This window comes from Curvibacter cyanobacteriorum (assembly GCF_028649475.1).
Taxonomy (GTDB): domain Bacteria; phylum Pseudomonadota; class Gammaproteobacteria; order Burkholderiales; family Burkholderiaceae_C; genus Curvibacter; species Curvibacter cyanobacteriorum.
The window spans coordinates 1-55,418 of record NZ_JAQSIP010000007.1 but is presented as its reverse complement, the minus strand read 5'-3'; the positions used below and the strand labels follow the sequence as shown (position 1 = coordinate 55,418).

Annotated in this window: 53 protein-coding genes and 1 pseudogene; 28 read left to right on the top strand and 26 right to left on the bottom strand. The window is 66.4% G+C overall.

Annotated elements, in window-relative coordinates; genetic code table 11:
- Positions 1–32 precede the first annotated feature (32 nt).
- The 4 genes from PSQ40_RS14985 to PSQ40_RS14970 all read right to left on the bottom strand — a co-directional run bounded on the left by PSQ40_RS14985 (position 33) and on the right by PSQ40_RS14970 (position 4,149).
- Positions 33–833, bottom strand: coding sequence for a hypothetical protein (locus tag PSQ40_RS14985; protein ID WP_273952491.1), 801 nt, complete (start codon positions 831–833; stop codon positions 33–35).
- Positions 834–947: 114 nt separating this feature from the next.
- Positions 948–1,958 (bottom strand): tripartite tricarboxylate transporter substrate binding protein, encoded by a 1,011-nt coding sequence (locus PSQ40_RS14980; protein WP_273952488.1) that lies wholly within the window; start codon positions 1,956–1,958, stop codon positions 948–950.
- Between the two features lie 68 nt (positions 1,959–2,026).
- On the bottom strand, positions 2,027–3,169 hold the full coding sequence (locus PSQ40_RS14975) for a CaiB/BaiF CoA transferase family protein (RefSeq protein ID WP_273952486.1): 1,143 nt from the start codon (positions 3,167–3,169) through the stop codon (positions 2,027–2,029).
- A gap of 29 nt (positions 3,170–3,198) precedes the next feature.
- The gene (locus PSQ40_RS14970) at positions 3,199–4,149 is read right to left on the bottom strand and encodes a hydroxymethylglutaryl-CoA lyase (RefSeq protein WP_273952483.1); all 951 of its coding nucleotides are present in this window, start codon (positions 4,147–4,149) and stop codon (positions 3,199–3,201) included.
- Positions 4,150–4,261: 112 nt separating this feature from the next.
- On the opposite strand from PSQ40_RS14970, the gene PSQ40_RS14965 reads away from it, so the two are divergent.
- Complete coding sequence (locus tag PSQ40_RS14965; protein WP_273952480.1) at positions 4,262–5,191, top strand: LysR family transcriptional regulator; 930 nt, start codon at positions 4,262–4,264, stop codon at positions 5,189–5,191.
- Between the two features lie 115 nt (positions 5,192–5,306).
- On the opposite strand, the gene PSQ40_RS14960 is transcribed toward PSQ40_RS14965, so the two are convergent.
- Together PSQ40_RS14960 and PSQ40_RS14955 are read right to left on the bottom strand one after the other, a co-directional pair.
- Positions 5,307–6,305, bottom strand: coding sequence for a Bug family tripartite tricarboxylate transporter substrate binding protein (locus PSQ40_RS14960; protein WP_273952478.1), 999 nt, complete (start codon positions 6,303–6,305; stop codon positions 5,307–5,309).
- 409 nt (positions 6,306–6,714) lie between these two features.
- A complete protein-coding gene (locus PSQ40_RS14955; RefSeq protein WP_273952475.1) occupies positions 6,715–7,788 on the bottom strand; it encodes a tartrate dehydrogenase in 1,074 nt (357 codons plus the stop codon).
- A gap of 108 nt (positions 7,789–7,896) precedes the next feature.
- On the opposite strand from PSQ40_RS14955, the gene PSQ40_RS14950 reads away from it, so the two are divergent.
- From PSQ40_RS14950 to PSQ40_RS14910, 9 genes are all read left to right on the top strand, one after another.
- Positions 7,897–8,814 (top strand): LysR substrate-binding domain-containing protein, encoded by a 918-nt coding sequence (locus PSQ40_RS14950; RefSeq protein WP_273952473.1) that lies wholly within the window; start codon positions 7,897–7,899, stop codon positions 8,812–8,814.
- A gap of 267 nt (positions 8,815–9,081) precedes the next feature.
- Positions 9,082–9,585 (top strand): MaoC family dehydratase, encoded by a 504-nt coding sequence (locus PSQ40_RS14945; protein ID WP_273952471.1) that lies wholly within the window; start codon positions 9,082–9,084, stop codon positions 9,583–9,585.
- Positions 9,586–9,617: 32 nt separating this feature from the next.
- On the top strand, positions 9,618–10,583 hold the full coding sequence (locus PSQ40_RS14940; protein ID WP_273952470.1) for a Bug family tripartite tricarboxylate transporter substrate binding protein: 966 nt from the start codon (positions 9,618–9,620) through the stop codon (positions 10,581–10,583).
- Positions 10,584–10,594: 11 nt separating this feature from the next.
- Entirely contained in the window at positions 10,595–12,010 is a 1,416-nt protein-coding gene (locus PSQ40_RS14935; protein WP_273952469.1) for an MmgE/PrpD family protein, read from the top strand.
- Positions 12,011–12,034: 24 nt separating this feature from the next.
- Positions 12,035–13,210, top strand: a complete 1,176-nt coding sequence (locus tag PSQ40_RS14930) for an acyl-CoA dehydrogenase family protein (protein ID WP_273952468.1) — start codon at positions 12,035–12,037, stop codon at positions 13,208–13,210.
- Positions 13,207–14,409, top strand: a complete 1,203-nt coding sequence (locus PSQ40_RS14925) for a CaiB/BaiF CoA transferase family protein (RefSeq protein ID WP_273952466.1) — start codon at positions 13,207–13,209, stop codon at positions 14,407–14,409. The genes PSQ40_RS14930 and PSQ40_RS14925 overlap by 4 nt, the downstream gene beginning before the upstream one ends.
- Positions 14,406–15,254, top strand: a complete 849-nt coding sequence (locus PSQ40_RS14920) for a GntR family transcriptional regulator (protein WP_273952464.1) — start codon at positions 14,406–14,408, stop codon at positions 15,252–15,254. Before PSQ40_RS14925 ends, PSQ40_RS14920 begins: the two co-directional genes overlap by 4 nt.
- Positions 15,251–16,447, top strand: a complete 1,197-nt coding sequence (locus tag PSQ40_RS14915; protein WP_273952463.1) for an MFS transporter — start codon at positions 15,251–15,253, stop codon at positions 16,445–16,447. The genes PSQ40_RS14920 and PSQ40_RS14915 overlap by 4 nt, the downstream gene beginning before the upstream one ends.
- 21 nt (positions 16,448–16,468) lie before the next feature.
- On the top strand, positions 16,469–17,290 hold the full coding sequence (locus tag PSQ40_RS14910) for an HpcH/HpaI aldolase/citrate lyase family protein (RefSeq protein WP_273952461.1): 822 nt from the start codon (positions 16,469–16,471) through the stop codon (positions 17,288–17,290).
- An 18-nt stretch (positions 17,291–17,308) separates the two neighbouring features.
- Here PSQ40_RS14910 and PSQ40_RS14905 read toward each other — a convergent pair whose 3' ends face one another.
- Entirely contained in the window at positions 17,309–18,526 is a 1,218-nt protein-coding gene (locus PSQ40_RS14905; protein ID WP_273952459.1) for an MFS transporter, read from the bottom strand.
- A gap of 106 nt (positions 18,527–18,632) precedes the next feature.
- On the opposite strand from PSQ40_RS14905, the gene PSQ40_RS14900 reads away from it, so the two are divergent.
- On the top strand, positions 18,633–19,610 hold the full coding sequence (locus PSQ40_RS14900) for a LysR family transcriptional regulator (RefSeq protein ID WP_273952457.1): 978 nt from the start codon (positions 18,633–18,635) through the stop codon (positions 19,608–19,610).
- Between the two features lie 67 nt (positions 19,611–19,677).
- Here the strand turns inward: PSQ40_RS14900 and acuI are convergent, their stop codons facing one another.
- On the bottom strand, positions 19,678–20,661 hold the full coding sequence (gene acuI, locus PSQ40_RS14895) for an acrylyl-CoA reductase (NADPH) (protein WP_273952456.1): 984 nt from the start codon (positions 20,659–20,661) through the stop codon (positions 19,678–19,680).
- A gap of 86 nt (positions 20,662–20,747) precedes the next feature.
- Positions 20,748–21,407, bottom strand: a complete 660-nt coding sequence (gene acuR, locus PSQ40_RS14890; protein ID WP_273952455.1) for an acrylate utilization transcriptional regulator AcuR — start codon at positions 21,405–21,407, stop codon at positions 20,748–20,750.
- Between the two features lie 203 nt (positions 21,408–21,610).
- Between acuR and PSQ40_RS14885 the strand changes: the two genes are divergently transcribed.
- Positions 21,611–22,648, top strand: a complete 1,038-nt coding sequence (locus PSQ40_RS14885; protein WP_273952454.1) for a zinc-dependent alcohol dehydrogenase family protein — start codon at positions 21,611–21,613, stop codon at positions 22,646–22,648.
- A 36-nt stretch (positions 22,649–22,684) separates the two neighbouring features.
- Here the strand turns inward: PSQ40_RS14885 and PSQ40_RS14880 are convergent, their stop codons facing one another.
- Complete coding sequence (locus PSQ40_RS14880) at positions 22,685–23,599, bottom strand: LysR family transcriptional regulator (protein ID WP_273952452.1); 915 nt, start codon at positions 23,597–23,599, stop codon at positions 22,685–22,687.
- A 172-nt stretch (positions 23,600–23,771) separates the two neighbouring features.
- Here PSQ40_RS14880 and PSQ40_RS14875 point away from each other — a divergent pair, with 172 nt between their 5' ends.
- On the top strand, positions 23,772–24,785 hold the full coding sequence (locus PSQ40_RS14875; protein WP_273952449.1) for an MBL fold metallo-hydrolase: 1,014 nt from the start codon (positions 23,772–23,774) through the stop codon (positions 24,783–24,785).
- A gap of 70 nt (positions 24,786–24,855) precedes the next feature.
- Here the strand turns inward: PSQ40_RS14875 and PSQ40_RS14870 are convergent, their stop codons facing one another.
- Entirely contained in the window at positions 24,856–25,809 is a 954-nt protein-coding gene (locus PSQ40_RS14870) for a LysR family transcriptional regulator (RefSeq protein WP_273952447.1), read from the bottom strand.
- Positions 25,810–26,100: 291 nt separating this feature from the next.
- Between PSQ40_RS14870 and PSQ40_RS14865 the strand changes: the two genes are divergently transcribed.
- The 3 genes from PSQ40_RS14865 to PSQ40_RS14855 all read left to right on the top strand — a co-directional run bounded on the left by PSQ40_RS14865 (position 26,101) and on the right by PSQ40_RS14855 (position 28,113).
- Entirely contained in the window at positions 26,101–26,649 is a 549-nt protein-coding gene (locus PSQ40_RS14865; RefSeq protein WP_273952444.1) for an NAD(P)H-dependent oxidoreductase, read from the top strand.
- Positions 26,650–26,677: 28 nt separating this feature from the next.
- Positions 26,678–26,971, top strand: coding sequence for a superoxide dismutase (locus PSQ40_RS14860; RefSeq protein WP_273952442.1), 294 nt, complete (start codon positions 26,678–26,680; stop codon positions 26,969–26,971).
- A gap of 125 nt (positions 26,972–27,096) precedes the next feature.
- Entirely contained in the window at positions 27,097–28,113 is a 1,017-nt protein-coding gene (locus tag PSQ40_RS14855) for an alpha/beta hydrolase (RefSeq protein ID WP_273952441.1), read from the top strand.
- Between the two features lie 21 nt (positions 28,114–28,134).
- Here PSQ40_RS14855 and PSQ40_RS14850 read toward each other — a convergent pair whose 3' ends face one another.
- Complete coding sequence (locus tag PSQ40_RS14850) at positions 28,135–28,272, bottom strand: hypothetical protein (RefSeq protein ID WP_273952439.1); 138 nt, start codon at positions 28,270–28,272, stop codon at positions 28,135–28,137.
- Positions 28,273–28,377: 105 nt separating this feature from the next.
- On the opposite strand from PSQ40_RS14850, the gene PSQ40_RS14845 reads away from it, so the two are divergent.
- The 6 genes from PSQ40_RS14845 to PSQ40_RS14820 all read left to right on the top strand — a co-directional run bounded on the left by PSQ40_RS14845 (position 28,378) and on the right by PSQ40_RS14820 (position 35,001).
- Entirely contained in the window at positions 28,378–28,899 is a 522-nt protein-coding gene (locus PSQ40_RS14845) for a cyclophilin-like fold protein (RefSeq protein ID WP_273952436.1), read from the top strand.
- 206 nt (positions 28,900–29,105) lie between these two features.
- The gene (locus PSQ40_RS14840) at positions 29,106–29,711 is read left to right on the top strand and encodes a TetR/AcrR family transcriptional regulator (RefSeq protein WP_273952435.1); all 606 of its coding nucleotides are present in this window, start codon (positions 29,106–29,108) and stop codon (positions 29,709–29,711) included.
- Between the two features lie 95 nt (positions 29,712–29,806).
- Complete coding sequence (locus PSQ40_RS14835) at positions 29,807–30,943, top strand: thiolase family protein (protein ID WP_273952433.1); 1,137 nt, start codon at positions 29,807–29,809, stop codon at positions 30,941–30,943.
- Positions 30,944–30,973: 30 nt separating this feature from the next.
- On the top strand, positions 30,974–32,413 hold the full coding sequence (locus PSQ40_RS14830; RefSeq protein WP_273952432.1) for an MFS transporter: 1,440 nt from the start codon (positions 30,974–30,976) through the stop codon (positions 32,411–32,413).
- Positions 32,414–32,510: 97 nt separating this feature from the next.
- Positions 32,511–33,323, top strand: a complete 813-nt coding sequence (locus PSQ40_RS14825) for an alpha/beta fold hydrolase (RefSeq protein ID WP_273952430.1) — start codon at positions 32,511–32,513, stop codon at positions 33,321–33,323.
- A gap of 559 nt (positions 33,324–33,882) precedes the next feature.
- Entirely contained in the window at positions 33,883–35,001 is a 1,119-nt protein-coding gene (locus PSQ40_RS14820) for an SDR family oxidoreductase (protein ID WP_273952428.1), read from the top strand.
- A 273-nt stretch (positions 35,002–35,274) separates the two neighbouring features.
- Here the strand turns inward: PSQ40_RS14820 and ttdB are convergent, their stop codons facing one another.
- Genes ttdB through PSQ40_RS14805 form a run of 3 tightly spaced genes read right to left on the bottom strand, consistent with a single transcriptional unit; the run spans position 35,275 to position 38,147 of the window.
- On the bottom strand, positions 35,275–35,883 hold the full coding sequence (ttdB, locus tag PSQ40_RS14815; protein WP_273952427.1) for a L(+)-tartrate dehydratase subunit beta: 609 nt from the start codon (positions 35,881–35,883) through the stop codon (positions 35,275–35,277).
- Positions 35,880–36,779 (bottom strand): L(+)-tartrate dehydratase subunit alpha, encoded by a 900-nt coding sequence (gene ttdA, locus PSQ40_RS14810; protein ID WP_273952425.1) that lies wholly within the window; start codon positions 36,777–36,779, stop codon positions 35,880–35,882. The genes ttdB and ttdA overlap by 4 nt, the downstream gene beginning before the upstream one ends.
- 54 nt (positions 36,780–36,833) lie before the next feature.
- On the bottom strand, positions 36,834–38,147 hold the full coding sequence (locus PSQ40_RS14805) for an MFS transporter (RefSeq protein ID WP_273952423.1): 1,314 nt from the start codon (positions 38,145–38,147) through the stop codon (positions 36,834–36,836).
- Between the two features lie 131 nt (positions 38,148–38,278).
- On the opposite strand from PSQ40_RS14805, the gene PSQ40_RS14800 reads away from it, so the two are divergent.
- Positions 38,279–39,202, top strand: a complete 924-nt coding sequence (locus PSQ40_RS14800; RefSeq protein WP_273952420.1) for a LysR family transcriptional regulator — start codon at positions 38,279–38,281, stop codon at positions 39,200–39,202.
- Between the two features lie 317 nt (positions 39,203–39,519).
- Here the strand turns inward: PSQ40_RS14800 and PSQ40_RS14795 are convergent, their stop codons facing one another.
- Positions 39,520–40,422 carry a LysR family transcriptional regulator gene (locus PSQ40_RS14795; RefSeq protein WP_273952419.1) on the bottom strand — a complete coding sequence of 301 codons (903 nt, stop codon included), beginning with the start codon at positions 40,420–40,422 and terminating at the stop codon, positions 39,520–39,522.
- 71 nt (positions 40,423–40,493) lie between these two features.
- Here PSQ40_RS14795 and PSQ40_RS14790 point away from each other — a divergent pair, with 71 nt between their 5' ends.
- On the top strand, positions 40,494–41,450 hold the full coding sequence (locus PSQ40_RS14790) for an alpha/beta hydrolase family protein (protein WP_273952417.1): 957 nt from the start codon (positions 40,494–40,496) through the stop codon (positions 41,448–41,450).
- Positions 41,451–41,473: 23 nt separating this feature from the next.
- Complete coding sequence (locus PSQ40_RS14785; protein WP_273952416.1) at positions 41,474–42,466, top strand: Bug family tripartite tricarboxylate transporter substrate binding protein; 993 nt, start codon at positions 41,474–41,476, stop codon at positions 42,464–42,466.
- A 230-nt stretch (positions 42,467–42,696) separates the two neighbouring features.
- Here the strand turns inward: PSQ40_RS14785 and pcaCD are convergent, their stop codons facing one another.
- From pcaCD to PSQ40_RS14740, 9 genes are all read right to left on the bottom strand, one after another.
- A complete protein-coding gene (pcaCD, locus tag PSQ40_RS14780) occupies positions 42,697–43,911 on the bottom strand; it encodes a bifunctional 4-carboxymuconolactone decarboxylase/3-oxoadipate enol-lactonase PcaCD (RefSeq protein ID WP_273952414.1) in 1,215 nt (404 codons plus the stop codon).
- Positions 43,908–45,227, bottom strand: a complete 1,320-nt coding sequence (locus PSQ40_RS14775; RefSeq protein WP_273952412.1) for a lyase family protein — start codon at positions 45,225–45,227, stop codon at positions 43,908–43,910. The genes pcaCD and PSQ40_RS14775 overlap by 4 nt, the downstream gene beginning before the upstream one ends.
- A gap of 68 nt (positions 45,228–45,295) precedes the next feature.
- Entirely contained in the window at positions 45,296–46,189 is an 894-nt protein-coding gene (locus PSQ40_RS14770) for an MBL fold metallo-hydrolase (protein WP_273952411.1), read from the bottom strand.
- Positions 46,186–47,262, bottom strand: a complete 1,077-nt coding sequence (locus PSQ40_RS14765; RefSeq protein ID WP_273952410.1) for an amidohydrolase family protein — start codon at positions 47,260–47,262, stop codon at positions 46,186–46,188. Before PSQ40_RS14765 ends, PSQ40_RS14770 begins: the two co-directional genes overlap by 4 nt.
- Positions 47,255–48,562, bottom strand: a complete 1,308-nt coding sequence (fahA, locus tag PSQ40_RS14760; RefSeq protein ID WP_273952408.1) for a fumarylacetoacetase — start codon at positions 48,560–48,562, stop codon at positions 47,255–47,257. The genes PSQ40_RS14765 and fahA overlap by 8 nt, the downstream gene beginning before the upstream one ends.
- A complete protein-coding gene (locus tag PSQ40_RS14755; RefSeq protein WP_273952407.1) occupies positions 48,559–49,692 on the bottom strand; it encodes an FAD-dependent monooxygenase in 1,134 nt (377 codons plus the stop codon). Before PSQ40_RS14755 ends, fahA begins: the two co-directional genes overlap by 4 nt.
- A complete protein-coding gene (locus PSQ40_RS14750) occupies positions 49,689–50,714 on the bottom strand; it encodes a fumarylacetoacetate hydrolase family protein (RefSeq protein ID WP_273952405.1) in 1,026 nt (341 codons plus the stop codon). The genes PSQ40_RS14755 and PSQ40_RS14750 overlap by 4 nt, the downstream gene beginning before the upstream one ends.
- Positions 50,715–50,731: 17 nt before the next feature.
- On the bottom strand, positions 50,732–51,814 hold the full coding sequence (locus PSQ40_RS14745; protein ID WP_273952404.1) for a porin: 1,083 nt from the start codon (positions 51,812–51,814) through the stop codon (positions 50,732–50,734).
- A 59-nt stretch (positions 51,815–51,873) separates the two neighbouring features.
- Positions 51,874–52,818: a VOC family protein gene (locus PSQ40_RS14740; RefSeq protein WP_273952403.1), complete on the bottom strand. Its 945-nt coding sequence runs from the start codon at positions 52,816–52,818 to the stop codon at positions 51,874–51,876.
- Positions 52,819–52,967: 149 nt separating this feature from the next.
- Between PSQ40_RS14740 and PSQ40_RS14735 the strand changes: the two genes are divergently transcribed.
- The 3 genes and pseudogenes from PSQ40_RS14735 to PSQ40_RS14725 all read left to right on the top strand — a co-directional run.
- Positions 52,968–53,879, top strand: coding sequence for a LysR family transcriptional regulator (locus PSQ40_RS14735; RefSeq protein ID WP_273952402.1), 912 nt, complete (start codon positions 52,968–52,970; stop codon positions 53,877–53,879).
- Between the two features lie 135 nt (positions 53,880–54,014).
- Positions 54,015–54,977 carry a Bug family tripartite tricarboxylate transporter substrate binding protein gene (locus PSQ40_RS14730; protein ID WP_273952400.1) on the top strand — a complete coding sequence of 321 codons (963 nt, stop codon included), beginning with the start codon at positions 54,015–54,017 and terminating at the stop codon, positions 54,975–54,977.
- A gap of 117 nt (positions 54,978–55,094) precedes the next feature.
- Positions 55,095–55,283 (top strand): annotated as a pseudogene (locus tag PSQ40_RS14725) (integrase core domain-containing protein); the annotation flags it as partial.
- A gap of 26 nt (positions 55,284–55,309) precedes the next feature.
- Here PSQ40_RS14725 and PSQ40_RS14720 read toward each other — a convergent pair.
- Positions 55,310–55,405 carry an integrase core domain-containing protein gene (locus PSQ40_RS14720; RefSeq protein WP_273949939.1) on the bottom strand — a complete coding sequence of 32 codons (96 nt, stop codon included), beginning with the start codon at positions 55,403–55,405 and terminating at the stop codon, positions 55,310–55,312.
- Between the last annotated feature and the right edge of the window lie 13 nt (positions 55,406–55,418).

Genomic DNA, 55,418 nt, shown 5'->3' with positions numbered 1-55,418 from the left:
GCCGCGGCCCGGCCCGGCGCTGGGCCTGACCTTCAGGCCAAGGCGGGCCCTTGCCAGTCCCCGGTGTCCGGGCACACCCCACCGGGCACACCGGCCCAGCGCAGGGCGGTGCCCGGCCCGAGAGCGGGCCCGGTCGAGGCTGTGCACAAGGGGCCGGGCGGGTCGTCGGGCGGGTCGGCAGGCAGACCATCGGGCGGGTCGTCGCGCGCGATCGCGGTGCCCATGAAGTCGCGCAGCGCCGCGTGGTCCAGGCTCAACTCCCAGCTCAGAAACACCTGCCCGGCGAGCGCCGCGGGCGACAGCGCGGGGGCCTCGAAGCCCAAGGAATGCCGGGCCACCACCCCGTGGGGTTGCGAAGGGTCGAACAAGACCAAGGTGCCGCGCTGCAAGGGCAGGCGCTGGCCGGACAGCGGGAAATGCAGGTCCAGTCCCGCCTCGTCACAGAGGAACAGGTTGCAGAACACCGCCTCGCCGTACTGCTCGGCGTCGTGGTGGTAGCGCGCGCCCAGGCAGACCATCAGGGTCGGCGGGCTGTCGGCCAGCAGGCCGTCCAGCCCCTGCCCGGCGAGGGCCTGTGCCGCCGCGTCAGCGCACCCGCGGTAAGCCGGCCACCGGCGCCGTGTCTGGCCCCAGGGCAGCACCTCGACATCGCCTGGCGCCAGCGCCAGCTCGTGCTGCACGCAGCGTGTCCATTCGGCCAGCACCGCCACCGGGCAGGGCGGCAAGGTCAGCGTGGCCGACCAGGTGCGGGCACTGACGGGACGGCGCCAGCGCTGCCCGTCCAGCGCATAGTGGGCGGTCAGGGGTGGGTGGGACGCGGGCGGCTGGGGCATGGACGCCAGTGTAGTGAGCCCCGAACGAGGCCCCAGCGCGGGCCCAGGCACGGGGGCCGGACACGGCCCCCCCGCCCATTCAGGGGCCGCTGCAAAGCCCCGCGGCGGTGGGCCTCAATCCAGCTTCACATTCGCTTTGGCGACGATCTTGGCAAAGCGCTCCTGCTCGGTCTTGAGGAACTGACGCGCCGCCTCGGGGCTGCTGGGGTTGATCTGGTTGTCCTGCTTGGCCATGGCGGCCTTGACCTCCGGGTCGTTGAAGGCCGCGACCACGGCTTCATGCAGGCGCTTGACCTGGGCCGGCGGCAGCTTGGCCGGGCCCACCATGGCGAACCAGCCCATCACGTCGACGTCGGGAAAGCCCTGTTCAGCGAAGGTGGGCAGGTCAGGCAAGGAGGCCACGCGGCCCCGGCCCAACACCCCGATGGCCCGCAGCGTGCCGCTGCGCAACTGGCCCTGCACCGACGGCACCGAGGCCACCCCCATCGCGAGTTGACCCGCCATGATGTCGGTGATCATCGGCCCCATGCCTTTGTAGGGCACGTGGCGCACCTCCACCTCGAGCGCGTCCATGACCATTTCACCGGCCAGGTGGATGATGGTGCCGTTCCCCGAGGAGGCGTAGTTGTGGTCCTCGGGCTTGACCTTCAAAAAGGCCTGCAGCTCCTTGGCGTTCTTGGCGGTGACCAGCTTGGGGTTGACCACCAGCAGGAACGGCGAGCCGCCCACCACGCTGATCGGGGTGATGTCGTTGAGGCTGTCATAGGGCATCTTCTTGAACACACTGGGGTTGACCGCGTGGTTGTTCGAGATGAACGCGATGGTGTTGCCATCGGGGGCCGCCTTGACCAGGGCCGAGGTCCCCGTGATGCCGCCGGCACCGGGCAGGTTCTCGATCACCACGGGCTGGTTCAAAGCCTTGCTCAGCGCCACCTGGGCCGAGCGCACGATGGTGTCCACGCCCGAGCCCGGCCCCACCGGCAGGATCACGCGCAAGGGGGGGCCCGCGGGCGGCGCAAGCGCCGCACCCGCGCCTTGGGCCCACGCCACCGGGGCCGACAAAAGCCCCACCAGGAGCCCCGTGCCCAGCACCCGAGCGGTGCGTCGTTTCAAGAAGAGGTTCATGTTTGTCTCGCTGTCGTTATGGAAAGAATACGGTGGCCGAGGCCAGGCGCCCATCCTGCCTCAGGCCCTCAAACGCGCAGCCGTGCGAGCACCTCTTCGGTGTGCTCGCCGACCCGCGGCAAGGGGTGGCGCACCCCGGGGCGGCGCCCGCCCATCAACAAGGGCAGCAACACCACCTCGGTGCGCTCCCCCGATTCGGTTTGCATGGGCACCAGCCCGCCGCTGGCGAGCAGGTGCTCGTCGTGCAGCAGCTGGTCGGGCCGCACCACCTTGGCGTAAGGCAGGCCGGCGGTTTTGAGGCGGTCGCACAGGGCATCGAGGTCCCACTGGCGCGTGCTCTCGGCCAGGCGGCGCAGCAAGTCGGGGCGCAGCGCCACGCGCTGCGCGTTGCTGGCCAGGGCCGGGTCGGTGGCCAAATCGGGGCGGTTCAGCACCTCGCACAGGGTCAGGAACTGCTTGTCGCTGACCGCGCCGATGAACAACTGCGCCCCGTGCGCGACCTCAAACGTGTCGTACACGCTCCAGGCCGAGACCCGGGACGGAAACGGTGGCGGCACCTCGCCCGTCATCTGGAACTGCTGCATGTGTTGTGAGGCCAGCAGGCAGCAGTTCTCGAACAGGGCGCTCTGGATCTCCTGTCCCTGGCCGGTGCGCTCGCGCTCGCGCAGCGCCGCCAGCACCCCGATGGCCCCGAACATGCCGCCCATGATGTCGTTGACCGAGGTGCCCGCGCGCAGCGGTCGCCCCGCGGGGCCGGTCATGTAGGTCAGGCCGGCCATGTTCTGCACCACCTCGTCCAAGGCCAGGCGGTCTTCATACGGGCCGGGCAGAAAGCCTTTGTGCGACACGTAGATGAGCCGCGGGAACTCGGCCCGCAGGGCCTCGGAGCCCAGGCCCAGCTTGTCCATCAGACCGGGGCGGAAGTTCTCCAGCAGCACGTCGCTCTGCGCGATCAGGGCCTTGGCGGTGGCCAGGCCTTCGGGGGTCTGGATGTCCAGCTCGACGCTCAGCTTGTTGCGGTTGAAGCTGCGGAAGAAGCCAATGCCCAGGCCCGGCAACTGACGCGTCTTGTCGCCCCCGGGGGGCTCGATCTTGATGACTTCGGCGCCCAGGTCGGCGAGGATCATGCCGCAGGTGGGGCCCATGACCATGTGGGTGAATTCGATGACGCGCACGCCTTGCAGCGGCAGTCCAGTGGCTTCGGTGTTCATGCTGGTTCTCGAAATCAAAAGGGGCGCGCTCAGGCGGTGGCCCGGGTCGCGGGGCGAAAGTGCTTGGGCAGGCCGGCTCGGTGCAGGGCGCCATGGGTGGCCTCGCCCACCAGCCAGCCAGCGACCTGGTCGCGCAGGGCCAGCAGGCGGGGCAGGTCCAGCCCGGTGGACACGCCAGCGGCTTCCAGCATGAAGGCCAGGTCCTCGCTGGCCGTGTTGCCACTGGCGCCCGGTGCGTGCGGACAGCCGCCAATGCCCGCGAGTGACGCATCGAAGCGCGTCACCCCCCCTTGCAGCGCCGCGTGCGCATTGGCCAAGGCCAGGCCGCGCGTGTCGTGAAAATGCCCGCACCAGAGGCGGTCGCCCGCCACCTTCAGCGCCTGCTCGAACAGGCGGCTGACCGACCCCGGGTCGGCGTAGCCCACGGTGTCGGCCAGGCTGACGCGGTCGGCCCCGGCGTCCAGCAGCGCCTGCATCAGGCGCAGCACCTCGGCGGGCCGGACCTCGCCCTGCAGGGTGCAGCCAAACGCCGTGCCCACGCCGCCCTCGATCAAGGTCTTGCGGCCCGAGGCATCGCGCGCGGCGCGGATGCGGCCCAGTTCGGCCACCACCTCGTCGGGGGTTTTGCGCAGGTTGGCCAGGCTGTGGTCATGGCTGGCGGAGAGGGGCAACAGCATCAGGTCGGCGTCGCCCGCCAGCGCGGCTTCGGCACCGCGCAGGTTGGGCACCAGCACCGAGGCGAACAAGCCCGGCAGCGTCTTGGCATGGGCCAGCAAGTCGGCCGTGTCGGCCAGTTGGGGCAGCAGGCGGGCCGGCACAAAGGAGCCGACCTCGATCTCGCGCTGGCCGGCCGCATGGGCCGCGTTGATCCACTCGATCTTGCGCGCCGTGGGCAGCACGGTCTGGATGCTTTGCAAGCCATCACGCAGACCGACCTCGCGGATCACCGCGCTGGGGGGAAGGGGATTTTTCAAACTCATGTCTCCATGGCGGGGCGGGGTGGGCCCCGTTTGGCTATAGTTTCCTGAGTTCCCATTCAAACTTCAAATGCAATATCGGAAGCCTGAAAGTTCCGATTCGGAAGTTAAATCCATGCGAGACCTGGACCTCAAATCCCTCAAGTTGCTGGTCAGCGTGTGCGACCACGGCAACATCAAAGCCGCGGCGGCGCAGGCGCTGATCGAGCCCTCGGCCGTCAGCAAACGGCTGTCGCAACTGGAGGACGCACTGGGCCTGCCCCTGCTGGTGCGGGGCCGCAAGGGCAGCGAGGCCACACCGGCCGGCCAGGTGCTGCTGGAGCACGCGCGCTCCCTGCTGTTCACGCTGGACAAGATCGAGGCCGACATGGCGCGCTTCAAAAGCGGCATCCAGGGCCATGTGCGGGTGGTGGCCAGCGCCTCGGCGGTGGCCGAGTCACTGCTGGACGACCTGGCGGGCTTCATGCGCGAGCCCCAGCACCAGAACATCCAGGTCGACATCGAGGAACGCGTGTCCCGGGACATCGTCAGCCTGGTGCGCGAGGGGGTGGCGTCGCTCGGGGTGTGCTGGAGTCAGGTGGACCTGGCCGGACTGGAAAGCCGCCCCTACCGGCGCGACGAACTGGCCCTGGCCGTGCCGGTGGGCCACCCGCTGGCCCGGCACGAGGCGCTGTACTTTGAGGACTCGCTGGACCAGGAACACGTGGGCCTGCCCTCTTCCACCGCCGTCTACACCCTGCTGCACCGCGCGGCCGCCCAGGTGGGCCGCACGCTGAGCTACCGTGCCGTGGTGTCGAACTTCGATGCGGCCTTCCGCGTGGTCAGCGCCGGCCTGGGGGTGAGCGTGGTGCCCCGCGAGGTCAGCTGCCAACACAGCGCGGCGGGCCGCATCCAGACCGTGCGCCTGCTCAACGACTGGGCACAGCACGAGTTCTCGATTTGCTTTCGCCGCCAGCAGGACCTGAGCCCGGCGGCCCAGCGGCTGCTGGGCTACCTGGAACAGCAGGCCCGGCAGGCAGCTCAGGCGCAGCGGGCCCCACGCTGACTCGCTGACAAACGGAGAGAGGGGACAACGCCACAGCGCAGCCGCCCGCTGCGCGCCCCCACCAGACCTGCGCCAAGGCGACGGGCCCGAAAGCAAGCCCGCTGGGCAGAGGCCCTCAGTCGACGGTGACCTTGCCGACCTTCACCAGCTCGGCAAATTTGTCGGTTTCGGACTTGATCTGGCGCGCCATGTCCTCGGCCTTGTTGCCCACGGGCTGGGCACCGATCTCTTCCATGCGCTTGACGAATTCGGGCGATTGGATGACTTTCACCATCTCGGTGTTGAGCCGCGCCACGATGTCCTTGGGGGTGGCCACCGGCGCCAGCACGCCGAACCAGGTGCCGATGTTGAAACCCTTCAAACCCGCCTCATCCAGGGTCGGCACGTCCGGCAGGGCCGGCGAACGGGTGCTGGTGGTGACGGCCAGCGCGCGCAGCTTCTGACCACGGATGTGCTGCAGCACCGGGGTGATGGTGTCGAACGACATCGTGATCTGGCCGCCCAACAAGTCGGTGGCCAGCGGGCCACTGCCCTTGTACGGGATGTGGGTCAGCGCCACCCCGGTCTGGTTCTGGAACTGGGTGCCGATCAGGTGCTGCGCCGTGCCATTGCCGTTGGACCCGTAGGTGGCCTTGTCGGGCTGCGCCTTGAGCAGCGTGACCAGCTCCGCCACGCTCTTGGCCGGGGTGCTGGCGTTCACCACCAGCACATTGGGCACCACGGCGACGGTGGTGATGGGGGCAAAGTCCTTCTGAAAATCGTAGGGCAGCTTCTTGTAGACGCTGGTGGCGATGGTGTGGTGCACCGCGCCCACCAACAGGGTGTAGCCGTCGGCCTTGGACTTGGCCACCGCTTCGGCCCCGATGGTGGCGCCCGCGCCAGGGCGGTTCTCGACAATCACCGGCTGGCCCAGATTCTTGGCCAGCGAAGTGCCCAGCGCGCGGGCCAGCACATCGGTGGTCCCGCCCGGTGGGAACGGCACCACCAGGGTGACCGGTTTGGTGGGCCAGGATTGCGCCCCGGCGGCGGCGGCCGAGGCGGCCAGGACCAGGGCCGCGCCTTGCAGCCAGCGGCGGCGCGACGGGGTCGGGGAGGTGGAAAGTGCTTGCGTCATCGTTGTCTCCGGAAGCTGTTTTTGATCTCGGGGTGGCTGAACTTTAGGGCGATCAAAAGATTTCAATCACCCAAAAAGTAAAACATTTGTTTACTCACATTCAACATTCAAAGCGCACGGTGGGCGATCTGCGACCCGCCCTGGCGGGGCCCGGTCTGGGCCGGCACGCTGGGTGCGGAGGAGGCTGGGGGCCGTGGCCTCGGCGCGGCCCCGGGCGGCCACGGTTCGCGGTGGCCGCGGGCCCTACCCGGGACCAAGGGGGCCGCACGGCCGACCCCGGGGCGCTTGGGGCGCCCGGCCCGGTGCCCGGCCCGACGCTGGCCCTCACCCGCCTTCACCCGCCTTCACGCGCCCTCACACACGCTGAAGCGCGGGAGCGGGGGCCGGGTCGGGCCGCCACGCCGCGGGTTCAGCGGCGCGGGGCCAGCTGGGCGCAAACCGCCTGGGTCACGGCCTCGGTCTTGGCCTGACCGCCAAGGTCGCGGGTGTGCAGGGCCGGGTTGGCGGTGACGTGCTCGATGGCCGCCATCAGGCGCTGGGCCGCGTCGAATTCGCCCAGGTGCTCCAGCAGCATGACCACCGACCAGAAGGTGCCGACCGGGTTGGCCAGGCCCTGGCCCATGATGTCAAAAGCCGAGCCGTGGATGGGCTCGAACATGCTGGGGTAGCGGCGTTCGGGGTCGATGTTGCCCGTGGGCGCAATGCCCAGGCTGCCGGCCAGCGCGGCGGCCAGGTCGCTCAGGATGTCGGCGTGCAGGTTGGTGGCGACCAGGGTGTCGAGGCTGGCCGGGCGGTTGACCATGCGCGCGGTGCAGGCATCGACGATCTCCTTGTCCCAGCGCACGTCCGGGAACTCGGTGGCGACTTGGGCCGCGATCTCGTCCCACATCACCATGGCGTGGCGCTGCGCGTTGCTCTTGGTCACCACGGTCAGCAATTTGCGCGGGCGCGACTGGGCCAGCCTGAAGGCGAAGCGCATGATGCGTTCGACCCCCACGCGGGTCATCATGGTGACGTCGGTGGCGGCTTCGATCGGGTGGCCCTGGTGCACGCGGCCGCCCACGCCCGAGTACTCACCCTCGGAGTTCTCCCGCACGATGACCCAGTTCAGGTCCTCGGCGCGGCAGCGCTTCAGGGGCGCGTCGATGCCGGGCAGGATGCGGGTCGGTCGCACATTGGCGTACTGGTCAAAGCCCTGGCAAATCTTCAGGCGCAGACCCCACAGCGTGATGTGGTCCGGGATCTGCGGGTCACCGGCCGAGCCGAACAGGATGGCGTCCTTGTGGCGCAGCGCGTCCAGCCCGTTGGCCGGCATCATCACGCCGTGCTGGCGGTAGTAGTCGCCCCCCCAGTCGAAGTTCTCGAACTCGAAGCGGTAACGGTCGCTGGTGGCCGCCAGGGCCTGCAGCACGGCCTGACCGGCAGGGATCACTTCTTTGCCAATGCCGTCCCCGGGGATGGTGGCGATCGAATAGGTTTTCATGGGGGAGTCTCCGTCGGGTTCAGAAAAAGTCCGACTTTAGGAAGCAAACCCCGCCCTGGCGCGCCGCTATAGTCAAAGCGCTGTTCACTTGAATTCAACAATTGCGCCATGACCGATGCCATTCAACCCGCCGACCTGGGCTTCTTCTCGGCCTTGGCCAGTGCCGGCAGCCTGAGCGCGGCGGCGCGCGAACTGGGCATCACCACCCCCGCGGTGAGCAAGCACCTGGCGCAGATGGAGGCCCGCGTGGGCGTGTTGCTGGTCAACCGCACCACCCGCCGAATGAGCCTGACGCCCGAGGGCGAGCTGTACCTGGCGCACGCCCGGCGCATCCTCAGCGAGATCCAGGACATGGAGGACCTGTTGGGGGTGTCCAGGTCAACGCCGCACGGCCTGCTGCGCGTCAACGCCACGCTGGGCTTCGGGCGCAGCCACATCGCGCCGCTGATCTCGCGCTTTGCGCGCCAGTACCCGCAGGTCGAGGTGCAGTTGCAACTGTCGGTCAACCCGCCCGCCCTGACCGAGGACACTTTTGACGTCTGCATCCGTTTCGGGGCGCCGCCCGATGCGCGCGTGATCGCGCGCCGCATCGCGCCCAACCGGCGCTTGCTGTGCGCCTCGCCGGCCTACCTGCAGCAGCACGGCACGCCCAAGGTGCCCAACGACCTGACCCAGCACCAGTGCATCGGCATCCGCCAGGGCGACGAGGCGTACGGCCTGTGGCGGCTGAGCACGGGCCGCGGCCCCAAGCTGCACACCGAGGCCATCAAGACCCGCGGCAACCTCAGCACCAACGACGGTGAGATCGCGGTCAACTGGGCGCTCGACGGGCACGGCATCCTGCTGCGCGCCGAGTGGGACATCCAGCGTTACCTGGACAGCGGCCGCCTGGTCGAAGTGCTGCCGGGTTACAGCACCCCGGACGCCGACATCCACGCCGTCTACCCGCAGCGCCACCAATCGGCCGCCCGGGTGCGCGCCTTTGTGGACTTTGTGGCCCAGGCCTTTGAAGCCCAACGGGGCTGAGCCCCGCCGCGGCTTGGCGGCCCCCCGGCGGGGCCCCTGACGGCCGGCGCTGAGCGGGCCCGCGCGCACAGCGGGGGCCCCGCGCCCCCTGGTGCCCAAGCGGCCCGCTCAGGCCCAAGCCCCCTGAACAACCCCACTTGACGGGCGCGGCCGCCCTGCCGTAAAGTCCGCTTCGGTTTTAATTGTACGAACAATTAAACAAACCATACAAAACCAACCCAGCCGCCTGGGCTGGCCTGTTCCACCGGACCCTCAAGGAGCCTGACCATGATCTCTGCCGTCGAAATCGCCCCGAACCGTTACCGCGCCTCGTACGGGCGTTACCTGGAGGACTTCCGGGTTGGCGATGTGTACGAACACCGCCCGGGCCGCACCCTGACCGACAACGACAACATCCAGTTCTCGCTGTTGACCATGAACTACCACCCCATGCACTGCGACGCGCACCACGCGGCCAAGAGCGAGTTCGGCAAGTTGCTGGTCAGCAGCGGCCTGACCCTGGCCGTGGTGCTGGGCATGACCGTCAACGACGTCAGTGCCAAGGCCATCGCCAACCTGGGCTGGAAAGAAATCAAGCTGACCGCACCGGTGTTCGCCGGCGACACGCTCTACGCCGAGTCCGAGGTGCTGGACAAGCGCGAATCCAAGTCACGCCCGGGCCAGGGCATCGTCACCGTGCGCACCCGCGGCCTGAACCAGGACGGTGTGCAGGTCATGGTTTTTGAGCGCAGCTTCCTGGTCGCCTGTCGCGGCCACGGCATCGAGGCCTGAAGGCCCCGCCCCCACCACAACGGAGACACAACATGACCCCTTACCTGCGGACCCTGCTGGGCAGTTGGCTGCTTGGCACGGCACTGGTGGCCCAGGCCGCCTACCCGGACAAACCGATTCGCATCGTGGTGGGCTTTCCGCCGGGCCAGGCCACCGACATGGTGGCCCGCGTGTTGGCCAAGAAGCTGCAAGACGCGCTGCAACAGCCGGTGTTCGTGGACAACAAACCGGGCGCCTCGGGCATCATCGGCACCGAGATGGTGGTCAAGGCACCGCCCGATGGGTACACCCTGCTGGTGGGCTCCAGTGGCACCCTGGCCATCAACCCCAGCCTCTATTCGAAGCTGCCCTACAAGCCCCTGACCGATCTGACCCACATCAGCCAGATCGCCAACGTGCCGCTGTTCCTGGCGGTGAACAAAGACTTTCCGGCGCAGAGCGCGGCCGACTTCGTGCGCGAGGTCAAGGCCCAGCCCGGCAAGTTCAGCTACGGCTCGGCCGGCAGCGGCGTGACCAGCCACCTGACGATGGAGCTGTTCAAGCAACAGGCGGGGCTGTTCATCCTGCATGTGCCCTACAAGGGCAGCCCGGCCGCGGTGACCGACCTGATCGGTGGCCAGGTGCAGGCCATGGTCGACACCGGCCCGGCGCTGCTGGCCCATGCCAAGAACGGCAAGTTGCGGGTGCTGGCCGTGGCCAGCAAGACCCGCAATGAGGCGGCGCCCCAGGTCCCCACCCTGGCCGAAGCCGGCGTGGGCAACTTCGAGGCGCCCGCCTGGCTGTCGCTGGCGGCCCCCAAGGGCACGCCCAAGGAGGTGATCGACACCCTCTACAAGGCCCTGAGCAGCAACTGGCGCGACCCCGATGTCAAAGAGCAGTTGGTCGCCCTGGGGGCCGAGGCCCTGCTGACCCGCCCCGACGAGATGCAAAAGCACCTCGAACAAGAAATCAAACGCTGGGCCCTGGCCGTCAAGGTCTCGGGCGCCCAGGTCGACTGAGGACGCCCCCCATGACGCTCACCCCAAGCACCGCCCCGGTGGCCGAGCAGGTGGCCCGCTGGGCCCACGGCCTGCGACTGGACCAGGTGCCGATCGACGTGCGCACCCGCGCCTGCCACCTGATGCTGGACGCGCTGGGCATCGGCCTGGCCTCGACCCGCTATGCGTTCGCCCGCCAGGCCAGTGCCGCGATCGATGCGCTGGCCGGCCCCGGGGGCACCGTGCCCGTGCTGGGCCGCGCACAGCGCCTGCCGCTGCGCGATGCCGCCATGCTCAATGGCCTGCTGATCCATGGCCTCGACTACGACGACACCCACCCACGCGGCGTGGTGCACGCCACCACCTCGGTGCTGCCGGCCGCGCTGGCGCTGGCCGCCCACCAGGGGCGCAGCGGCGCCGAGCTGCTGACCAGCTACCTCATCGGCATGGAGCTGACCACCCGCCTCGGGGCCGCCGCCGGGGGGCTGTTTCACCAGGTCGGCTTCCACCCCACAGGCCTGGTCGGCACTTTTGGCTGCGCCCTTGCGGCCGGTCGCCTGCTGGGCCTTGAGGTGCCCCAGCTCAGCCACGCCCAGGGGGTGGCGCTGTCGGTGGCCAGCGGCAACCTGGAGTTCCTGCAAGACGGCGCCGGCACCAAGCGCTTGCACCCCGGGTGGGCGGCCGCGGCCGGCATCAGCGCGGCGATGTTCGCCGCCCATGGCATGAGCGGCCCGCGCGCCAGCTACGAGGGCCGCTATGGCCTGTACGCCAGCCACCTGGGCGCGCGCGCCAGCGAAGCCGACCTGGGCCAGATCACGGCCGGTCTGGGCCAGGTCTGGGAGCTGTGCAATGTGGCGGTCAAACCCCTGCCGGCCTGCCACTTCACCCACGCCTGCACCGACGCCGCCAGCGCCTTGTCGGCCGCCTGGGGCGGCGCGCCGCTGCGCCGCATCCGCGCGCGCCTGCCCGCCGGTGCGATGGCCGTGGTCTGTGAGCCGATCGAGAACAAACGCCGGCCACAGAACCCCTACGACGCCCAGTTCAGCATCCCCTACACGGTGGCCACGGCCTTGCGCCACGGGCGCTTCACCCTCGACGCCCTGGAGCCCGCGGCCATCGCCGACCCCGACACCCTGGCGCTGGCCGCGCTGGTCGAGTGCGAGGTCGACCCCGACGCCGACTTCCCACGCTACTACCCCGGCGAGCTGGTGCTGGAGCTGGCCGACGGCCGTGAACTGCGCCACCGCGAGCCCATCAACCGCGGCGCCCCGGGCCGCCCGATCAGCAACGCCGACATCGTCACCAAGTTCATCGACAACGCCACCCGCAGCGTGCCCCTGGCGCACGCGCAGCGGCTCCAGCACGCGGTGCTGAACCTGGCCCAAGGCCAGGCCGCCGAGCTGGCCGAGTTGCTGGCCACCGAATTCCCCGCCCCTGTGCGCCCCTGAAACCCTTTGGACTGAAAGCCTGCCATGAACCCTGCCACCGCCCTGCCCCACGACGACGCGCAAGAACAGGAACGCCTGATCCTGGACAGCGTTGAACGCTTCCTGGAAACCCAGGTCAAGCCCCATGTGCACCACCTCGAGCACGACGACATCTACCCGCTGGAGATCGTCGAGCAGATGAAAGAGATGGGCCTGTTCGGCTGCCTGATCGACCCCGCCTACGGCGGCCTGGGCCTGTCCACCAGCACCTACGCCAAGATCATCGAACGCATGTCCAAGGTGTGGATGTCGGTGTCGGGCATCATCAATTCGCACCTGATCATGGCCATGACCGTGCAGCGCTGTGGCACCGAGGCCCAGAAGCAGGCTTACCTGCCGCGCTTTGCCACCGGCGAGCTGCGCGGCGGCATCGGCCTGACCGAGCCGGACTGCGGCACCGACCTGCAAGCCATCCGCACCGTGGCGCGCCGCGACGGCGATGACTACGTGGTCAACGGCTCCAAGATGTGGATCACCAACAGCGGCTCGGGCAACACCCTCGTGCTGCTGGTCAAGACCGACCCGCAGGCCCAGCCGCGCCACCAGGGCATGAGCCTGCTGATTGCCGAAAAGGGACCGGGCTTCACGGTCAGCAAGAAGCTCGAGAAGCTGGGCTACAAAGGCATCGACAGCTGCGCGCTGAGCTTCGAGGACTACCGCGTGCCCGCCGATCGCCTGATAGGGGGCGTCGAGGGCAAGGGCCTGCAGCAGATCCTGGGCGGGCTGGAGCTGGGCCGCATCAACGTGGCCGCGCGCGGTCTGGGCATCGCGCAGGCCGCACTCGACGAGGCCGTGGCGTATTCGCAGACCCGCAAGACCTTTGGCAAGCCGATCTGCGAGCACCAGGCCATCGCGCTCAAGCTCGGCGAAATGGCCACCCGCACCCAGGCGGCACGGCTGCTGACCTACGCCGCGGCCCAGGCCTATGACCTGGGCCAGCGCTGCGACATGGAGGCCGGCATGGCCAAGTACTTCGCCACCGAGGCCGGTCTCGAGAACGCCATCGAAGCCATGCGCATCTTCGGCGGCTATGGCTACTCGAAGGAATACAACGTCGAACGCCTCTACCGCGATGCCCCCTTGCTGACCATCGGCGAGGGCACCAATGAACTGCAGCGCCTGATCATCGCGCGCGAGCTGATCGCGAGGAACCCGGTATGAGCCAGCCCGCCACCCCTCAAGGGCCCCTGCTGCAAGGCCTGCGCATCATCGCCATCGAGCAGTACGGCGCCGGCCCCTTTGGCACCCAACACCTGGCCGACCTGGGCGCCGAGGTGATCAAGATCGAGAACCCCGCCGAAGGCGGAGATGTGGGGCGCGCCGTCGGCCCGCACTACTTCGGCCCGGGCGACAGCCACTTCTACCAGTCCTTCAACCGCAACAAGCAAAGCGTCACCCTGGACCTCAAAAGCGAGGCCGGCCGCGCCGTGCTGCGCCGCCTCGCGGCCGGGGCCGACGTGGTGTTCAACAACCTGCGCGGCGACCTGCCCGCCAAGCTGGGGCTGACCTACGAGGCCTTGAAGGACGTCAACCCGGCCCTGGTCTGCGGTCATCTGTCGGCCTATGGCCGCACCGGCTCGCGCGCGGCCTGGCCGGGCTACGACTACCTGATGCAGGCCGAGGCCGGCTACCTGTCGCTGACTGGCGAGCCCGACGGCCAGCCCACCCGCGCGGGCCTGTCGATCATCGATTTCATGACCGGCACCACCGCGGCCATGGGTCTGCTGGCGGGGGTGGTCTCGGCGCGCGCCAGCGGCGTGGGCCGGGATGTGGACATCAGCCTGTACGACGTGGCCCTGAACAACCTGACCTACCTGGCCACCTGGTACCTCAACGCGGGCGTGGTGACGGGCCGCACGGCGCGCTCGGGTCACCCCTCGCTGGTGCCCAGCGAGCTGTACCCGACCCAGGACGGCTGGATCTTCCTGATGTGCAACAAGGAGAAGTTCTGGGGCGAGCTGTGCCACGCCCTGGGCCGCCCGGACTGGGTGGAGCACCCCGACTATCGCCGCTTTGCCGACCGCCTGCGCCACCGCAGCCAGCTCAATGCCGAGCTCGATGCGGTGCTGCGCACGGCCACCACGGCCGAATGGATGCAGCGCTTTGGCGGCCGCGTGCCGGCCTCGCCGGTGTACGACGTGGCCCAGGCGCTGGACAGCGACTTCGCACGCGAAAGCGGGGCGGTGGTCAGCGTGCCGCACCCGCAAGGCCCCGTGCGCACCCTGGCCTGCCCGGTGCGCGCCGGCCCCCAGCCGCTGCGCGCCGCCCCCGCGCTGGGCGAGCACACGGACACGGTGCTCAGACGGGCAGGATACGATCAGGCCGACATCGACGACCTGCGCCGCCAATCCGTTCTATGACCGACAAAACCCCTGTTCCGAAGACCGTGTCTGACCCCGCCGCGCGCGGCAAAGCCCTGCCCAGCCTGGGCGGGTCGCCACCGCGCTACCAGCAGTTGGCGCAGACCCTGCTCAACGAAATCGGATCAGGGCGTTACCCCGTGGGCTCGCAATTGCCCACCGAATTCGAGCTGTGCGAGCAGTTCGGCGTCAGCCGATCTACGGCCCGCGAAGCGCTCAAGCGCCTGGTGCAACTGGGCCTGGTGGTGCGCCAGGCGCGCATCGGCACCACCGTCAAATCCACCGCCAGCGTGCCGGGCTACCGCCAGCTCACCGCGGACGTGGCGGACCTGCACCAATACGCCACCGACACCACGCTGGTGATCGAACCCGGCCAGACGCGCCTGATCAATGCCACCGAAGCCGAGATGCTGGAAGCCTCGGCCGGTGAAACCTGGCTGCACCTGCAAGGCCTGCGCCGGGCCACCGGCGAGGCACGCCCCATCTGCCACACCGAACTGTGGCTGCACCCGGCCTTCCGCGCCATCCAGGGCATCGAAGGGCCGCTGCGGGGCTCGGTCTACGGCGCCATCGAACAGCAGTTTGGCGAGGTGGTGACCTCGGTGGAGCAAGAAATCCGCGCGGTGGCGATTGCCCCGCACCTGGCCGAGGTGCTGCAGGTGCCCCGGCACAGCCCCGGGCTGTGGGTGTGCCGCAAGTACCGCAACCACCGCGACGAGCTGATCGAGCTGGCCATCAGCGTGCACCCGGCCGACCGCTTCAGCCACACCAGCATCCTGCGCCGCGAATGGGCGGGCGACGCCCCGCGCGACGACAAGGCCCCGCCCCGGGGGCGTGGCGCATGACGCGGTCGCCGGCCTGGTGGGGCCTGGGCGTGACCCTGGCCATCCAGTCGATGGTCTCGATGGCCTTGTTGACGCTGCCCGTGATGGCCCCGGAAGCAGCGCGGGCGTTGGGCGCCTCGCCCGGCCTGCTGGGGGTGTATGTGGCCCTGGCCTACCTGGGGGCGATGGGGGCCAGCCTGGCGGCCGGTGCGGCCACCGCGCGCTATGGCGCCATCCGCATCAGCCAGATCGGTTTGCTGCTGTGCGGCCTGGGCCTGCTGCTCAGTGCCGTGCCGGTGCTGCCGGTGATGGGCCTCGGGGCCTGGCTGATCGGGCTGGGTTACGGCCCGATCACCCCAGCCAGCTCACACCTGCTGGCGCGCAGCACCCCGCCGGCGCAAATGGCGCTGGTGTTCTCGATCAAGCAAACCGGTGTCCCCCTGGGCGGCCTGGTGGCGGGGGCCCTGGTGCCCATGACGGCGCTGTGGCTGGGCTGGCAAGGCGCCCTGCTCAGCGTGGCGGGCCTGTGCCTGCTGTGCGCCCTGGGGGCGCAGGGCCTGCGCACCGAGTTCGACGCCGACCGCCAGCGCCAGCTGCCCCTGGCCATGGGCGACCTGCTGTCCCCCGTGCGCCTGGTGCTGGGGCAGCGTGCCCTGTCGCTGCTGGCCTTGTGCTCGTTCTTTTTCTCCATCATCCAGCTCTCGCTGACCACCTACCTGGTGACCTACCTGCACGAGACCCAGGCCTATTCGCTGGTCACGGCGGGGCTGGCCCTGTCGGTGGCCCAGGCCGCGGGCGTGGTGGGCCGCATCGCCTGGGGCTGGGTGGCGGACCGGTTTCTAGGGGCCAGGCGCACCCTGATCACGCTGGCTGGCCTGATGGTGCTGGGCTGCGTCAGCGTGGCCTGCCTGCAGCCCAGCATGGGCTGGTGGCTGGTGGGCCCGGCGCTGTGGGTGTTCGGCAGCTCGGCGATTGGCTGGAACGGGGTCTACCTGTCCGAGGTGGCGCGCCAGGCCCCGCCGGGTCAGGCCAGCGTGGCCACCGGCGGCACCCTGGCCATCACCTTCCTCGGCGTGGTGCTGGGGCCGGCCTTGTTCGGCGCCATCGCCAGTGCCTCGGGCAGTTTCCGCCTCGGCTACGCTTTGCTGGCCGTGCCCGCCCTGGTCTGCGCCGGGGTGCTTTGGGCCCGGCCCGCAACGCCACGCCCCACTTGATTCACAGACCAGGAGACCCCTTTGAGAGCCCCAGACCGCAGCTACCTGTTTGTCCCCGGCAACCGCCCCGAGCGCTTTGCCAAAGCCCTGCAATCAGGCGCCCATGCCGTGGTGCTGGACCTCGAGGATGCGGTCGCGCCCGAGCAGAAGGAAGCCGCCCGGCAAGCGCTGGCCGACTGGTTGCCGGGCGGGGCGCCGGTGTACCTGCGCGTGAATGGCAGCGACACCGCCTGGTTTGACGCCGACTGCGCCCTGCTCAGCGCCGCCGCGGTGCGCGGCGTGATGCTGCCCAAGGCCCAGGGGGTGAACGAACTCGCCGCGCTGCGCGCCCGGCTGCGGCCCGAGCAGACCCTGATCCCACTGATCGAAACCGTGCTGGGCTGGTCCCGGGCCCGCACGCTGGCGGCCTGCCCGGGGGTCTTGCGACTGGCCTTTGGCTCGGTCGATTTCGCGGCCGATGCAGGCATCCGTGGCGATGTCGAGGAACTGGCCTCGGTGCGCACCGAGCTGGTGTTGGCCTCTCGGCTGGCGGGCCTGCAAGCCCCGGTGGACGGGGTCAGCCTGGCGCTGGACGATGCGCTGCAGCAGGCCGAGGAGGTGGCACGCTCACGCCGCTTTGGCTTTGGGGCCAAGCTGTGCGTGCACCCCAAGCAGGTCGCGGGGGTGAACCAGGGCTTTGCCCCCAGCCCGGCCGAACGCGCCTGGGCCCAGCGGGTGGTCGACGCGGTGGCCCAGCGGGGCCTGGGGGCCATCGCGGTGGACGGCAAACTGGTCGACAAACCCGTCTTGCTGCTGGCCGAGGCCGTGCTGGCCGAGCCCCCCGCCGCCGCCGCCACGGCCTAGCGCCCAGCGCGGGCGCGCTCAGGCAGGCGCCACGGGCCGATCCAGCAGCCGCACCAGCAGCGCCCCGCCCGCCATCAGGGTGCTCAGGCCCACCACCCCCCACCAGCCCCAGTGCGCCAGCACCAGGCTGCCCAGGGCCGAACCAGCCGCCATGCCGATGAACATGGCGGTCAACAACAAGGCGTTGAGGCGACTGCGGGCGGCGGGCTCCAAGCTGTAGACCAGGGTCTGGTGCGCCACCAAGGCGGCCTGCACCCCAAAGTCGAAACCCACCGTGCACAGCGCCAACCAGGGCAGGCGGGCCGCCAGGGGCCAGTGGGATTCGAGCGCCAGCGCCGCAAAGCAGAGCACCGCCACCGCACAGCCCAGCCGCGTCACCCAGGCGGCCCCGCGCCGGTCGGCCCAGCGCCCGGCCAGCGGCGCAGCCAAGGCGCCGGCGGCCCCGGCCAGGCCAAAGGCCCCGGCCACCGCGCTGCCCATCTGGTAGCGCTGAAACAGCATCAGCGCCAGCGTGGACCAGAAGGCGCTGAACGCCACCGACAACAGGCCCTGCGCCCAGGCCGCGCGGCGCAGTTCGGGGTGGCGCCGCCAGAGCCCGACCATCGACGCCAGCAGCTCGCCATAGGGCAGCGAGGTGGTGGGCGCAAAGCGTGGCAGACCGCGCCAGCAGGCCCATCCAATGAGCGCCACCGCGAGGGCCGCCAGGCCGTAGACCGCGCGCCAGCCCAAGGGCTGGGCCAGCACCCCACTGACCACCCGCGACAGCAGGATGCCCAGCAGCAGCCCGGTCATCACCGTGCCCACGGTGCGCCCGCGTTGGGCTGCGCTGGCCAGGGTGGCCGCCGCCGGCACGATGTCCTGCGCCATCGTGGCCGCCACCCCCACCGCGAGGCTGGCCAGCATCAGCACCCCGAGGTTGGGAGCCAGCGCACAGCCCAGCAAGGCCAACACCAGCATGGCTGCCTTGAGCACGATGAGGTGGCGCCGGTCGTGGCGGTCGCCCAGTGGGGCCAGCAGCACGATGCCCAGCGCGTAGCCCAGCTGGGTCAAGGTGGGCACGGCCCCCACCTCGGCGGGGCTGGCGTGCAAGCTGACGCCCAGCGGTCCCAGCAAAGGCTGGCTGTAGTAGATCGAGGCCACGGCCAGGCCGGCCCCTGCGGCCAACAGGCCTACCAGGGAGGACGGCAGCGGGGCCGGGTCGGCCCGCCAAGGGGCCACTGTCGCGGGTGGAGACATGGGTAACGCCTTTCAGATGAACGGTGTGAAATCAGGGCTCCATTCTGTTTTTGCATGTCCGCGCTGGGTAGTGGTCTTTTTGGAACATAGGCTATACGCTAGACGCATGAACAAACTCCCCCAAAGCACCGATCGGCTGGCCTTGCTGCAAACCTGGGTGCGCATCGTGGACGCCGGCAGCCTGTCGGCGGCCGCCCAGCAACTGGGCACCACCCAGCCCACGGTGAGCCGGCGCCTGCAACTGCTGGAGCGCCAACTGGGCCTGCGCTTGCTGCAGCGCTCGACCCACGCCATGAAGGTGACGGAGGACGGCCAGCGCTGCTACGAGCACGCCAAGGCGCTGCTGGAGCGCTGGGACGCGATCGAGTCCGACCTGCGCGGCGTGCAGGACGCGCCGCGGGGCCTGTTGCGGGTGCTGGCCCCGACGGTGTTTGGTCAGCAGCAGCTGATGCCGCCCTTGGTCGAGTACCTGCGGCGTTACCCCGAGGCCTCGGTGGAGTGGCGCTTGCAAGACCGCCTGCCCGACTTCATCAGCGAGGGCATCGATTGCGCCGTGCGCATCGGCCCCGTCGACGAACCGGGCGTGGTGGCCATCCGCTTGGCCGAATTGCCCCGCATCGTGGTCGCCGCGCCCGGCCTGTGGGGCGACGGCCCGCCGCCCGAGACCCCGCAGGCCCTGGCGCGCCTGCCCTGGCTGGCCTTGAGCACGTTCTACCGCGATGAGGTCACGCTCTACCCCTGCGGCGCGGGCGAGGCCCAGCGATTTGCCATCCAGCCCCGGCTGTCCACCGACCACCTGCACGCGCTGTGCCAGGCGGCACTGGCCGGACTGGGCGTGGGCATCGCCTCCACCTGGGCCGTGGCCGACGCCTTGGACCAAGGGCGCCTGGTGCAGTTGGCGCCGCAATGGCGGGCGCCGCCCCTGCCGATCTCGCTGGTGCACCCGCCGGGTCGCTGGCAGCCCGCGCGGTTGCGCGCCTTCATCGCGCTGATGCGCGAGCACCTGCCACGGGTGCCCGGGGTGCAGGCGCCCAGTCGCCCCCACCCGCCGGGCTCGGGCGACCCAGCCCGCTGGGGCGCCTGAGCGGGTTCGGCGCCGGGCAGGGTGCCCGCGCCCGGGTCCGCGCGCGGCGGGGTCTGGGGGTGGGGACTCAGGCGTTGACGTCGACCACGACCCGCCCGCGCACCGTGCCCTGCAGCAACTGGTGCGCGGTGTCGATGGCCTGCCCCAGGCCAATGTCGTGGCTGAGCTGGCCGAGCTTGTCGAGCTGGAGGTCCGAGGCCAGGCGCTGCCAGGCGACCAAACGCTCTTCGCGCGGGCACATCACGCTGTCGATGCCCACCAGGGTCACCCCCCGCAAGATGAACGGCGCCACGGTGGCAGGCAAGTCCATGCCCCCGGCCAGGCCACAGGCCGTGACCACGCCGCGGTAGCGCGTGCTGGCGCACACATTGGCCAGCACCTGGCTGCCCACCACGTCCACCGCACCGGCCCAGCGTTCTTTGGCCAGGGGCTTGCCCGGGGCACTGAGCAGGGCGCGGTCCATCACCTCGGCGGCGCCAAGCTGCTGCAGGTAGGCCGCATCGCCCGGGCGCCCCGTGACCGCCACCACGCGGTAGCCCAAAGTCGACAGCAAGGCAATGGCCACACTGCCCACGCCCCCGGCAGCACCGGTGACCACGATCTCGCCGTGCTCGGGCCGCACGCCGTGGCGCTCCAGCGCCATCACGCACAGCATCGCGGTGTAACCCGCGGTGCCGATGGCCATGGCCTGCCGCGGGCTGAACGCCTGGGGCAGCGGCACCAGCCAGTCGCCGTTGAGGCGGGCTTTCTGGGCCAGGCCCCCCCAATGGGTTTCGCCAACCCCCCAGCCATTGAGGATCACCCAGTCACCGGCCCGGTAGGCCGGGTGGCTGCTGCTTTCGACCTCGCCCACCAGGTCGATGCCGGGGACCATCGGGAACTTGCGCACCACGGGCGAGCGGCCGGTGATGGCCAGGCCGTCTTTGTAGTTGAGGGTGGAATGGCTGACGCGCACGGTCACATCGCCTGCGGGCAATTGGCTGTCTTCCAGCGTCTGCAGGGCAGCCTGCTGGCGCTCGCTGTCCTTGTCGATCACGATGGCTTGGAACATGGGGGTCCTTTCTGAGGGCAAGTGAGGGGCAAACCAAGGGGGGCGCGGCGGGCGCGCCGCGGTGAGGGACGGCGGCCGCGCCGCGCTCAGGGCGCGGCCGGGCGCGGCAGGCCCGCCAGGAACTGGGTGGCAAATATCTGCAGGGGAAGCGCGCGGCGCTCGAGCTTGGTGCGCAGCACCGCGCCCTCCCAGCCGATCCAAAAGTAAGCGGCCAGGGCCTCCACATCGGCCTCGGGGGCCAGCTCGCCGACGCGCTGCGCCTCGCGCAGGTTGTCGGCCAGGCGGGCCTGCCAGTCCTCCAGGGTGCCGACCAGGCGGGCGCGAAAGGCGTCGGGCAAGGCGCCCATTTCCTGCCCCAGGTTGCCGATCAGGCAACCACGGCCATAGCCGTACTGCGCCATGCCAGCCTGCGCGTCGTCGACGAAGGCCTGCAGGCGCTGCAGCGGGCTGCGCTCGGAGGGGGCGAAGTGGCGCGCGAGCTTGCGCGCAAAGTAGTCGGCATAGTGCGCAATCAAGGCCAGGCCATAGGCCTCCTTGCTGCTGAAGTAATGGTAGAACGAGCCTTTGGGCACGCCGGCGCGCTGCAGCAGTTCGTCCAGGCCGGCGGCCACAAAGCCCTTTTCGGTCAACACCTCCAGGCCATGGCGCAACAGCGCCTCGCGCACGCCCAGGCAGTCGTCGCGGACCTTGGGCGGACGGCCGCGGGGACGGGGGATGGGCGTCGGGTGGGTTGTCGGGGTGGGCATGGCCGATTATTAAACCAATCGTCTTGTAAATACAAGCCAGACGCACCGAGGGCGCTGTTTCGCCCCCCAGCGCTGACCTGGGGCACGCGCCCGTGGCGTCGGCGCGGGCCAGGGTGTGGCCTCGCACAGACACGGCCCTGCGCCCGCTGCAGCATGGTCGGGCAGGCCATTTCGCCGCGTCCTTGCGACCCAGGAACCCCACCATGCGTGCCCTCGTTTACCACGGCCCCGGCCTCAAAGCCCTCGAAGACCGGCCTCAGCCGCAGCTGAGCCACGCCGGCGACGCGATCGTGCGTGTGACCCGCACCACGCTGTGCGGCACCGACCTGCACATCCTGCAAGGGGATGTCCCCACCTGCCGCCCCGGCACCATCCTGGGCCACGAGGGGGTGGGGGTGGTGGCGTCCGTCGGCCCGGGGGTCAGCCGCTTTCAGGCCGGGGACCGGGTGCTGATTTCTTGCATCACGGCCTGCGGCCGCTGCCCTGCTTGCCGGCGGGGCATGCCGTCGCATTGCGAGACCGGCGGCTGGATCCTGGGCAACACCATCGACGGCACCCAAGCCGACTGGGTGCGCATTCCGCACGCGGACACCAGCCTGCACCCCATCCCCGAGGGGTCGGACGAGGAGGCGCTGGTGATGCTCAGCGACATCCTGCCCACGGGCTTTGAATGCGGGGTGCTCAATGGGCGCGTGCAGCCGGGCAGCAGCGTGGCCATCGTGGGGGCCGGTCCGATCGGGCTGGCCACCCTGCTGACGGCGCAGCTGTACTCGCCGGCCCAGATCATCCTGATCGACCTCGATGCGCACCGCCTGGCCATCGGCCAACGCTTTGGCGCCACCCACACGGTCCACAGCGGCAGCGGCGACGCGGCGGCCCAGGTGCGGGCCTTGACCGGCGGCCGGGGGGTGGACACGGCGATTGAGGCGGTGGGCATCGCCGCCACCTTTGAGCTGTGCCAGGACCTGGTGGCGGCGGGGGGCTTCATTGCCAACATCGGCGTGCATGGGCACCCGGTGCCCCTGCACCTGGAGCGGCTGTGGTCGCAGAACCTGACCATCACCACCCGGCTGGTGGACACGGTCAGCACGCCGATGCTGCTCAAAACGGTGCTGAGCGGGCGCATCGACGCCCGGCAGTTGATCACCCACCACTTCCCGCTGGACCACATCCTGCAGGCTTACGACACCTTCGCCCGGGCCGCCGACACGCAGGCCCTGAAGGTCATCGTGACGACGTGACGGACGCCCGCGCCACGGGGGCAGTCCGGCGCGACCTCAGCGGTCCCACCAGGCGGGCTCGCCCACCGATTCACGCAGTTGCTCGATGAACAACTCGCTGCGGCGCGAGCGGCCCCGGCCCATTCCCCGCAGCACATAGATGCCGGGCAGGCCGTCCTGCGGCGGCTCGGTCAGCTCGTGCGGAAACAGGGCCACCAATCGGCCGTCGCGCAGCAGGTCGCTGACCACCCAGGTCGCGATGTGCACGATGCCCAGGCCGGCCAGCGCCGCCTGCAGCATGCCGTCCTTGTCGTCGGTGCGAAAGCGCCCTTGCACCCGCAGAGGCTGCTGGCGGTTGAAGCCCGCATAGCGCCAGACAAACGACGGCGCGGGCGGCGTGGCCACATTGATGCAATCGTGTTGCAGCAAATCCATCGGGGTCTGTGGACGCCCGGCCCGCGCCAGGTAGGCCGGGCTGGCGCAGGTGACCAGGCGCACCGGCGCCAGCAACTGGGCTTTGTGCTCGACGTCCAGCTGCAAGCCAATGCGCACCGCCACATCGACCAAGGAGTCGTTCAAGTCCAGCACCTGGTCGCTGAGGTGCAGGTCCACCTCCACCCCGGGGTGGCGCTGCATGAACTCGGCCACCGCAGGCACCACATGGCGCCGGCCAAAGGCGGTGGGCGCGGTGACCGTGATTTGCCCTTGCAGCGTGTCGTCCATTGGCTGCAGGGACTGCTTGGCCTCGGCGATCTCGCTCAGAATGGCGCGGGCGCGGGGCACAAACCGCTCACCGGCATCGGTCAACGCGACGCGGCGGGAACTGCGGCGAAACAGGCTGGAGCCCAGTTCGGACTCCAGCGCATCGATCTTGCGCGTGACCGATGACACCGCCACGTCCTGCTCGCGGGCCACCTCCGAGAACTGCCCGGCCCGGGCCACGGCCAAAAAAGTCTTGAGTGCGTCGATCATGGGTTGCCAGGTCTGCCCTGGGTCGGAAGAAAGGGTGCAATCTTTGCAAATGGTGCAAAAACAGATTGCGTAACGCCCTATTGTTCCCTTTATTGCAAAAAGCAACAATGGGTTTCCTTTTCTTCCATCAACCCGGCCAACGCCCTGCGCGTGGCCCCGACAAGGTGACCCCATGACCTCGACGCACACGCTCTCCCTTCCCCGCCGCTCGCGCCTGACCCGCGCCACGCTGCAAAGCCTGGGCCTGTCGCTGGCCCTGACCCTGGGCGGCCTGGCCCTGCCCATGGCCGGCGCGCACGCCGCGGCCAGCCAGCAGAAGGTCCAGGCCCCTGGCTGGTACCGCCTGATGGTGGGCTCGGCCGAGGTCACCGCCCTCAGCGACGGCACCGTCGATCTGCCGGTGGACCAGTTGCTGCACGCCCCCAAGGCCAAAGTCGCCCAAGGCCTCAAAAAGAACTTCCTGGCCACCCCGCTGGAGACCTCGGTCAACGGCTTTCTGATCAACACCGGCAGCCGCCTGATCCTGGTGGACACCGGCGCTGGCAGCCTGTTTGGCCCCACCCTGGGCCGCCTGGCTGCACAGATCGTGGCCGCGGGCTACCAGCCCGACCAGGTGGACGACATCGTCATCACCCACATGCACCCGGACCACGTGGGTGGGCTGGTGGCCGATGGCAAGCGCGTGTTCCCCAACGCCACCGTGCACGCCGACCAGGCCGACAAGGACTTCTGGTTGTCCAAAGCCAACCTCGAGGCGGCCCCGGCGGCCAACAAGGGCTTCTTCCAAGGTGCCATGGCCTCGCTGACGCCCTATGACGACGCTGGCAAGCTCAAGACCTTCAGCGGCAACGGCGAGGTCTTGCCGGGCCTGCGCACCCTGGCCACCCATGGCCACACGCCCGGCCACAACGTCTATGTGCTGGAGAGCGAAGGCAAGCGCCTGGTGCTGATCGGTGACCTGATCCACGTCGCCTCGGTCCAACTGGAATCGCCCGAGGTGACGATTGGCTTTGACGCCGACGCCGGCCAGGCCCGCAAGGAACGCCTGCGCCTGTTCAAGCAACTGGCTGCCGACGGCAGCCTGGTGGCCGTGTCCCACTTCCCCTTCCCGGGCGTGGGCCGCCTGCGCGCCAGCGGCAAGGGCTTTGCCTGGGTGCCGCTGAACTACAGCAGCCAGGTGAAGTGAGGTGCTGGGGGCCAGTCGGCCCCCAGCAGCGGTGTCGGCCCACGCTGGGGCCAGGAGCGGAGCCCGTCGCTCAGGCCTCGTAGGCCCGCAGGGCCGACAGCGGGAGGTGCAGTTCCTCCATCTGCGCAAAGGCCTCCAACAGGTACGCCACCGTGACGCGCACCCGGGGTGCAACCAAGGCCCGGTGGGGGTACTGCAAGGTCATCTCAAAATGGCCAGGGTGGTGGGCTTTCAACAGCAGCACGCGCAAGGCCCCGGACTGCAGGTGCTTCCATGCATGGTGAGCCCCCACCTCAGCCACGCCCAAACCGGCCACCGCCGCTTGGGTCAGCGTCTCGGGCGACGACAAGGTGAGCACCGAGGCGTCGGTGTTCAGGGTGGTGATGCTGCCGTCCCTGGCCTTGAAGTTCCAGGGCGAGACACGCCCGCCCAAGAAGCGGCGCGTCAGCAACCGGTGCTGCGCCAAGTCCTCAGGCCGCCTGGGAACCCCGTGGGCCGCCAGGTAATCGGGTGACGCCACGAGCACCATGTTGAAGTGGCAAATGGTGCGAGACACCAGCGACGAGTCTGCAATCCGGCCCCCACGCAGCGCCAGGTCGTAACCGTCGTGCACCAGGTCAATGACCCGGTCATCAAAATCCACCTCCACCGCCAGGCCGGGGTACCTGGCCAGCAGGCCCGGAAGCACCGGGGCCAGTTGCTCGCGCCCAAAGCCCACGCTGGTGGACAGTCGTACCCGCCCCGTGGGGGCGGCACGGCTGGACACCACCGCGTCAGCGGCCTGGTCCAGGGCCTCCAGCGCGATGCGCGCCTGCCGCAAGAAAGCCTCGCCTTCCTCGGTCAGATTGAGGGTGCGCGTGGTGCGGTTCATCAACCGCACGCCCAGGGCACGTTCCAGCCCCGCAATGTTCTTGCTGACGGCCGCTGACGAGATGCCCAGCGCGCGGGCACCGGCGGCAAAGCTGCCCGCGTCGGCCGCTTGCACAAACGACAGGATGGCGCGCACGCGCTGCGAAGAGTCCATGGAGACACCCCTTTTAAAGCCCCATGACAAGGCCAATGATTATCAACTTCAAGTTGTTAAATCCTAAACCGGAAGAGTGGTTCTCTTCACGAATGATCGAACCCAGAATTCGACCAACGCCACCGGATTCCAGGCCAGAGGAGGACCCCAGGCGCGCCGCCTTTGGCGACGCCAAATGATCCCCATCGGCCGCCCCGAACCCATGGCGCTGTCACCCATTCGCCAATGGCCCACCGCGAACCAGGCCCCGCCCCCAGCCTGCAACGCGGCGCCCAACCCGAGCCCCTCGCCATGAAAACACTGCTCATCGTTTCTCACCCCTACCCCGATCAATCGCAGGCGGTCCGCAGCCTGCAACAGGCCGCAGAACCACTGCCGAACCTTCTGGTGCGGAACCTGGAATCCCTGTATGGCCACGACACCCGTGCCATTGACGTGGCCGCGGAGCAAGCGGCTCACGACAACGTCGACCGCGTTGTCTACCTGTTTCCGATCCACTGGTTCAACCTGACCCCCATGCTCAAGGCCTACCTGAACCAGGTTTGGACCTACGGCTGGGCCTTTGGCCCCGAAGGCAAGGCCCTGCAAGGCAAGGAGATGCAGGTGGTGGTCACAGCAGGTGCCAGCGCCCACACCTACTCAGCGGAGGGCCTGATTCAAAGCCGGATCCAGGAGATCTTGACCCCCATGAAAGCCAGCGCTCTTTATGTGGGCATGCACTACGCCGAGCCCCTGGCCTTCTACGAGGCCATGGGAGCCCAGGGCGACCGGCTGGCAGGCTTTCGGGACGCCCTGCGCGCCCGCTTGAGCGCCCCCTTGAGCCCAAGCCTGGTGGCCTGAACCCAGTCCCCCAACCAGGAAACTGACCATGAAACTGCTTTGCCTCGACGTCCCCCAAGCGGGCGCCAGCCCCGATCAATATGGCCCCTACCTGATGGATGAAGTCCGTCATAGCTGGGCCCTTTACAAGTCCGGCTTCACGCGGGACATCTACTTCCGCCAAGACCGGCCCGGCGTGGCCCTGATCGCCGAAGCGGACTCGGTCGATGCGGCACGCGCGACGCTGATGACCTTCCCCTTGGCCGAGGCCGGTCTGATTGACTGGGAAGTGATTCCCCTGGGACCGATGGTGAACTGGGAACTGCTGTTCGCCCAACCGTGACCCCTGAGCCTGGGGCCGCGCGCCGCACCAGTGCACCCCATCGCCCAGGTCACCGCCCGCCCCATCAGAGCGCCGTCCCGAACGCCCTGGTGGCCTCCACGTCAAACCACACATCAGGACCCACCATGCCCATCGATCCCCACTGGGACAAGGTTTTCCCCCTCAGCGATCAGGTTCAGCACCGCAAAGTGCGCTTCGTCAACCGTTTCGGCATCGAATTGGCCGCCGACCTCTACCAGCCCAAGGCAACGAGCCCAGGCCCACAACGCTGGCCGGCCCTGGTGATGAGCGGCCCCTTCGGCGCCGTCAAGGAGCAGTCGTCGGGTCTGTACGCCCAGACCTTGGCAGAGCGTGGCTTCGTCACACTGGCGTTTGACCCGGCCTTCACCGGCGAAAGCGGTGGCGCCGTGCGCCATGTGGCCTCGCCCGACATCGGGTCGGAAGACTTCAGCGCCGCGGTCGATTACCTCGGGCTGCAGGCCCAGGTGGACCGCGACCGGATCGGCGCGCTGGCCATCTGCGGCCTCAGTGGCATGGCCTTGACCGCGGCTTCCAGCGACGCACGGATCAAGGCGGTGGTCACGGCATCGATGTACGACATGTCACGCAGCATCAGCCGGGGCTACCGGGACAGTTACACCCCAGCCCAGCGCCATGCCATCGTGGCCTACCTGAGCCAGCAACGTTGGGAAGATGCGGCCAGGGGACGCCCTGCCCCGGGTTGGCATGAGGTGCCATTCGATGCCGAAGGCCGACTGCTCAAGGGGCAACGCACCCTGCCCGAGCACCTGCCGGCCGACGCCAACCCGGTGCTGGCCGCCTTCTTTGACTACTACCGAACACCCCGGGCTTACCACCCACGCGCCATCAACTCGACCACGGCCTGGAACGCGACCACCCCGGTGTCGTTCTTCAACTTTCCGCTGGCGGCCCACGTTGAGATGATTGCGCCCCGTCCTGTGTTGCTGATCGCAGGCGAGCATGCCCATTCGCGCTACTACTCGGAGGACCTGTACCAGGCCGCGGCTGAGCCCAAGCAGCTGCTCATCGTGCCGGGGGCGGACCATGTCGACCTCTATGACCGGCTGGACAAGATCCCGTTCGACGAGATCGAGCGCTTCTTCCGCCAGGCTTTCCAGTGAGACGCATGCCCTGCGACGGCCTCAGAGGCGCTGACGCGGCGCAAAGCACGCGCTCGGCAACAGCCCATCGTGCCCGCCAGGCGCGGTGAACTCGGCTCGCGAATGCGCCACGCCATCAACACCGAGGTCGGGTTCATGGGCCGCAACAGAGCGGTACATGCGTCCCAGCCCTGAAGTCGGGGCCAATGTCTTGCCCCTGCTGACCCCCTGCTTGGTGCCTTTCCATTCGCCGTCATCACCACCAGCCCTCGCCACGGAGCCCCCATGCCCAGCCCCCACCCACCTTTCGAACAGGGTTCGCCACGCCGGTCCGCGGCCACCAGCGCCCACAGCCCGCGTCAGCGCCAACGACGTCGCGCCTTGAGCGCCCTGTTGGCCCAGGCAACCCTGCTGAGTGTGCCCCGTGCCCCTGCCCTGGCCAGCACCACCCACATGAAAATCCAACTGAGTCTTGACGACCTTGAACTGCAGGTGCGGATGGAAGACCACGCCACCGCGCGTGACTTCATCAGCCTGCTGCCGCTTCACCTGTCACTGGAGGACTACGCGGCGATCGAAAAAATCGCGACCTTGCCACGCCGACTCCCTACAGCAGGCGCCCCCGCGGGCTACACACCAGAGGCGGGCGACCTGGCCTACTACGCGCCTTGGGGCAACCTGGCTTTGTTCTACAAAGGATTCAGCTACTCAGCCGGGCTGATCCGCCTGGGCCGTATCGAGGGGCCACTCGAAGCCTTGGCGAAATCGAGGTCCCGCACCGCCCGCTGGCGCCTGGCAGGGGGGTGAGACGGCACGCCTGGACCACCGCCCACAGCGCCCGTCCATCGCTGATGGCGTGCCGGCCGGGCCTGCAATTCAGCGCTGCGACAGGCTGTCCTTGGCGTTCAGCCTGGGGGGCGCTCAACGAAGCAGAACACCGTTGCCGCCCTTGCTCACCGCCCGTTTGACGCGGCGCTTGTGTGACCCACCTACCTACCTTATAGTAGGTAGTCATGAGCACCGCTGTTTCCCGCCACACCCAAACCGACACCCGCCAACTGATCTTGCGCATCGCGGGCCAGTTGCTGCTGACGCGCTCGTACCTGGGCCTGAGTTTTCAGGACCTCGCCGATCGGGTGGGCATCCGCAAGGCCAGCCTCTACCACCACTTTGCGTCCAAAGAGGTGCTGGGCGTGGCCTTGGTGAACGCCAGCCAGAACCGCTTCGTCCGGTGGACCGAAGACGTGGCCCACCTGGGCCCCGCCGATCAGATGCTGGCCTACATCCGCATGTTCCGCGACCTGATCGGGGCCGGCGATCGGGTCTGCCCTCTCGGGGCCCTGGGGGGCGAGTGGGATTGCATCGAACCCGAACTGAAAACCGCGGTGCGCGGTTTTCACCAGACCCAGATCGACTGGTTGACCCAGGTGGCCGGCGCCTTGCCAGCCGCCTCGCTGTCGCCCCCGGGCGCCACGGCCGCGGTGGCCGCCGCCCAGTGGGCGGCCCAGGTCAACGCGGCGTGTCAGGGCGCCATGATCAACGCGCGCATCCACGACGACGTGAACGGGTTTGACCTCGCGCTGGCGCCACTGCGGTCACAACTGCAAGCCTTGCGCTGACCACCCGCACGGGTCATGCCTGGGGCATGGCCCTTTTTTTAAGCCAACAACCTACCGATTGATAGGTAGTCAAATTCAAATTTCAAGGAGATGACATGAAAGCCCTGATCGCCAGCTACGGCCGCACCCCGTTCCACTTTGCCAGGAAAGGCGCCTTGGCCTCGACCCGGCCCGAATCACTGGCCGCACAGGCCATGGCCGGGGTGCTGGCCAGGTCGGGCATCGACCCTGCGCTGCTGGAGGATGTGATCGTGGGTTGCGCCTACCCGGAAGGGGCGCAAGGCAACAACATCGCGCGCATCGCCAGCTTTCTGGCCGGACTGCCACAGCATGTCGGGGGCATGACACTGAACCGCTTCTGCGGCTCGTCGATGTCGGCGGTGCACATGGCGGCCGCGCAAATTGAAGCCGGCATCGGCGAGGCTTACCTGTGCGTGGGGGTGGAGTCGATGACGGCCGTGCCTCAGGGCGGGCTGCATTTCGACCCCAACCCGGAGCTGATGGACCGCTACCCCGAGGCCTACATCGCCATGGGGGAGACGGCCGAGAACGTCGCCGCGCAATGGGGCATCTCGCGCGCCGACCAGGACGCCATGGCCCTGCAGTCGCACCAGAAAGCGGCCGCCGCCCAACAAGCCGGCCTGCTGGCCGACGAGATCATCCCCACCCGCACCGCCGAAGGTCAGTGGATTGACACCGATGGCTGCATTCGCCCCGGCACCAGCCTGACGGCCCTGGCGGCGCTGAGGCCCGCCTTTCGGCCCGACGGCGTGGTCACCGCCGGCACCTCATCGCCGCTGACGGATGGCGCCGCCGCGGTGCTGGTGGTGCACGAAGACTTCGCACAACGCCACGGGCTGAAGGCCCTGGCGCGCATTGAAACCATGGCCACCTACGGCGTGGACCCGCGCTTGATGGGCATCGGCCCGATCCCGGCCACGCGGCGCGCCCTGGACCGCGCACACCTCCAAGTCGCCGACCTGAACGTGGTCGAGATCAACGAAGCCTTCAGCGCCCAGGCCTTGGCCTGCATCCGAGACCTGGGGCTGGACCCCGCGACGGTCAACATCGATGGCGGCGCGCTGGCGCTGGGCCACCCCCTGGGCGCGACCGGGGCCCGCATCACGGGCAAAGCCGCGTCCTTGCTGCGACGCGTGGGGGGCCGCTACGCCTTGGCCACCCAGTGCATTGGGGGTGGGCAGGGGATCGCGACGGTCCTGAGCGCCGTCTGACCGAGCCCCGTCCAACCACAGGCCCCCAACATGACCCACCCCACCCCGCCCACCCTGGCGCAGGCGCCGAGTCCCGCGCCCCAGCCCACGGCCCCCATCGCCCTGCGGCCTTCGCCCTGGCCGGTTTTCTTCACGGCCAGCGTGGCGGTCTTTTTGGTGTCGATCGACTCCACTGTGCTGTTTGCCGCTTTCTCGGCGTTGCTGGCCAGTTTTCCGGCACACGGAGCGGCTGACGCGTCCTGGGTGCTCAACGCCTACACCGTGGTCTACGCGGCCCTGCTGGTGCCGGCTGGCAGCCTGGCCGACAGCCATGGCCGCCGGCGCATGTTCATCGCGGGGGTGTCGCTGTTCCTGCTGGCGTCCCTGGCCTGTGGCCTGGCGCCGTCCTTGCACTGGCTGGTGGCGGCGCGCGTCGTGCAGGCGGTGGGGGCCGCGATGCTGACGCCGGCCTCGCTGTCCTTGGTGCTGGCCGCCTTCCCCAGCGAGAAGCGGGCGGTCGCGGTGAGCCTGTGGGGCGCGGTCGGGGGCTTGGCCGCGGCGATTGGCCCCAGCCTGGGCGCCTGGCTGGTGGACAGCCTGGGATGGCGCTGGGCCTTCTTCATCAACCTGCCGCCAGCGCTGTGGTCAATCTGGCGCGCCACGACGCGCCTGGCCGACAGCCCCCCATCGACGGCCCCGTCGCGCCTCGACCTGCCTGGCCTGGGCCTGCTGATCGGGGGCGTCAGCACCCTCACCTGGGCCGTGGTCCGCAGCGAGTCACAGTGCTGGCACAGCCCACAGGTCTGGACCGGCTTGGCCGCCGGTTTGGCCCTGCTGTGGGGCTTCACCCGCTGGGCCCGCCACGCCCCCCAGCCGGCCTTGGACCTGCGTTTGTTCGACAACCCCAGTTACCGCGCCGTGAACCTGGCGACGCTGACCTTCGGCGTGGCCTTCTCCATGATGTTCTTCGGCTTCTTTTTCTTCATGACGGGCCTCTGGCACTACAGCCTGCCCTTGGCGGGTCTCGCCATCACGCCGGGCCCGTTGATGGTGGTGCCGGTGGCCATGGTGTCGGGGCGGATCGCCGCCAAAGCGGGCCACCGCCCGCTGCTGGTGACGGGCTGCGGCCTGCTGGCACTTGGCGGTCTGTGGCAGGCCCTGGTCCCCGGTGCAGAACCGCAGTACCTGAGCCATTGGCTGCCCAGCCAACTCCTGACCGGCATCGGGGTGGGCATGACCCTGCCCTCGCTGTCGGGCGCCGCCGTGGCCAGCCTGCCGGCCCACCAGTTCGGGGCGGGCAGCGCCGTCAACCAAGCGGTGCGGCAGTTTGGCAGCGTGCTGGGCGTGGCCCTGACCGTGGTGCTGGTGGGCCATGGCTCGATCACCCTCAGCGACTTCCGCCACCTGAGCCTGACCTACGCCGGCCTCTCGGTGCTCACCGCGCTGATCTGCTGGGGCGTCAAAACCCGGCCCCGCCCCGTGGCGGCCTGATGGCCGCCAGGCCCTCTTTTTTCAACCCCCATGTGAACGAGGTTGTCAGATGAGCCACGCAAGCCGCTGTGCCTAGACCCAGGCCCCCAATCAATGGGTGGACGCCCAGGGTCGACGCCTGGCCTACCGATCGGTGGGCGAAGGCAAACCCATCGTGTTGTGCCTGCGCTTTCGCGGCGACATGGATTCGTGGGACCCGGCCTTCATTGACGCCCTGGCCGCGCAGGGCTTTCGCGTCATCACCTTTGACTACACCGGTCTGGGTCTGTCCACCGGCCAACCCAACTACTCGCCGGCGGCGCTGGCCGACGATGCACGCGACCTGATCGTCGCGCTGGACCTCCAGGAGGCCGTGATCGGCGGCTGGTCGCTGGGGGGGCTCTGCGCCCAGGTGTTGGTGGCCAAGTACCCGCAACTGGTGACCCATGCGGTGCTGATCGGCGCGGTGCCCCCCGGGCCCAATGTCAAAGGCGGCGAGGCCTTGTTCAACCAAACCGCGCTCAAACCCGAGAACGACCTCGAGGACGACATCATCCTGTTCTTCGAACCAGCCTCGGCCGCCAGCCGCGAAGCGGCCGCCCGCTCTCATGCCCGGCTGAAGCTGCGCCAGGCAGGGCGCAGCGTGCCCGTGCCCCATGCCTTTGCGGCCACCGCCCTGCCCCCCGAGCCGCGCTCGCCGCTGTTCCCGGCGGACCCGGTGTTGCAGGCCCTGAAGCACACCCAGGTGCCCATCCTGCACCTGGGCGGCGATCACGACATCGTGTTCCCGGTGGAGAACTGGTATGCCCTCAACGGCCAACTGCCGACCCTGCAACTGGTGACCTACGCCCGGGCCGGTCACGGCCCCCAACACCAGTACCCCCAGGCCAGCGCCCGTCACATCGCCGCCTTCGTGCTGGCCCAGGACTGAGCCCGACCGGCCCTGAGGCCTGAGGCCACAGCCTCCTGGGCTGCCCCCATGCACTGGCCCGGGCCCGCCGGTGCGCCCCCCGCCGCCAAGGCCCCCTGGACGCAGCGCAGTGCAGCGCCCGCGCCGCCCCACCTGCAGACACGCGCCCTGTGGGGCCCCACCCGACGGGTCACCGTGGATCACAGAGGGTCATGCACGGGGTCCCCTCCGCAGCCCGCACCGCCCTTGAATTGATATTTTTGCCACCCAACAAGTGATCGCCTGGGATTCAGCACCATCCTTACGCTCAAATTCAGCAAAAGTGCAAGAAACATCTTGAAACATACTTTACGTCAGGGTATAACCTCGGCCATCGGCACCCAACGGACCGGCCCATGCAGGCTTCCCTTGGGGCACCGCCGTCGGGCCCTTTGAAGTCAGCCAGCCCAGTTCGTTTGCCTGCCAGCACGGCGGCCGACGACGAGTCAGCCACAGGCCAAACCACCCACAACAAACACGTCGACGCCCTTGCGCCACGTGAGAAGTGCCCCGTTCATCCATCGACTCGTCTTGTTTTAAATTGACCTACCTGCCCACCTTATTGATCACAGGCGGCACCGGGTTTGTCGGCGGCGCCCTGGCCGCCCGACTGATCCAAACGCCGCGTTGGGACGACTGCTTGTTCCTGGTGCGAGCCCCGCACCGGGAAGATGGCTTGGCCCGCATCGCCCACGTCCTGCGGCGCCACCACGTCTCCGAAGAACTGCTGGACCGGCTGCACCTGGAACAGATCATCTGCGGCGACCTGAACAATGTCGACGACTGGAAAGACGACCCACGCATTGCCTCGATCGAGAAGGTGCTCAGCTCGGCGGCCATCGCGTCGTTCGGCAACCACCCTTCGATCTGGCCGACCAATGTCGACGGCGTGCTGGCCATGGCCCATGCGCTGCATCAGCGTTGCCGGCTGAAGCGGTTTCTGCACATCGGAACAGCGATGGCATGCGGACGCCGTGCGCCCCTGCCGGTCCCTGAAGGCTACGACGCGGGCGAGGACACCGAGCACTTCCTGGAGTACACGGCCAGCAAGCACGAGGTGGAACGCCGTTTGCGCCAAGAACTGCCCGACCTGCCCCTGGTGGTGGCCCGCCCGTCGATCGTGGTCGGCCACACCCACCATGGTTGCGAACCCTCGGGCAGCATCTACTGGGTGTTCCGCATTGCGCGTGCGCTGCAAACCTTCCCCTGTGAACTGGATCAGAAGATCGATGTGATTCCGGTGGACTACTGCGCCGAAGCCTTGGAGCTGCTGCTTGAAAAGCCCCAGCTCCAACACACGGAGTACCACCTGTCTGCCGGCGAAGAGAATTCGTGCAGCTTTGAGGAAATCGACGCGGCCATCGCCCAGGCGGTCGGGCAGCCGCCCATGCGCAGCGTCTACAAAAAGCAATCCTTGGAAGAGATTGCCAAGACGCAGGACCGCTTCAAGGCCCTGCTGGGGCCCTGCAATCGTCGGATTGTGTTGCGTGCCATCCGCACCTATGGCGGTTTTGCATCGATGGGCATGCTGTTCCAGAACCAGCGCCTGCTCGATGAAGGCATGCGCCCGCCACAACGCCTGGCCACCTATGCAGGCCACTGCGAGCGCACCAGTCGAGGCCATCTGATTGCAGAGCAGATGAAGTTCGACTACAAGTGAGGCCCATCAGCGGGAGGGGGCTGTCCTCCGCGTCAGCCAACCACCGCAGCGGACTGAGCGCAGCCGCAACGGCCGCGCCTCCAGCACTCGCCCGCAGTGACAAGGTGCTGGGTGGAAAAGGGGCCACAATGCGGCCCCCAACGTCAGAGCCTGCCGACCTGAGGGCCCCAGCTTGCGCCCTGGGGCCTCAGTTCATCGGCCTCGTCAGCGCCGCCATGTTCACGCTGCGGCGCACCGTGGTGCTGGCCAGCAGGATGCGCAGCGGCGCTGGCTTCACTTGATGAAGCTCAGTTGCTGGTTGATCTTCTCGAGGATGGGCTTTTTCTTCTCGTTGAAGGCCACCTTGTTCTGTTGGATCAGGTTGTTGCCTTGGGTATCGATCGAGATGATCAAAGGCCCAAACTCACGCACCCGGTTGACCCACAAGGTCTCGGGCATACCAAGGTCCTGCCATTGCGCGTCCTCGATCTCTTCGACCTGGGTGGCAGCCAGCACCGCACAGCCCCCCGGGAAGATGGCATGCACCGCCTTGTGTTCCTGGCAGCCCGCAGCGGTTTCGGGGCCCATGCCTCCTTTGCCCACGATCAACTTGACCCCGGTTTGCTTGATGAACTCGCGCTCGAACTTCTCCATGCGCATGCTGGTGGTGGGGCCGATCGAGACCATCTCGAAACTGCCGTCGTCCTTTTTCCGCACGATGGGGCCGGCGTGGAAAATGGCGCCGCCTTCGAGGTTGACGGGCAACTCGCGGCCTTGCTCAATCAAGCGCCGGTGGGCCACATCGCGGCAAGTGACCAAACGGCCAGTGAGGTAGACCACATCGCCCACGCGCAGGTCTTGCAGGTCTTCGCTCTTGAGGGGGGTCGTCAGAATTTTTTTCACAGCACAACTCCTTCGTGGGACAGGATCTCGTAGGACAGGTCGGCATGGACGCGGATCTTTCCGCGACGGTGCGCCCAGCAACCGGTGTTGACGGCGACGCCGATGGTGGAGGGGTGGCGGGCGGAGGATTCGATGTTCACGCCCATCACGCTGTTGTTGCCCGTCAGGCCTTGCGGGCCAATGCCCACTTCGTTGAGCCCCTGCTCCAGCAGCTCCTCCATCAGGGCGGCGCGGGGGTTGCTGCTCTTGGAGTCCACCGGACGCAGGATGGCCAGCTTGGAGAGCCGAGCCGCCGTCTCGACCGAGGTCGACACGCCCACACCGACCAGCAGCGGAGGGCAGGCATTCACGCCACGCTCGGTGATCACGTCCATCACGAACTCCGCCACGCCTTCGTAGCCTTGACCAGGCATCAGCACCTTGGCGGCGCCGGGCAGGGTGCAGCCACCGCCCGCCATGTAGACGTCGATGGTGCAGCTGTCCTTGTCCGGGACGATCCGCCAGTCCAGCCAGGGGATCTGGGTGCCTGTGTTGGTCCCGGTGTTTTTTTCGTCAAAGGTCTCGACCGCGTTGTGGCGCAGCGGCCCCAGCTTGGTGGCCCCCGCCAGCGCCTCGCGCAGGATGTCCTCCAGTTCACCCAACAGGGGAAACTGGGCCCCCGCTTCGATGAAGTACTGAATCACACCGGTGTCCTGGCAACTGGGGCGGTCCAGCTTGTCGGCGGCCTCCTGGTTGCCATGCATCGAGTCATAGACCGACTTGGCCAGTGGATTGGTTTCGAGGGTGCGCAGATCGGCCAATTTGGCTTTCACGTCGCGGGGCAGGCGTTTGCCGATGTAAGCCGTGAACTTGGCCATGGTGTCCGTGAGGGACTGAATGGCAACTTCCTTTTCCATGAAGGTCTCCTGAATGAAGGTGTGGGGGAGGGTTGGGAGAGGGGGGCCGTTGGCTCAGGGGCTGACGGGGCGAACAGAGACCGAGGACCGGGGCTGGCTGCGTGACAGCAGCCAGGTCAAGATGGCAGAGAGCACCAGCAGGGCCGACACGAACCAGAGGCCCCCGGCGAAGCTGCCCGACTGTTCCTTGATCCAGCCGATCACCACGGGGCCCGCAAAGCCGCCCAGGTTGCCAATGGAGTTGATGGTGGCAATGCCCGTCGCGGCGGCCGCCCCCGACAAGAACTGGGTGGGCATGCTCCAAAGCGGAGGCTTGGCGCAGCTGATGCCGATGTTCACCAGGGTCAGGGCAGCCACCAGACCGACCAGGGTGTGGGCCAGCGAAGCGATGACCAAGCCAATGGCTGCGGCCAGGCAGGCCAGGACCACGTGCCAGGTTCGCTCTCCCGTGCGGTCTGAATGACGCGACCACCAGATCATGGCCAGCACCGACAGTGAGGGAGGAATGGTGTTGAGCAAGCCCACCGCCATGGACGAAACCCCCATCTGCTTGATGATTTGAGGCGCCCAGATGCCCAAGGTGTAAAGCCCCGCAGAGGTGCCGAAATACACCAGGGCCAAAGCCAGCACGCGGGGATTGGCCAGGGCTTGGAGGCCACCATGGTCATGCCCCTGGCCCGACTGGCCCGACTGGCCTGCCTGTTCAGACTGCATGGTGCGGACGAGCCAGGCGCGCTCGTCGTCTTTGAGCCAGGTGGCCTGCTCGGGCTTGTCGGTCATGTAGAAGTACACGACCACCCCCAGGATCAGCGCGGGCACCGCCTCGACGATGAACAGCCATTGCCAGCCATGCAAGCCCATCAGCCCGTTCATCTCCAGCAAGGCGGCGGATAGCGGCGAGCCCAGGGCCGTCGAGATCGGGGCGGCCGCCATGAACAAGGCGGTGACGCCAGCCCGATGGCGGGCGGGAAACCAGTAGCTGAGGTACAGAATGATGCCGGGGAAGAAACCCGCCTCGGCCGCCCCCAACAGAAAGCGGATCACATAGAAACTGGTGGTGCCCTGCACGAACGCCATCGCCGCAGAAATGAGGCCCCAGGTCACCATCACGCGGGCAATCCACAAGCGGGCCCCCACCTTGTGAAGAATGATGTTGGAGGGGACTTCGCACAAGAAGTAGCCCCAGAAGAAGATGCCCGCCCCGATGCCCAAGATAGAGGCGGTGAAACCCAGGTCGTCTTTCATCGTCAGGGCGGCAAAGCCAATGTTCACGCGGTCGATGTACGCGATGAAGTACAGCAGCATGATGAATGGCACGATGCGCCATCCGATTCGACGCAGGGTGCGCCGCTCGATCTCTTGTTCCATGATTTGTCTCTCAAGTGCAGTGGCCTGCGGGGTCCCCAGGGGGCCGGGTGCCAGGATGGGGCGACTTTAGTTTGAGTAAACAGATCAATGAATCGACATAAAATTAATTTATAAGTGCAAAAAACTGAATAATGAAAGAAGACACCGAACTGGGTTTCTTTTGCCTGCTGGTCAAGCAGGGCAGCCTGGCTGCGACGGCGCGCGAGTTGAACCTGACCCCACCAGCCGTGTCCAGACGCCTGGCTTTACTGGAGGAGCGCCTGGGTGTGCGCTTGCTGAACCGCACCACCCGGCGCATCAGCCTGACCAGCGAAGGTGAGGTCTACTTCACGCATGCCCAGCGCATCCTGAGCGACATTGACGAGGTGGAGCGACTGGTCTCCAGCAGCCGCGCCGCACCGAAAGGACTGCTGCGCGTGAACGCACCGCTGGGCTTTGGCCGCTCCTATGTGGGCCCCGCGATCGCGGGATTTGCCAAGGCCTACCCCGAAGTCGAGGTGCAGTTGCACCTGACCGACCGGCCAGTGAGCCTGCCCGATGAATCCATCGACATCGCCATCCATTTCGGCGACATGCCGGACTCGCGCCTGGTGGCGCGCAAGGTGGCGGTGAACCGACGCCTGCTGGTCGCCTCGCCCGGTTACCTCCGAGCGTCAGGTACCCCCCACCACCCCCATGACCTGACCCAGCACCAATGCATCGTGCTGCGTCAAAACACCGGTGCCTATGGCCATTGGCGCCTGAGCAAGGGGGAACGCACCGAAACCATCAAGGTCCACGGCAAACTCAGCACCAACGACGGCGAAGTGGCTCTGCGCTGGGCCCTGGAGGGCCATGGCATCCTGATGCGGGCGGAATGGGACGTTGCCAAGTACCTGCGCAGCGGTCGCCTGAAACAGGTCCTGGCGGAGCACGACACCCCAGCAGCCGACATCCATGCAGTTTTCTCGGAACGCCTGAACCTGTCGGCCAAGGTGACTTGCTTCGTGGACTACTTGCGCGATTACCTGGGGCGCCACGTCGATGGCCCGCGTCCCGGCGACCCGGGTTGGTGAACCCAAGGGGACGGTGACGCCCGCGATGCCACCCGAACTGTCTAGCGACGTCACCTCATGTCATGTTGTTTCATGCCACGCCATCAGGCGCCCCGGCGCAAGCCTTGCAGCCAAGGCGCGGATCGCAACGCCCAGCGCATGGCGACCGGGGCCGGCACCCGGCCTGCTTTGGCCATGACGCCGCGGACACGGGACGCGCCCCCCGGGACTGGCACGCCCGCAGGGACGTCGCGCAACGCGGTGGGGCCCTCACGCCAGGGACGGTCAGCGGGCATGGCCAAGGGATCACCTGGCCCATGGCACAGCGGGCCGCGCGCTCAACCCGGCTCAAGGTGACGCCGCACCGCGTCGCACAGCAAATCCGCCATGGTCTGCGCCTGCGGCGACAGCGCACTGTCACGCCGCCGGACAAAGAACAGTTGACGCTGCGCGGCCGGCTCGGTGAGGGCCAGCATCTTGAGCCCGTACCGCTGGGCATCGAACAGGGTGGGCAGCACCGCGAGGTAGCCCTCGTCGGAGACCAAACCCAGCAGGGTTGAGAACTGATCGACCTCCATGGTCCAGGGCAACTCGAGGCCCGCGTTGGCAAGCTCGGCGTCCACCTGGAGCCTGGTGGAACTCATAGGATTGAGGCCGATGACCTTCTGCCCACACAGGTCGCGCCAGGTGACCTGTTTGCGCTTGCCCAGCCAGGGATGCCCTTTGGCGCCGATGACACCAAAGCCATACGTGCCGATCCGCTCGGCCACGAGCGCAGACCCAAACGCCATCTGGGTGGAGATGCCAAACTCCGCATGCCCCTGCTCCACCAGGCTGGTGATCGCTGCCGAGATGCCATCCCGAACCGCGACAAAGACGCCCGGATGGCGCTCGCTGAACGCGGCCAAAGCGGACGGCAAAAGGGTGTAGGCCACCGTGGCGACCGATGCAAAAACCAGCCGACCGGCATCGCCCCTGGCCATGCGCATGGCCTGCGAGAAACACCCGTCCATCTGCGCCAGCAGCGGCGACACCTGCTCATACAACGCGGCCCCGAGCGTGGTGAGCCGCACATGGCGCGTGCTGCGGTGAAACACCGGCCCACCAATGACCGACTCGATGCTGGCAATGCGTCGGCTCAGGGCGGAGGGGCTGATGCACAGCAGGTCGGCGGCTTCCTGAAACTGCCCCGCACGCGTCGCGTAGCAGAAGGCGCGAACATCATCGATGCTGTAATTCATGTGCATAACGCAATTGTGATGCATATTTTTGCGTTTGACGCGAGATTCAGGGCTGCCTAAATTCGGTCCCCATGAAGCCAACAGCCCCCGTTCAACTCAAATCGCTGCGCAGTTTTTTCGTCGGCGGCCAGACCACCCGACTCGAAGGCCTGCCCGTCCAGTACCGCAGCATGGTGCTCAACGGCGCCCCCCGGGAAGTCAATCCGAATGGCGCCCACATGCACGGGCAGATGTACGTGCAGCACTATCAACTCGCCAAGCCCACCCACCCCCTGCCGGTTCTGCTGTGGCACGGCGGGGGCATGACCGGCGCGACCTGGGAAACCACCCCTGACGGGCGGCCCGGTTGGCTCTGGCGATTCCTGGAGGCTGGTTACGACGTCTACGTCAGCGATGCGGTCGAGCGCGGTCGGTCCTCGTTTGCGATGTCGCCCCACATCTTCAAAGAAGCACCGGTTTTTCGCACCCAAGAGGAAGGGTGGAAGACCTTTCGGCTGGGACTCACGTTCGATGATGACCCGGCTGCGCGCCACACGTTTGAGGGGCAACGCTTTCCGACCGCCGCCTTCGATGAGTTCACCAAACAGTGGGTGCCCCGGTGGCCGGACCACGAAGGCTTGATCCTGTCGGCCTACGAGGCGCTGGTCCAACAGATCGGGCCTTGCATCGTGGTGGGGCACAGCCAGGGCGCAGGCTTTGCCACAGAAATTGCACGCAGGCTTGCGCATGTTGTGCGCGGCGTCGTGGCTGTGGAGCCCGGCGGCATGCCCGCTGAGGCCCCCGTGGACGCCTTGCCCCCCCACCTGGTGGTCTGGGGCGACCACATCGCGGCCTCCGGCAGCCATTGGCTGGGCTATCGAGCCCAAGCCGAGCGGTACTTCGCTCAGGCAGCACGGCACACGACCATCACCGTCCTGGATCTGCCGCAAGCCGGCATCCCGGGCAATTCGCACTTCCCGATGATGGACACCAACAGCGACGAGATCTTCCAGCGAGTGGCCCGCTGGACCGGCGCGCATCAGAACTGAGCCCTTCACCAACAGAGACAAGCATGATCACCCATCGCCTTCGCCCCCTGACCCTGGCCCTGGCCGCCACCAGCCTTTTGGCGCTCGCCCATGGAAGCGCTTGCGCGCAGTCCCCCTACCCCAGCCGCCCCATCAAGCTGATTGTTCCGTACGCAGCGGGCGGCACGGTCGACGTGTTTGCGCGCATCGTCACGCCGGGGCTGGAGGCCAAGCTCAAGCAAGCCGTGGTGGTCGACAACGTGCCCGGCGCCGGGGGGACCCTGGGCGTGAACAAGGGCGTCAAGTCAGCGCCGGACGGCTACACCATCGTGATGGGCATCGTGTCAGACGTGGTGCTGGCCCCCCTCACAGAGAGCACCGTGACCTACAGCCACAAGGACCTGGACGCCATCGCCCCGCTGGGCACCAGCGGTCTCGCCATGGTCGCCAAGCCTTCGCTGGGCATCAACTCCTTCGCCTCCCTGATCAGCTACGCCAAGGCCCACCCTGGCAAGCTGAGTTACGGCGCCACCGGGGCCGGCTCCCTGCCGGCACTGGCCATGGAGTCGCTGAAACAACGCGCCAAGGTCGACATCGAGTTCATCCCCTATGCCTCGGCATCGAAGATTGCACTGGACTTGATGGGCGGGCACTTGGACATCGCCTTGTCTGGACTTCCGGCGCTGCTGGAACCCATCAAGTCAGGCAAGATGACCCCTGTCGGCGTGATGAGCAAGGAGCGTGACCTGGGCGCCCCCGAGTTGGGTGCAGCCGGCGAGACCGCCGAACTCGCAGGCATGGACTTTTACTTCTGGACCGGTCTGTTTGCCCCCAAGGGCACGCCGCCCGACATCATCGCCAAACTCAACCAGGCCTTCTCCGATGTGCTGGCCGACGAGAAGGTGCGCACCAAGTTCAAGGACTACGGCGTCAAGATCAGCCCCCCGATGACGCCGGTTCAATTCACCGCCTTTGTGGCGAAGAGCCACAGCGATTGGAGCGCGGTGGTGAAACAAAGCGGCCTCAAGGTGAAATGAGATCCAGGGGGCGGTGGGGGACAAGCCCCGATGCAGCCAGTGCGGGTCAAGGCCCAGATTCGACACCCGCGTTCCCCAGCGCTGGTGCGCAGGTCGTCACGCACCTCCCGTCCCCGTGTTCAAGGCGGAGCCTGAAAGCGGGCACCGCAGGCAGTGGGCTCACGGGGGGGTTGCAGCAGCCCGGCGACATCGAGCCGGACTAGCCTCGCCCCACAACGCTGACAGGCCCCTCAGGGAGGGCCCCCTTCTCTCGCCAAAAAGTCATCCAGCCCATTCACGAAGGCCTGAGGTGCTTCGAGCACAGGCAGGTGTCCCCCCTCAAGCACCGTGTGCTGCGAGTGCGCTATTGCGTTCACCAGCACCTCTTGCAAGCCAGGTGGTGCAGCGACATCTTCAGCACCGGAAACGACCCAGGCAGGCACCTGGATGCGGTGCAACTGTTGCGACCAGTTCACCTGGGCCAGGGCAGCGCAGCAAGCGGCATACCCATGGGCGTCGCATCGCAACAACTGGGACCGCAGCCGGGCCGTGGCTTCGGGCTCGTCCCGCTGAAAGGCTGCGGACACATAGCGCTGCAAAATTTCATCCACGACTGAAGCCATCCCACGTTGCCGCACCTGCTCCGCTCTGGCCAGAAAGGCCGCGGCACTGGCTGACGGGTAAGTGGCGACCGTATTGGAAAGGACGAGGCCACGCACCAACCCAGGGTGCCGAATGGCCAAGCCCTGCGCGATCAGCCCCCCTAAGGACAGCCCGACAAAGACCACCGGCCCCTTCCCCCATTCCCCAATCAGTCTCGCGGCGTCGTCCACCAGGGCCTCCATGGTGATGTCCGCGGTCAAGTCAGACTCACCGTGCCCTCGCAAGTCATACCGCATGACGGCGTACCCACGATCGGCCAGGTGAGCAGCGACGCCCGACCACAGGGTGTGATCCAATCCCAGCGCATGGCAGAGCACCACCGGAATGCCATGCTCCGGACCTTGCAGCACCACCCGGATCTGAGGCGCGCTGAAGGTATGAAAGGAACGCTCGCGCAGCATGGGGGTCAATGGAGACGGTGGCGATGGGCGACGCTCCATGGCCAAGGCTTTTGCTGCAATGCGGAAGCCCGTGTTCGCGGCAGGCACGCCGCAATACACCGAAGCCAGCCGCAGCATGTCCTGCAAGTCGGTTTCGGAGATGCCTGCGCGCCAGGCCGCGTGCACATGCATCTCAAACTCCTCCCACCGGCCAAGGGCCAACGTGGCGGTCATCGCCAGCAGCCGCCGCGTCTCGGTCGCAAGACCCTCTTCACACCAAGCCGCGTGCCATGCGGTGCGGGTGATGAAGTCCTGCCACTGCGCCGTGAAAGCGGTGGCCTCCGATGTCGCACGGTCGACCCATGCGTCGCCCAGGACGTGACGCCGTTGCTTCAGTCCACGCTCGAAATCGTCTAGCCTCATTCAGTTTCCTCAGTCAACAAAGTTGCGCTCGACGCCATCCACAAGGTCTCGATGGCAGGTTCGATGCACTTGGCCATGGAGGTCGCCAATGCCTCCACATCAAAAATTCGGCTCAATGCATCGTTGAGCTGTGGCGGCCAATCTGCGACATCACTCAATGTCTCAAGCAGCACCTCGCGCAGGTGCCGATGCCGGAGGCGACAAGCCTCACACGCATGGGCCATCAGTTGCTTGGCCAATGGCCGTCCAAGGACCTGGGACAGCAACTCTGTGACTGGCTGGGAGAAGATCAGTCCGTTCTGGGATTCAATGTGTTGACGCATTCGCTCAACATCGATGTACAGCCCCTGCGCCGCGCTGGAAAGCGCGGCCAGACTGCCCGCGGCAGACAGCACGAGGTCACCCCACTCGGCCAACTCGACATGCCAGGCACCGAGCGCACGCTCATGCTCCTGAACCATGCCCAACAGCATGCCGCCAGCCCGCAGCGGCGCGCGGGTCGCCGCAGCAACCCCCATCAACGCCGCCACCGGATTACGCTTGTGTGGCATGGCACTGGAAGCCCCTGCGCCGGGCAATCCACCCCAGTGGAGTTCACCGACCTCAGCTTGGCTCATCAATGACCAGTCGCGGGCCAATTTGCCACAGGCGCCACAGAGGATCGCCAACTCGCACCCCAAGCGCACCCATTCGTCACGCTGGGTATGCCAGGCCCCGTCGGGGACAGGCAATCCCAAACGATGCCCCAGGGCCTGGACCAATTCGCGCTCCTGCGCGTTGGCCCAGCCGAACGCCCCCGCCGGCCCGCCGAACTGAAGGACAAGCGCTGGTTGGGCGCGGGCCACGAGCGCGGCCCGGGACCGCTGCAGCGGCTGAAGCCAGTTCAAGACTTTCAACCCGAAGGGCTGCACGGCCGCGGGCTGCATCAGCGTGCGGGACAACATCGGTTGCGCCGCATGAGTGCGTGCCAACAGGAGCAGCGCATGGATCAAGGTGCTGAGATCGCGCTCAATCAATGAGAGGGCATCCCGGGTGGCAAGCACCATGGCCGTATCGATGATGTCCTGGCTCGTGCTGTTCGCATGAACATGCTTGGCGGCCAGCGGATCACGAGCCGCCACGATGTGGGTCAATTGCGCCACGAGCGGAACCACCAAGCTGCCTGAGCGCCTGGCCTCATTGAGCAGTGCCGGCACATCAAAATTGTCAACTCGGCATGCCTCGGCAAGGGCAGTCGCCTGCTGGTGCTCGATGCGGCCACAGTCAAACTGCGCCCAGGTCAATGCCGCCTCGACATCCAGCATGCGCTGCACCATGGCGGAGGTGTCAAACAAAGCGCTGCACTCAGCGCTGGTCAACACGGCATCAAATGGTGTGGACATCATCAAGCCGGACGAGACGACGGGGCCCCCGACTGCAAGCTTTCATAGACACGCTGGATGTCTTGAAGCAAGCGGTGATCGGTGTCGAACCAGTCGCGCAATTCACCCAGCTCCATCTGCGCCTGAGCCTGTTCAGGTGTCAGACCCTGGGCATAGGCACGCTCACTTTCTGACTGGATGATTCGCAAGTAGCGCAACATCTCCTCAAGCGCGGCTCGGTCCGCCACCGGGCCGTGGCCCGGAACAATGACACCGGCTTCAAGCGCCAGCAAACTCTCAACCGCGGCGATCCAACCACTCACGCTGCCCTGGAAAGCGGCGGGACAAACCTGGTTGAAGAACAAATCGCCCGTGAACAACACGCCGTCTTGCGGCAAGTGAACCGCGGCATCACCGTCGGTGTGGGCCAAACCGGGATGAAACACCACCAACTCGCGATCACCCAAATGGATGCTGATTCGATCTTCAAACGTGATGTCTGGAACCACCACGGGAATCTCCTCAAGGTCAGGTGCCAACAGCGGCCGCATGTTCCGCCAACGTTGCACCATGGTGTCGCGACCGGCAACGATGTGCGATCGACATTGGCGATGACAGATCACACGCGCAGGCATGAAGCGATGCGTGCCCAGAACGTGATCAACGTGGTGGTGGGTAATGATCACCAGCCCGACCGGCAAGTCGGTGACGCTTCGAATGGCCTTGATGAAGCCATCGTGCATCGAATTGGTCCCCAGCGTGTCGATGACGACCACATAGTCGGGGCCCACAACAAAGCCCGCGTTGCTGAAGCCCGCATTGCCGTACGGACCGTTCCCCTGGATGTAGGCGTACACGCCCTCGGCAACCCGGTGAAGCCCGATCGGCCATGCCTTGAAATCACGGTCAAAGTTCATTTCTTGATAACCTCTAAAAGTCGCAGTGCATTGCCGCCCAGGATCGCCCGGCGATCGGCCTCGGACAGACCGGCGAGCGCTTCAATGTGCTCTCGCGCGGCTGGATCGCCCATGTCGTAGGGGTAGTCGCTGCCCAGTAAAAGACGCTCTGCGCCGTAGGTGTTCAGCAGGTGGGTCAGTTGCTGCGGGCTGTAGACCAAGGTGTCAAAGTACAGCTTCCGAAGCGACTGACTAGGCGGGTGCGAGAGACATGCTCGGCATTCATGCCGCACTTTCCACGCGTGATCCATGCGCCCTGGGTAGGCCGGCAAGTAGCCTCCGCCGTGGGCCACACACATCTTCAGATCAGGCAGGCGCTCAAACAGCCCCGAGAACACCAATCGACTCACCGCCACCGTGGATTCAAGGGGGTTGCCGATGATGTTGTTCAAGAAATACTGACCCAGTCGTTGCCCCTCGCTGAACCCTGCTGGATGCAGAAAAACAAGGGCACCAAGCGCTTGTGCTTCAGCGAAGAAGTCTTCCAGCCCCAAGGTGTCGAGATCTTTGCCGCCCACATGGGTGCCAATCTCGACCCCCCGCAGGCCCAGTTCTTTGACGGCATGGCGCAAGGCCTCAACAGCCAATTGGGGGTGCTGCAGCGGCACCGTCCCCAAACCCAGGAATCGACCTGAGGGGTGCTGCGCCATCTCTGCCACCGTTTGATTGACGCGAGCCGCCAACTGACGTCCGACCTCGGGCTCCGTGTCATAGTGGTACTGGTTGGGCGCGGGGGACAACACCTGCAGGTCAATGCCTGTTCGATCCATGTCCGCCAGGCGGGCTTCGACCTGGGTCATTTGGACCTGAATGGCCTGGCGCTGTGCGAGTGCGGCCTGACGCGAAGCCGCTGACGCGAACCGCATCGTGCCCGCCTCCCCCGTGACGCCGAGCTGCGCCGCGAGTTGCTCGGTCTGTTGGCACAGCACGTGGCAATGAACATCCACCACCGTGCCGCCAGATCGGGCCAACTGCGGTGAAGGCGTGCCAAGCGATTGCTGCGTTCTAGGAACGCATTGGAAAAGTTCAGCCATGCGCACCGCCCTGCGAAGGAAGAATGTGCCCCGCACAATCACCAAAGCCGATGCTCTGGAATCCAGCTCGCTGGGCTTTTGCGCGCAGGATCACCAGGTCGCCGTCCTCCGCCCAGCACCGGGCCTCACGCCCCACGGGGAATGGCGTGGTCCCACTGCCCCCCAGCTCCTTGAAGCTCCCACCCTCGTTGGGCGCAGGCCCCGAGATCGTGCCCGTCCCAAGCAAATCGCCGCACAGCAGATTGCAGCCGCCACTCGTGTGGTGTGTCAGCATCTGTGCAGGGGTCCAGTAAAGGTGGCGCGTGTGGGACTCAGCGACAACGATCGGTGCTTCGCCCGCCGCCCGACGCTGCTCGGTGTTGATCAGCACCTGCAACCCGATGTGCAATCCACCGTTGGCCTGCTGCGCCTCGCTGCGCAAATGAGGCGGTGGCTGAAGTCCGGGCTCGGAAGCACGCTCATAGGCTCGGCCTCGAAAAGGAGCCAACGCTTCTGGTGAGATGAGCCAAGGTGAGACGCTGGTCGCGAAACTTTTGCCCGTGAAAGGCCCCAGGCGGTCCATTTCCCACGCCATCAAGTCCCGAGCAGACCAATCGTTGATCAAGCAGTAGGCGCCAATGTGGGAGTCGGCATCGTCCAACGCCATGGGATGGCCTAACTCATTGCCTTGCGCAACCCAAATGCCCAATTCCAGTTCGATGTCCAGCTGCTGAGTGGGGCGGTAATCCACCCCGGCAGGGCCTGAGATTTGGCCACGCGGCCGCCTGATGGGCGTTCCGGACACGACCACCGAAGAAGCGCGGCCGTTGTAGGCGATCGGTACTTGGTGGTAATTGGCGGGCAAACTCCCGGCACCCCCACCCCTCATCCGGCGTCCATTCAGGGTGTGGTGGATTCCCGCCTGGAAGTCGGTGAACCCGGCCACGGTCGTCGGCAGCAGCATTTGAACGCTGGTTTGCTCTTGCAGCAATTCACTGGCGTGGCGGCGTGCTCGCCCGTCTTGGATGGAGAGGATCTTGGACAGGCCACGCCGGAGAGCGACCCGTTCAGCCTGAGTCAACCCGAGGGGATTCCTCAAGGCACTGCTGGCAGCCGCCTTGGCCTCTGCCGTCAGAAGATCCAGTTCAATGACCCGATCCAGGTCGAGCACCTGGGCGCCAATGGCGACCCCGATGCGTTGCGCACCGGCGGGCGTTCGGTAGCGCCCCAATGGCAAATTCTGGATCGGAAAATCCGTCGGGCCCTGGGCTGACTCCACCCACGAAGTCAATGCGGGGTCATGTGTCTCGTCGAGGTTCATGCGGGCCTCATCAGTTCAACAGCCACTTCACGCACCAAGGCCAGTTGGTCGGCACCAGGCTCTGGACGCATCTGCCAATTCCCGATCTGAACCGAAGCCTCGACCACCCGCCGACAGCGATCAAACCGGCGTGAGGAATAGTCCTGCAATGCCGACTCCAGCGAACCGGCACCGGCCAGGCATTCGGCCAACACCACGGCATCTTCCAACGCCATGGAAGCCCCCTGAGCCATGTGGGGGGTGGTCGCGTGTGCCGCATCACCGGCCAACACCACCCGCCCCCGGTGCCATGGGGCCGACACCAACTGCGTCTCCAATGGCCGATAGACAATGCCCTCCGGCCCCGGCAGGTGCGAGAGCGCGGCGGGAATCAGCCCGCCAAAATGCTGCAGCCGGTCGCGCAGAAGACTGGGTAACTCAGCCTCCGGCATCCGGGGATTGCCCGCCTCTTCAGACAACAGGAGCAGGTACATGTGCGTCTGCGACACGGGGACCAGGCCCGCCAATCGCGCTTGCCGGCCGTGGTACATCACCGCGCTGTTGACCTCAGTGCTGCGGGGAAGGGTGTAACGCCAACAACCTTGGCCTGTGAACCGCGGCGGCAGCGCCTCAGGAAAACACAGCGCTCGGACATGGGACCGAATGCCATCGGCCCCCACCACCAACGCGTAGCGCCCCTGACGCCCATCGGTGAAACTGACCTCGACCGCATCACGCTCGTGGCGCAGGGCTGCCACGGTGATGCCCAGACGCACCTGCACACCGGCACTCAACGCCGCCTCGCGCAGCAGATCATGCAATGCAGGACGCAAGATGCCGCAGGAGGCGGGCAACCCTTCGTCCATCAGGCTGGGTTTGTGACGGGCCGCTTGCGGTTGACCGTCCTCTTCATGATGCAAGCTCACGGCATAGGGGAAGCCCGCCTGAATGCAGGCGTCCGCAAGACCCAGTTGCCGGAGGGCACGCAAGGCATTCGCTTGCAGGATGATGCCGACCCCATAGACATTCCAGGCGCTGTTCAACTCGACCAGTTCGACATCCCTGCCTGCCCGTCGCAGCGCGATGCCCAAGGCCAAGCCAGCAATCCCGCCACCAACGATCAACACGGGGGCATTGAGGGGGCTCGTCATGCGAACTCCTCTGCCACGCATCGATTGCGAATTTCACCAATACCCGCGATGTGTCCAACGACCTCGTCGCCAGGCTGCAGGAAACGCTTGTAGTGGGTGCCGTTGCCTGCGGGCGAGCCCGTCATGATCAAATCCCCGGGCCACAAGGTGACGCGCGAACTGAGGTACTCAATTTGGCGAGCGATGTCGAAAATCATTTCACCCGTGCTGGCGTCCTGCATCAACTGACCATTGAGGTGCAATTGGATCTGCAGGCTTTGAGGCGAGTGCACCTGCGCTGCAGGCACGATGTGCGGTCCCAGCGGCAGGAATGAAGGGGCTGATTTGCAGGACATCCAATCTGTGCCGATGGTGCGCAAATCATGGCGATACAGGCGATCCCGAGCGCTGATGTCATTGCCCACGGTGTAGCCAGCCACATGGTCCATGGCCTGGTCACGGGACACATGCCGTGTCAGCCGACCGATCACGACGACCAGCTCCAGCTCCCAATCAGGTTTGGCGACCTCGCGTGGCAGAACAATGGGGTCGTTCGGACCGACCACGGCGCTCGGTAGCTTCAAGAACGCGTACGGCAACCCATTCTTGGCCCGCTCATCCATCTTGCGGGCAGAAATGGCGCGACGCTCCTCAGGGGTATCGCCAGCACCGAGACTGTCCGGCTGATCAAATGCCAACTGAAGCACATGCGAGCGGTAATTGGCCCCAGTGCAAAAAATCTGACGCGGTGTGGGGATCGGAGCATGGGCTTTCAGGCCAGCGAGCGGAACAGCCTGTGCGCGCAGCGCAGGGAGGGCGCCAGCCGCCACTTGCTTCACCAGCGCATCCATCACCGCATGGTTGTGATCCCAGTGTTCCAACACACTTTGTGTGGATTCAATGCCGGCAAGGAAACGGCCTTGAACCGCAGCGGCCGCCTGAAATGCTTGCAACGCGATGACTTGATCGTCCATCACGACCGTCGGAAAAGGGGGGCTGCCTGCGATGGAATGGCACCCCAGGGCCCAGGAAACTTGATTCATATTGTGCTCAGTAGTTGTCAGAATCGATGAGTGATGCCAGCGCCGTAGACCGTCTGCCGGGACGAGGACGATGGCCCTTCGAGGAAGAGCGCTGCGGCTTGCTGCGGCCCCGACGCGCGTTGCGTCACGGCACGCACATAGACCTCAGAACGAGGACTGAAGACGTAGGTCGCAATGGCGTGGAGGTTGGTCCACCGCGAATCCGACAAGGTGGAAATGCTGGTCCCCACCCCCCACTTCAGACCCTGCTTGACCGGCGTGTACAGCCCCAGTCGCAAGGCGCGGTAGTGTTCCTTGCGACCATTGGCAACCGACTCCAGCGCCGTGTCGCTGAAATTGCCCAACAAGCGCACGCCGCCAACGTCATGGAAAGCCCCCAGGGCCACGATGGTCTGATCCATCACAACGGACCTCGTCCGATCCTTGCCCATGCTGATACCAAAGAGGCTGTTGACCCCCAGGTCGTTGAAAGGTCGAGCGGTGGTGCCATCCACCTTCAAGACGGTGGCCACGACACGGGTCCCGGGCACCTCATACATCGCATTCAGACCACTGGCGCGACCGGCATTCGCGGCAGCGCCTTGCGAAGTGGCCACCATGGCGCCGAACACCACCCCCCCGAACGCGGGACTTTTGTACTTGATGCTGTTGTCCAGGTAATTGCCAAGCGATCGGTCGTAGTTGCCCGGGACGACCGTCGTGATGGAGTTCTGTCGCGCAGGATCCGTCTGAACATGATCCACCAGCAAGTCATACTGCCGCCCGATCGTGATCGCCCCCCAGTGGTGTCCCGCCAAACCCACGAAGGAACTCCTCACCCCATCCGCCCCCGAGGCAACCGTCACGGAGCGCTCGAATTGGAAGGACGCACGCATCCCATCGCCAAGGTCTTCACGGCCCCGCATGCCCCAGAAAGAGGACTCGTGGCGTGTCGCGATCTGGTTGAACTTGCCCCCCTGTACGTCGGACGTGCTCGAGAAACCCACGTCGAGCACGCCGTAAAGCGAGACGTTGCTGGTTTGTGCGTGAACTTGAGCAGCCCCCAGCAGCAGTGTCGCGACCGCTGACCACAGGTTCGTCCGGTTAAAAACAATGCGCATTTTGTCTCCTGATATTGATTGGTATTTTCAAAACTTGGCTTGCTGACATCGAGGCAAATTCAGACAAGCTTCAGATCTTCGGCATTGGCCAAGCGCACTCGAGGTGCCGGTTCGTTGGGGCGCACTTGAGCCAGCCACCATATATGCCCAAAGGCACGCCCCCAGACACGCGGCTGCCAATGATCGTCAAGGCAATCAGAATCAGTTGAATACTCAGCATCCCCACCACAAGGATTGGGCAGGTAGTAAAAGAACGTAGATGAGATTCGGTGGCGCCCTAAGCCCAAATGGCTATTAACACCTTGACGCGCCATGAAGGCGGCACCTGCCATGATTTCATCGACATTGGCAACACCGTATGAAACATGTCGGAAACCATACTCATCAGCTCGCTGCCAATAGAGATTGTGATGCTGCACATTGCCGGGAGCACGGAGGAAGACGCCCCCTTCCTCTTGTATGTCGCTGATCGAAAAACCCAAGCGCTCGACATAAAAGAGCGCCGCCTCACGCGGCTTGGGAGAGCAGAAAACAATATGCTGCATCTGCTGCGGCCGCGCGCGCTCATACCATGTTCTTAATTTATTCAGCCGCTCAACGCGGCCCGGCGCATTGGTTGGATCCAACTCAGCAGAAATAGGCTTGAGCGAGAACACGCGCAAGCGCACCGACAAGCCGGCATCATCAAGAAATTGACATTCAGCCGTCCCACTGAAACTCAATTCCCGGTCACGAGCGATATCACCGGCCAATTCATAGAGAGAAGCCTCGCTGTCCACCGCCCAGCAAACCTCACGCACTCCGCAGACAGATTCACCATATGCCGGGGGTAAATCACGAGAAGCCAATCCTCGCAACAATACTTGAGAGCCATCAAGCAACTCAAAGTCTGCCCCCGCGTCGTCCTCTCGCACCAAATTCAGACCAAGATCTTTGTGAAACTGAGTACCGCGCTCCAAATCATCGGTAGCGTACGTAATGGAATAAATACCTGTGATCGCCATTGATTAACCCTCAAAGTGGCCCAAGGATAGAAAAATAGTGCCTGCGAGCAAAATCGTTTTGCCGGATAGCTTGGATAAGACTGACCGATACCAGTCTGGCCCCTGAACAAACCCGCTCAGGCCGGTGGGTACTGCGGTTAACATGGCTCATGCATCTGAATCGACTTGACCTCAACTTGGTCGTTGCACTGGACCACCTTCTGACTGAACGAAGCGTCACGCGGGCGGCGGTCTTGATGTCGATCAGTCAACCGGCCATGAGCGGGGCACTCACCCGCCTGCGCGAGCACTTCGACGACGCCCTGTTGCACCGCGCTGGACGCGACATGGCGCTGACGCCGTTTGCCGCGTCCCTGGCACCCAAGGTTCACGACTTGGTGGTGCAGATGAGTGAGCTCGTCAGAAGCCGGCCCCACTTCGATCCATCAACCTCGGATCGCTCTTTCACCGTGGTGGGATCAGACTATGCACACAGCGTGCTGTTGCCCCTGGTGGCACAACAGGTCACGAAGTTGGCCCCCCAAGTCACCCTGCACCACGAGGGTCGTTCCAACGATCACGAGGCCCGTTTCGCGCGTGGTCTCATTGATGCCTTTGTCGTGCCGCGCACCATGATGCTGCCCAACCAGCCCGCCATGGATCTGTTCAAGGACCACTACGTCCTGGTGGCCTGTGCCAGCAACACAGCCGTCCAAGAAGGGGTCACGTTGCAGCAGTACATGGCCATGCGCCACGCTGTTCGCAAGGCCGCAGGTGACTCCGGAGGATCCACGCGGGAAGAGCTGCGACTGATGGAATTGGGGCTCCAGCGCGACGTGGCCCTGACAGTTCCCACCTTTGAATTGCTGGCCAAAGTGATCATTGGTACACCGTTGATAGCGGGTATGCAGCGTCGCCTGGCGGAGGCTGCGGCCCTCGCGCACCCCATCAGAATCCTGCCCCATCCAGTCGACATTCCGCCACTTGAGATGGTGCTCCAGTGGCCCGTCGCTCGGGAGAACGATGCGGGCTTGAACTGGTTGAAAGATATTTTTCGCCTCGCGGTAGCGGATGATCTGTAGTCCGGCGCCCTCCTCCCCGCGCGCGTCCTGATGGGCAATAAGCCTCGCCGATGGCAGCAATCGGACAAAACAATTGCTCTTTTTCAATAGAAATCGATATGGTTCGTCTCCTCAAACCATATTAGGAGACAAACGATGCGATGGATTCGAGCTGGGCTGGCTCTACTGTGCTATGGCGTCCTGGGTGTAGCGCAAGCGGCATTCCCAGAACGCCCTCTGCGACTGATTGTTCCCTTTGCAGCGGGCAGCGGCTTGGACAAACTGGCTCGGGCCACGGGCGAGCGCCTATCGCGAGAAATGGGACAAAGTGTGGTGATCGAAAATGTCAGTGGCGCTGGCGGTAATGTGGGCTTAGACACCGTCATGCGAGCGCCCAAAGATGGCTACACCCTGCTCATGGCGACCACCGGCATCATGGTCATCAATCCACACCTGTATAAACGCCAAAAACGCAATCCACTCACCGACTTGGCTGTTGTGGGACCAGTGCAAACAGCCACCAATGTCTTGGCTGTGCGGGCCGATTTGCCAATCAATAATTTGGCTCAGTTCATTGCCTACGCCAAAGCGAACCCAGGCAAACTGACTTATGGATCCTCTGGCATTGGTAGCTCAAGTCACCTGAGCGCCGTCTTATTGGCTCAAATGGCAGGCATCGAACTGTCCCATGTCCCCTACCGGGGCTCCGCCGCTGCTGCCAGTGACTTCCTGGGTGGGCGCCTCGACTTCATGATGGATGGCGCAGCGCAATACGTCAATCTGGCTCCAGCGGGAAAGTTTCGCATCCTCGGCACCACGAGTAAAAAGCGATTTGAAACGCTGCCTTCATGGACCCCACTTGCTGAATCTGGACTGCCTGGTTTCGATGTTTCTATTTGGTCCGCCATCATGGTGCCAGAAGGCACCCCTGCCCCGGCTTTAAAAACACTGCGCCAAGCCATGGCCAAAATCGTCGCAGAACCCGATTTCCGCACGGCCGTATCGCCAGACCTGCCCTTTCAAATGAGTGCATCTAACTTTGAGGCCTTCTTGATCACCGAGAATGCCAAATGGGAAAAATTGGTACGAGACAGTGGCACCAGTGCCGATGGACACTGAGCCCTCCATCACCACCCCAAACCCCAAACTCCGCTGATCCCCAAAGGCGCTGGAGACTGCTTGAGAACCGCCAAACCGACCCAGCCAATCGAAGTTTGGCGGTTGAGACCAGACGCGAAGCCGCAGGCGGTGCGCACAGACAACGGCCCAGAGTTCACCAGCAGAGCATGCAAGGCCTGGGCTCAGACTCACGGAGTTCGTCACATCCTGATTCAGCCAGGACGCCCGATGCAGAACGGATACATCGAAAGCTTCAATGGCAAGTTCCGCGACGAGCACCTCAACGAGAGCTGGTTTGAGACCTTGTATTGACCCAGCACTTTCTGCACAGGTCAGGCCGCTAACGCATAAGCCTCAGCGGGGGTCTTCATTTTCAGCGCCTGGTGAGGGCGCCGATGGTTGTACCAACTGATCCAGTCCGCAATCACTCGGCTGGCGTGC

Excerpts from the sequence above, each read along its gene's own strand:
- PSQ40_RS14985 (WP_273952491.1), bottom strand. The coding sequence starts at position 833 with ATGCCCCAGCCGCCCGCGTCCCACCCACCCCTGACCGCCCACTATGCG.
- PSQ40_RS14980 (WP_273952488.1), bottom strand. The coding sequence starts at position 1,958 with ATGAACCTCTTCTTGAAACGACGCACCGCTCGGGTGCTGGGCACGGGG.
- PSQ40_RS14975 (WP_273952486.1), bottom strand. The coding sequence starts at position 3,169 with ATGAACACCGAAGCCACTGGACTGCCGCTGCAAGGCGTGCGCGTCATC.
- PSQ40_RS14970 (WP_273952483.1), bottom strand. The coding sequence starts at position 4,149 with ATGAGTTTGAAAAATCCCCTTCCCCCCAGCGCGGTGATCCGCGAGGTC.
- PSQ40_RS14965 (WP_273952480.1), top strand. The coding sequence starts at position 4,262 with ATGCGAGACCTGGACCTCAAATCCCTCAAGTTGCTGGTCAGCGTGTGC.
- PSQ40_RS14960 (WP_273952478.1), bottom strand. The coding sequence starts at position 6,305 with ATGACGCAAGCACTTTCCACCTCCCCGACCCCGTCGCGCCGCCGCTGG.
- PSQ40_RS14955 (WP_273952475.1), bottom strand. The coding sequence starts at position 7,788 with ATGAAAACCTATTCGATCGCCACCATCCCCGGGGACGGCATTGGCAAA.
- PSQ40_RS14950 (WP_273952473.1), top strand. The coding sequence starts at position 7,897 with ATGACCGATGCCATTCAACCCGCCGACCTGGGCTTCTTCTCGGCCTTG.
- PSQ40_RS14945 (WP_273952471.1), top strand. The coding sequence starts at position 9,082 with ATGATCTCTGCCGTCGAAATCGCCCCGAACCGTTACCGCGCCTCGTAC.
- PSQ40_RS14940 (WP_273952470.1), top strand. The coding sequence starts at position 9,618 with ATGACCCCTTACCTGCGGACCCTGCTGGGCAGTTGGCTGCTTGGCACG.
- PSQ40_RS14935 (WP_273952469.1), top strand. The coding sequence starts at position 10,595 with ATGACGCTCACCCCAAGCACCGCCCCGGTGGCCGAGCAGGTGGCCCGC.
- PSQ40_RS14930 (WP_273952468.1), top strand. The coding sequence starts at position 12,035 with ATGAACCCTGCCACCGCCCTGCCCCACGACGACGCGCAAGAACAGGAA.
- PSQ40_RS14925 (WP_273952466.1), top strand. The coding sequence starts at position 13,207 with ATGAGCCAGCCCGCCACCCCTCAAGGGCCCCTGCTGCAAGGCCTGCGC.
- PSQ40_RS14920 (WP_273952464.1), top strand. The coding sequence starts at position 14,406 with ATGACCGACAAAACCCCTGTTCCGAAGACCGTGTCTGACCCCGCCGCG.
- PSQ40_RS14915 (WP_273952463.1), top strand. The coding sequence starts at position 15,251 with ATGACGCGGTCGCCGGCCTGGTGGGGCCTGGGCGTGACCCTGGCCATC.
- PSQ40_RS14905 (WP_273952459.1), bottom strand. The coding sequence starts at position 18,526 with ATGTCTCCACCCGCGACAGTGGCCCCTTGGCGGGCCGACCCGGCCCCG.
- PSQ40_RS14900 (WP_273952457.1), top strand. The coding sequence starts at position 18,633 with ATGAACAAACTCCCCCAAAGCACCGATCGGCTGGCCTTGCTGCAAACC.
- acuI (WP_273952456.1), bottom strand. The coding sequence starts at position 20,661 with ATGTTCCAAGCCATCGTGATCGACAAGGACAGCGAGCGCCAGCAGGCT.
- acuR (WP_273952455.1), bottom strand. The coding sequence starts at position 21,407 with ATGCCCACCCCGACAACCCACCCGACGCCCATCCCCCGTCCCCGCGGC.
- PSQ40_RS14885 (WP_273952454.1), top strand. The coding sequence starts at position 21,611 with ATGCGTGCCCTCGTTTACCACGGCCCCGGCCTCAAAGCCCTCGAAGAC.
- PSQ40_RS14880 (WP_273952452.1), bottom strand. The coding sequence starts at position 23,599 with ATGATCGACGCACTCAAGACTTTTTTGGCCGTGGCCCGGGCCGGGCAG.
- PSQ40_RS14875 (WP_273952449.1), top strand. The coding sequence starts at position 23,772 with ATGACCTCGACGCACACGCTCTCCCTTCCCCGCCGCTCGCGCCTGACC.
- PSQ40_RS14870 (WP_273952447.1), bottom strand. The coding sequence starts at position 25,809 with ATGGACTCTTCGCAGCGCGTGCGCGCCATCCTGTCGTTTGTGCAAGCG.
- PSQ40_RS14865 (WP_273952444.1), top strand. The coding sequence starts at position 26,101 with ATGAAAACACTGCTCATCGTTTCTCACCCCTACCCCGATCAATCGCAG.
- PSQ40_RS14860 (WP_273952442.1), top strand. The coding sequence starts at position 26,678 with ATGAAACTGCTTTGCCTCGACGTCCCCCAAGCGGGCGCCAGCCCCGAT.
- PSQ40_RS14855 (WP_273952441.1), top strand. The coding sequence starts at position 27,097 with ATGCCCATCGATCCCCACTGGGACAAGGTTTTCCCCCTCAGCGATCAG.
- PSQ40_RS14850 (WP_273952439.1), bottom strand. The coding sequence starts at position 28,272 with ATGTACCGCTCTGTTGCGGCCCATGAACCCGACCTCGGTGTTGATGGC.
- PSQ40_RS14845 (WP_273952436.1), top strand. The coding sequence starts at position 28,378 with ATGCCCAGCCCCCACCCACCTTTCGAACAGGGTTCGCCACGCCGGTCC.
- PSQ40_RS14840 (WP_273952435.1), top strand. The coding sequence starts at position 29,106 with ATGAGCACCGCTGTTTCCCGCCACACCCAAACCGACACCCGCCAACTG.
- PSQ40_RS14835 (WP_273952433.1), top strand. The coding sequence starts at position 29,807 with ATGAAAGCCCTGATCGCCAGCTACGGCCGCACCCCGTTCCACTTTGCC.
- PSQ40_RS14830 (WP_273952432.1), top strand. The coding sequence starts at position 30,974 with ATGACCCACCCCACCCCGCCCACCCTGGCGCAGGCGCCGAGTCCCGCG.
- ttdA (WP_273952425.1), bottom strand. The coding sequence starts at position 36,779 with ATGGAAAAGGAAGTTGCCATTCAGTCCCTCACGGACACCATGGCCAAG.
- PSQ40_RS14805 (WP_273952423.1), bottom strand. The coding sequence starts at position 38,147 with ATGGAACAAGAGATCGAGCGGCGCACCCTGCGTCGAATCGGATGGCGC.
- PSQ40_RS14800 (WP_273952420.1), top strand. The coding sequence starts at position 38,279 with ATGAAAGAAGACACCGAACTGGGTTTCTTTTGCCTGCTGGTCAAGCAG.
- PSQ40_RS14795 (WP_273952419.1), bottom strand. The coding sequence starts at position 40,422 with ATGAATTACAGCATCGATGATGTTCGCGCCTTCTGCTACGCGACGCGT.
- PSQ40_RS14790 (WP_273952417.1), top strand. The coding sequence starts at position 40,494 with ATGAAGCCAACAGCCCCCGTTCAACTCAAATCGCTGCGCAGTTTTTTC.
- PSQ40_RS14785 (WP_273952416.1), top strand. The coding sequence starts at position 41,474 with ATGATCACCCATCGCCTTCGCCCCCTGACCCTGGCCCTGGCCGCCACC.
- pcaCD (WP_273952414.1), bottom strand. The coding sequence starts at position 43,911 with ATGAGGCTAGACGATTTCGAGCGTGGACTGAAGCAACGGCGTCACGTC.
- PSQ40_RS14775 (WP_273952412.1), bottom strand. The coding sequence starts at position 45,227 with ATGGTGCAGCGCATGCTGGATGTCGAGGCGGCATTGACCTGGGCGCAG.
- PSQ40_RS14770 (WP_273952411.1), bottom strand. The coding sequence starts at position 46,189 with ATGAACTTTGACCGTGATTTCAAGGCATGGCCGATCGGGCTTCACCGG.
- PSQ40_RS14765 (WP_273952410.1), bottom strand. The coding sequence starts at position 47,262 with ATGGCTGAACTTTTCCAATGCGTTCCTAGAACGCAGCAATCGCTTGGC.
- fahA (WP_273952408.1), bottom strand. The coding sequence starts at position 48,562 with ATGAACCTCGACGAGACACATGACCCCGCATTGACTTCGTGGGTGGAG.
- PSQ40_RS14755 (WP_273952407.1), bottom strand. The coding sequence starts at position 49,692 with ATGACGAGCCCCCTCAATGCCCCCGTGTTGATCGTTGGTGGCGGGATT.
- PSQ40_RS14750 (WP_273952405.1), bottom strand. The coding sequence starts at position 50,714 with ATGAATCAAGTTTCCTGGGCCCTGGGGTGCCATTCCATCGCAGGCAGC.
- PSQ40_RS14745 (WP_273952404.1), bottom strand. The coding sequence starts at position 51,814 with ATGCGCATTGTTTTTAACCGGACGAACCTGTGGTCAGCGGTCGCGACA.
- PSQ40_RS14740 (WP_273952403.1), bottom strand. The coding sequence starts at position 52,818 with ATGGCGATCACAGGTATTTATTCCATTACGTACGCTACCGATGATTTG.
- PSQ40_RS14735 (WP_273952402.1), top strand. The coding sequence starts at position 52,968 with ATGCATCTGAATCGACTTGACCTCAACTTGGTCGTTGCACTGGACCAC.
- PSQ40_RS14730 (WP_273952400.1), top strand. The coding sequence starts at position 54,015 with ATGCGATGGATTCGAGCTGGGCTGGCTCTACTGTGCTATGGCGTCCTG.